Source organism: Arthrobacter sp. 2RAF6 (assembly GCF_052115205.1).
Lineage (GTDB): Bacteria > Actinomycetota > Actinomycetes > Actinomycetales > Micrococcaceae > Arthrobacter.
This window is the reverse complement of record NZ_JBFRGF010000033.1, coordinates 1-54,211: the sequence shown is the minus strand read 5'-3', so window position 1 is coordinate 54,211 and position 54,211 is coordinate 1. Positions and strand designations below refer to the sequence as shown.

General features: G+C 61.4%; 47 protein-coding genes and 1 pseudogene. 16 read left to right on the top strand and 32 right to left on the bottom strand.

What is annotated here, in order from left to right; genetic code table 11:
• Window positions 1-114, bottom strand: a pseudogene (locus AB4Z38_RS19790) (IS1595-like element ISAbc1 family transposase); the annotation flags it as partial.
• Between the two features lie 292 nt (window positions 115-406).
• The gene (locus tag AB4Z38_RS19785) at window positions 407-1,663 is read right to left on the bottom strand and encodes an MFS transporter (RefSeq protein WP_441431283.1); all 1,257 of its coding nucleotides are present in this window, start codon (window positions 1,661-1,663) and stop codon (window positions 407-409) included.
• Between the two features lie 349 nt (window positions 1,664-2,012).
• On the opposite strand from AB4Z38_RS19785, the gene AB4Z38_RS19780 reads away from it, so the two are divergent.
• On the top strand, window positions 2,013-2,402 hold the full coding sequence (locus AB4Z38_RS19780) for a MerR family transcriptional regulator (RefSeq protein WP_441431282.1): 390 nt from the start codon (window positions 2,013-2,015) through the stop codon (window positions 2,400-2,402).
• A gap of 76 nt (window positions 2,403-2,478) precedes the next feature.
• Here AB4Z38_RS19780 and AB4Z38_RS19775 read toward each other — a convergent pair whose 3' ends face one another.
• On the bottom strand, window positions 2,479-3,045 hold the full coding sequence (locus AB4Z38_RS19775) for a VOC family protein (protein WP_441431281.1): 567 nt from the start codon (window positions 3,043-3,045) through the stop codon (window positions 2,479-2,481).
• Between the two features lie 10 nt (window positions 3,046-3,055).
• Window positions 3,056-3,763: a GntR family transcriptional regulator gene (locus tag AB4Z38_RS19770; RefSeq protein ID WP_441431280.1), complete on the bottom strand. Its 708-nt coding sequence runs from the start codon at window positions 3,761-3,763 to the stop codon at window positions 3,056-3,058.
• Between the two features lie 112 nt (window positions 3,764-3,875).
• Between AB4Z38_RS19770 and AB4Z38_RS19765 the strand changes: the two genes are divergently transcribed.
• The 4 genes from AB4Z38_RS19765 to AB4Z38_RS19750 all read left to right on the top strand — a co-directional run bounded on the left by AB4Z38_RS19765 (window position 3,876) and on the right by AB4Z38_RS19750 (window position 10,749).
• Window positions 3,876-6,092 carry an alpha-ketoacid dehydrogenase subunit alpha/beta gene (locus AB4Z38_RS19765; protein WP_441431279.1) on the top strand — a complete coding sequence of 739 codons (2,217 nt, stop codon included), beginning with the start codon at window positions 3,876-3,878 and terminating at the stop codon, window positions 6,090-6,092.
• 26 nt (window positions 6,093-6,118) lie between these two features.
• Window positions 6,119-7,432: a dihydrolipoamide acetyltransferase family protein gene (locus AB4Z38_RS19760; protein ID WP_441431278.1), complete on the top strand. Its 1,314-nt coding sequence runs from the start codon at window positions 6,119-6,121 to the stop codon at window positions 7,430-7,432.
• A 60-nt stretch (window positions 7,433-7,492) separates the two neighbouring features.
• Complete coding sequence (locus AB4Z38_RS19755) at window positions 7,493-9,178, top strand: thiamine pyrophosphate-dependent enzyme (RefSeq protein WP_441431277.1); 1,686 nt, start codon at window positions 7,493-7,495, stop codon at window positions 9,176-9,178.
• A 68-nt stretch (window positions 9,179-9,246) separates the two neighbouring features.
• Window positions 9,247-10,749 (top strand): NAD-dependent succinate-semialdehyde dehydrogenase, encoded by a 1,503-nt coding sequence (locus AB4Z38_RS19750; protein WP_441431276.1) that lies wholly within the window; start codon window positions 9,247-9,249, stop codon window positions 10,747-10,749.
• Window positions 10,750-10,845: 96 nt separating this feature from the next.
• Here the strand turns inward: AB4Z38_RS19750 and AB4Z38_RS19745 are convergent, their stop codons facing one another.
• Together AB4Z38_RS19745 and AB4Z38_RS19740 are read right to left on the bottom strand one after the other, a co-directional pair.
• Complete coding sequence (locus tag AB4Z38_RS19745; protein WP_441431275.1) at window positions 10,846-11,385, bottom strand: nuclear transport factor 2 family protein; 540 nt, start codon at window positions 11,383-11,385, stop codon at window positions 10,846-10,848.
• A 150-nt stretch (window positions 11,386-11,535) separates the two neighbouring features.
• Complete coding sequence (locus AB4Z38_RS19740) at window positions 11,536-12,327, bottom strand: NADPH-dependent F420 reductase (RefSeq protein WP_441431274.1); 792 nt, start codon at window positions 12,325-12,327, stop codon at window positions 11,536-11,538.
• 71 nt (window positions 12,328-12,398) lie between these two features.
• On the opposite strand from AB4Z38_RS19740, the gene AB4Z38_RS19735 reads away from it, so the two are divergent.
• The gene (locus tag AB4Z38_RS19735) at window positions 12,399-12,749 is read left to right on the top strand and encodes an ArsR/SmtB family transcription factor (protein WP_441431273.1); all 351 of its coding nucleotides are present in this window, start codon (window positions 12,399-12,401) and stop codon (window positions 12,747-12,749) included.
• Between the two features lie 23 nt (window positions 12,750-12,772).
• Here AB4Z38_RS19735 and AB4Z38_RS19730 read toward each other — a convergent pair whose 3' ends face one another.
• The 7 genes from AB4Z38_RS19730 to AB4Z38_RS19700 all read right to left on the bottom strand — a co-directional run bounded on the left by AB4Z38_RS19730 (window position 12,773) and on the right by AB4Z38_RS19700 (window position 20,713).
• The gene (locus AB4Z38_RS19730; RefSeq protein WP_441431272.1) at window positions 12,773-13,276 is read right to left on the bottom strand and encodes an NUDIX domain-containing protein; all 504 of its coding nucleotides are present in this window, start codon (window positions 13,274-13,276) and stop codon (window positions 12,773-12,775) included.
• A 34-nt stretch (window positions 13,277-13,310) separates the two neighbouring features.
• Window positions 13,311-13,850: a flavin reductase family protein gene (locus AB4Z38_RS19725; RefSeq protein ID WP_441431271.1), complete on the bottom strand. Its 540-nt coding sequence runs from the start codon at window positions 13,848-13,850 to the stop codon at window positions 13,311-13,313.
• A 74-nt stretch (window positions 13,851-13,924) separates the two neighbouring features.
• On the bottom strand, window positions 13,925-14,674 hold the full coding sequence (locus tag AB4Z38_RS19720; RefSeq protein ID WP_441431270.1) for an SDR family NAD(P)-dependent oxidoreductase: 750 nt from the start codon (window positions 14,672-14,674) through the stop codon (window positions 13,925-13,927).
• Window positions 14,675-15,020: 346 nt separating this feature from the next.
• Complete coding sequence (locus AB4Z38_RS19715) at window positions 15,021-16,721, bottom strand: flavin-containing monooxygenase (protein ID WP_441431269.1); 1,701 nt, start codon at window positions 16,719-16,721, stop codon at window positions 15,021-15,023.
• A gap of 246 nt (window positions 16,722-16,967) precedes the next feature.
• Window positions 16,968-18,116 (bottom strand): FAS1-like dehydratase domain-containing protein, encoded by a 1,149-nt coding sequence (locus AB4Z38_RS19710; RefSeq protein ID WP_441431268.1) that lies wholly within the window; start codon window positions 18,114-18,116, stop codon window positions 16,968-16,970.
• Window positions 18,113-20,239: an acetate--CoA ligase family protein gene (locus AB4Z38_RS19705; protein WP_441431267.1), complete on the bottom strand. Its 2,127-nt coding sequence runs from the start codon at window positions 20,237-20,239 to the stop codon at window positions 18,113-18,115. Before AB4Z38_RS19705 ends, AB4Z38_RS19710 begins: the two co-directional genes overlap by 4 nt.
• Entirely contained in the window at window positions 20,240-20,713 is a 474-nt protein-coding gene (locus AB4Z38_RS19700; RefSeq protein WP_441431266.1) for a VOC family protein, read from the bottom strand.
• A 182-nt stretch (window positions 20,714-20,895) separates the two neighbouring features.
• Here AB4Z38_RS19700 and AB4Z38_RS19695 point away from each other — a divergent pair, with 182 nt between their 5' ends.
• Window positions 20,896-21,717: an IclR family transcriptional regulator gene (locus tag AB4Z38_RS19695; RefSeq protein WP_441431265.1), complete on the top strand. Its 822-nt coding sequence runs from the start codon at window positions 20,896-20,898 to the stop codon at window positions 21,715-21,717.
• On the opposite strand, the gene AB4Z38_RS19690 is transcribed toward AB4Z38_RS19695, so the two are convergent.
• The 3 genes from AB4Z38_RS19690 to AB4Z38_RS19680 form a co-directional block, all read right to left on the bottom strand.
• Window positions 21,703-23,229, bottom strand: coding sequence for a CocE/NonD family hydrolase (locus tag AB4Z38_RS19690; RefSeq protein ID WP_441431284.1), 1,527 nt, complete (start codon window positions 23,227-23,229; stop codon window positions 21,703-21,705). The genes AB4Z38_RS19695 and AB4Z38_RS19690 overlap by 15 nt on opposite strands.
• A gap of 78 nt (window positions 23,230-23,307) precedes the next feature.
• Entirely contained in the window at window positions 23,308-24,564 is a 1,257-nt protein-coding gene (locus AB4Z38_RS19685; protein ID WP_441431264.1) for a M24 family metallopeptidase, read from the bottom strand.
• A 268-nt stretch (window positions 24,565-24,832) separates the two neighbouring features.
• Window positions 24,833-25,660, bottom strand: a complete 828-nt coding sequence (locus AB4Z38_RS19680) for a crotonase/enoyl-CoA hydratase family protein (RefSeq protein ID WP_441431263.1) — start codon at window positions 25,658-25,660, stop codon at window positions 24,833-24,835.
• A 177-nt stretch (window positions 25,661-25,837) separates the two neighbouring features.
• Here AB4Z38_RS19680 and AB4Z38_RS19675 point away from each other — a divergent pair, with 177 nt between their 5' ends.
• The gene (locus tag AB4Z38_RS19675) at window positions 25,838-26,713 is read left to right on the top strand and encodes an isocitrate lyase/PEP mutase family protein (RefSeq protein ID WP_441431262.1); all 876 of its coding nucleotides are present in this window, start codon (window positions 25,838-25,840) and stop codon (window positions 26,711-26,713) included.
• A 68-nt stretch (window positions 26,714-26,781) separates the two neighbouring features.
• Here AB4Z38_RS19675 and AB4Z38_RS19670 read toward each other — a convergent pair whose 3' ends face one another.
• The 12 genes from AB4Z38_RS19670 to AB4Z38_RS19615 form a co-directional block, all read right to left on the bottom strand.
• Complete coding sequence (locus tag AB4Z38_RS19670) at window positions 26,782-27,597, bottom strand: enoyl-CoA hydratase/isomerase family protein (protein WP_441431261.1); 816 nt, start codon at window positions 27,595-27,597, stop codon at window positions 26,782-26,784.
• Between the two features lie 208 nt (window positions 27,598-27,805).
• Complete coding sequence (locus AB4Z38_RS19665; protein WP_441431260.1) at window positions 27,806-29,425, bottom strand: FAD-dependent monooxygenase; 1,620 nt, start codon at window positions 29,423-29,425, stop codon at window positions 27,806-27,808.
• Window positions 29,422-30,342, bottom strand: coding sequence for an SDR family NAD(P)-dependent oxidoreductase (locus AB4Z38_RS19660; protein ID WP_441431259.1), 921 nt, complete (start codon window positions 30,340-30,342; stop codon window positions 29,422-29,424). Before AB4Z38_RS19660 ends, AB4Z38_RS19665 begins: the two co-directional genes overlap by 4 nt.
• The gene (locus tag AB4Z38_RS19655; protein ID WP_441431258.1) at window positions 30,335-30,913 is read right to left on the bottom strand and encodes a nuclear transport factor 2 family protein; all 579 of its coding nucleotides are present in this window, start codon (window positions 30,911-30,913) and stop codon (window positions 30,335-30,337) included. Before AB4Z38_RS19655 ends, AB4Z38_RS19660 begins: the two co-directional genes overlap by 8 nt.
• A gap of 54 nt (window positions 30,914-30,967) precedes the next feature.
• Window positions 30,968-32,158 (bottom strand): acetyl-CoA C-acetyltransferase, encoded by a 1,191-nt coding sequence (locus AB4Z38_RS19650; protein ID WP_441431257.1) that lies wholly within the window; start codon window positions 32,156-32,158, stop codon window positions 30,968-30,970.
• A 42-nt stretch (window positions 32,159-32,200) separates the two neighbouring features.
• Window positions 32,201-32,944: an NADPH-dependent F420 reductase gene (locus AB4Z38_RS19645; protein ID WP_441431256.1), complete on the bottom strand. Its 744-nt coding sequence runs from the start codon at window positions 32,942-32,944 to the stop codon at window positions 32,201-32,203.
• Window positions 32,945-33,020: 76 nt separating this feature from the next.
• A complete protein-coding gene (locus AB4Z38_RS19640; RefSeq protein ID WP_441431255.1) occupies window positions 33,021-33,944 on the bottom strand; it encodes an SDR family NAD(P)-dependent oxidoreductase in 924 nt (307 codons plus the stop codon).
• A 44-nt stretch (window positions 33,945-33,988) separates the two neighbouring features.
• A complete protein-coding gene (locus AB4Z38_RS19635; protein WP_441431254.1) occupies window positions 33,989-34,747 on the bottom strand; it encodes an SDR family NAD(P)-dependent oxidoreductase in 759 nt (252 codons plus the stop codon).
• A gap of 17 nt (window positions 34,748-34,764) precedes the next feature.
• Window positions 34,765-35,715 carry an isocitrate lyase/PEP mutase family protein gene (locus AB4Z38_RS19630; RefSeq protein ID WP_441431253.1) on the bottom strand — a complete coding sequence of 317 codons (951 nt, stop codon included), beginning with the start codon at window positions 35,713-35,715 and terminating at the stop codon, window positions 34,765-34,767.
• The gene (locus AB4Z38_RS19625; protein ID WP_441431252.1) at window positions 35,712-36,233 is read right to left on the bottom strand and encodes a cupin domain-containing protein; all 522 of its coding nucleotides are present in this window, start codon (window positions 36,231-36,233) and stop codon (window positions 35,712-35,714) included. Before AB4Z38_RS19625 ends, AB4Z38_RS19630 begins: the two co-directional genes overlap by 4 nt.
• 35 nt (window positions 36,234-36,268) lie before the next feature.
• Window positions 36,269-37,471, bottom strand: coding sequence for an LLM class flavin-dependent oxidoreductase (locus AB4Z38_RS19620; RefSeq protein ID WP_441431251.1), 1,203 nt, complete (start codon window positions 37,469-37,471; stop codon window positions 36,269-36,271).
• Between the two features lie 74 nt (window positions 37,472-37,545).
• Entirely contained in the window at window positions 37,546-38,082 is a 537-nt protein-coding gene (locus tag AB4Z38_RS19615) for a flavin reductase family protein (protein ID WP_441431250.1), read from the bottom strand.
• A 261-nt stretch (window positions 38,083-38,343) separates the two neighbouring features.
• Here AB4Z38_RS19615 and AB4Z38_RS19610 point away from each other — a divergent pair, with 261 nt between their 5' ends.
• Entirely contained in the window at window positions 38,344-39,390 is a 1,047-nt protein-coding gene (locus AB4Z38_RS19610; RefSeq protein ID WP_441431249.1) for a helix-turn-helix domain-containing protein, read from the top strand.
• Here the strand turns inward: AB4Z38_RS19610 and AB4Z38_RS19605 are convergent.
• Together AB4Z38_RS19605 and AB4Z38_RS19600 are read right to left on the bottom strand one after the other, a co-directional pair.
• Window positions 39,387-41,180: a glycoside hydrolase family 15 protein gene (locus tag AB4Z38_RS19605; RefSeq protein WP_441431248.1), complete on the bottom strand. Its 1,794-nt coding sequence runs from the start codon at window positions 41,178-41,180 to the stop codon at window positions 39,387-39,389. The two genes, AB4Z38_RS19610 and AB4Z38_RS19605, sit on opposite strands and share 4 nt — an antisense overlap.
• Window positions 41,181-41,248: 68 nt before the next feature.
• The gene (locus AB4Z38_RS19600; protein WP_441431247.1) at window positions 41,249-41,398 is read right to left on the bottom strand and encodes a hypothetical protein; all 150 of its coding nucleotides are present in this window, start codon (window positions 41,396-41,398) and stop codon (window positions 41,249-41,251) included.
• Between the two features lie 328 nt (window positions 41,399-41,726).
• Here AB4Z38_RS19600 and AB4Z38_RS19595 point away from each other — a divergent pair, with 328 nt between their 5' ends.
• The 7 genes from AB4Z38_RS19595 (at window position 41,727) to AB4Z38_RS19565 (ending at window position 51,098) form a co-directional block, all read left to right on the top strand.
• Window positions 41,727-42,773, top strand: a complete 1,047-nt coding sequence (locus AB4Z38_RS19595; protein ID WP_441431246.1) for a helix-turn-helix domain-containing protein — start codon at window positions 41,727-41,729, stop codon at window positions 42,771-42,773.
• A 281-nt stretch (window positions 42,774-43,054) separates the two neighbouring features.
• Window positions 43,055-44,506: an MFS transporter gene (locus AB4Z38_RS19590; protein WP_441431245.1), complete on the top strand. Its 1,452-nt coding sequence runs from the start codon at window positions 43,055-43,057 to the stop codon at window positions 44,504-44,506.
• Window positions 44,507-45,281: 775 nt separating this feature from the next.
• Window positions 45,282-46,343, top strand: a complete 1,062-nt coding sequence (locus tag AB4Z38_RS19585) for a sugar ABC transporter substrate-binding protein (RefSeq protein ID WP_441431244.1) — start codon at window positions 45,282-45,284, stop codon at window positions 46,341-46,343.
• Between the two features lie 175 nt (window positions 46,344-46,518).
• On the top strand, window positions 46,519-47,616 hold the full coding sequence (locus tag AB4Z38_RS19580; RefSeq protein WP_441431243.1) for a sugar ABC transporter substrate-binding protein: 1,098 nt from the start codon (window positions 46,519-46,521) through the stop codon (window positions 47,614-47,616).
• An 81-nt stretch (window positions 47,617-47,697) separates the two neighbouring features.
• A complete protein-coding gene (locus AB4Z38_RS19575; protein WP_441431242.1) occupies window positions 47,698-49,266 on the top strand; it encodes a sugar ABC transporter ATP-binding protein in 1,569 nt (522 codons plus the stop codon).
• Window positions 49,263-50,279 carry an ABC transporter permease gene (locus tag AB4Z38_RS19570; RefSeq protein WP_441431241.1) on the top strand — a complete coding sequence of 339 codons (1,017 nt, stop codon included), beginning with the start codon at window positions 49,263-49,265 and terminating at the stop codon, window positions 50,277-50,279. Before AB4Z38_RS19575 ends, AB4Z38_RS19570 begins: the two co-directional genes overlap by 4 nt.
• A 57-nt stretch (window positions 50,280-50,336) precedes the next feature.
• Window positions 50,337-51,098 carry an SDR family NAD(P)-dependent oxidoreductase gene (locus tag AB4Z38_RS19565; protein ID WP_441431240.1) on the top strand — a complete coding sequence of 254 codons (762 nt, stop codon included), beginning with the start codon at window positions 50,337-50,339 and terminating at the stop codon, window positions 51,096-51,098.
• 281 nt (window positions 51,099-51,379) lie between these two features.
• On the opposite strand, the gene AB4Z38_RS19560 is transcribed toward AB4Z38_RS19565, so the two are convergent.
• Together AB4Z38_RS19560 and AB4Z38_RS19555 are read right to left on the bottom strand one after the other, a co-directional pair.
• The gene (locus AB4Z38_RS19560; protein WP_441431239.1) at window positions 51,380-51,523 is read right to left on the bottom strand and encodes a Dabb family protein; all 144 of its coding nucleotides are present in this window, start codon (window positions 51,521-51,523) and stop codon (window positions 51,380-51,382) included.
• Window positions 51,524-51,624: 101 nt separating this feature from the next.
• The gene (locus AB4Z38_RS19555) at window positions 51,625-52,947 is read right to left on the bottom strand and encodes an NtaA/DmoA family FMN-dependent monooxygenase (RefSeq protein WP_441431238.1); all 1,323 of its coding nucleotides are present in this window, start codon (window positions 52,945-52,947) and stop codon (window positions 51,625-51,627) included.
• Window positions 52,948-54,211: the final 1,264 nt, after the last annotated feature.

The window sequence follows — 54,211 nt, the reverse complement described above, 5'->3', positions numbered from 1 at the left end:
ACACACGTAGCCCTCCGGCCAGCGGCACTCAAGCAGATAGTCCAGACACGCCTTCTCGTCGCCAAACCGCGACTGGAACTCCAGAATCGTCCGCGGAAAATCCGGTCTCGACATTTACCCAGAATACCTGAGCTAACCGGATACCCACTTGGCGGGTTATGGCAGAACGGACGGCGCGGGTCATTTGATCTTGGTCAATCCCATAGCAAGTGCTGCTTTGATGGCATTGCGATGGATTTCTCACTAAGCCTCGTTCTCAATTAAGGCTAATCGCGTGCGGTACCGGCCGGACATAGGTATCCACGCCAAGAACGCCCGAATGCACGTCACATTGGGCTTGGACCAAACGCCTGACACTGGCTCTGCCCCCTCCTGGCGGGCAGAACCAGCGACAGTTGGCTGACGGTCAGTGCGTGAGGTCTCGTCCCTTGGTTTCCGTCATGAAGAATACGCACGCTGCTGTGATGAGCCCGGCGATGACGAGGTAGATGGCGACTGACCACGAGGCCAGCGTTGCTGCATACAGGCCGGTTGCGATCAGGGGCGAGAATCCACCACCCAGGGTCTGTCCGAGCTGGTAGCCCATCGACGCACCGCTGTAGCGGAACTTGGTGGCAAAGAGCTCACTAATCAACGAGGCTAGGGGACCGTAAATCATGCCACTCAGGGTGAGGGAGACGGCCATTGCGACCACGATCAGTACGGGACTCTTGGTGTCGACCATGGCGAACATCGGAAATGCCCAGACCCCGTAAGCAATTCCACCAGTGAGAATGACAGGGCGTCGACCTACCCGGTCGGAGATCGCAGAGCTCACCCAGTCACTGATGCCATAGAAAACATAGCCAATCACCAAGGCAATCAGGCCCAGGCCCGCGCCAATCTTGAGGTCCACAGCGGTGTAGCTCAACAACCACCCCAGTACGACGTAATTGAGGGTGCCGAATCCGAAACTGATTCCCGCAGCTAGGAGAAGTTGCTTGGGATTGGTCTTAATCACTTCGAGGATGGGTTTGCGGGTGGGTTTTCCCTTTACCTCTGCGTCTTTGTATACCGGGGTCTCTTTGAGCCGAAGCCGAATGATGAGGCCAGTCACGACGAGGATAATCGATAGCAGGAACGGGATTCTCCAGCCCCACGCCTCGAAAGTTTCCGGTGGCAGGAGACTCACGGCGAAAAGTACGACTGTCGAAAGCACGCCGCCGAGCGCTGATGATGCCGGGATGAACCCTGTGTAGAAGCCCCGCTTTTCGCGGGGGGCCGTCTCGCTCACCATCAAAATGGCACCTCCGTATTCGCCACCAAACGAAAAGCCCTGCACGAAGCGCAGTATGACGAGGAAAATTGGCGCCCAGATCCCGATGGCAACGTATGTCGGAAGAAGCCCGATGGCGGTGGTCGAAATGCCTGCGATGAGCAGCATGGCGACCGGGACGCGTTTTCGACCGTGGAGGTCACCAATGTGGCCGGCTACCAGGCTGCCCAGCGGGCGCGCAATAAATCCAACGGCCTGGGTCGTGAACGCGGCAAGCAGGGCGACAGTCGGGTCGAAGCTTGGAAAAAACAGCTTTCCGAAGATTAGCGCGGCCGCCGATGCGTACAAAGCGAAATCGTATTGCTCCATGATGTTGCCTACAGCGCTGCCGGCGATGGTCCGGCGCAATAGCTTCCTCTGCTGCGGCCCAAACTCCGAGGGGGTTGCCGGGGATAAAACCGTGGTATCCGTGTGTTGCCCCAGCGTCGGTTCACCAGCCTTCACAGCCTGCGACTTCGTTGTCCGCATTGTTCTCCTGAGCGCGTTGTGCCAGCGCCAAAGGCGGCTGGGTGTTCATGTGATGACCGCCCGAACCTTCACTTCGGGGGTAGGTACGCCGACAGTACCTACGATTCGGAGTTCTCGTCAAGAAAACTTTCCCATGAAGCGTGAAACTATCATGATATGAGTGTCAGGTCGAGGCAAATTCTTCTTGTTGTCGCTAGTGTTTACGTCAAGCCGACGACAGAGGAGCGCCATGCGTATCGGAGAATTGGCAGAGCGGTCGGGCGTGCCCGCACGCATGCTGAGGTATTACGAAGAGCAGGGGCTGGTCGTGCCACGCCGGCTCGACAACGGCTACCGCGTCTATGACGACTATCTGCTGGACCGCGTGCAGAAGGTCCGCGGCCTGATTGATGCTGGGATACCGACAAGGATTATCAGTGACATCCTGCCGTGCTTGGATCAACCGCAGGAGATTGTCGTCGCGGACCCCGATCCAAAACTTCGGGAGCTGCTGATTCATGAGCGGGAGCGGATGTCGCAGAAGATTGATCTCCTCATCCAGAACCGCGATGCGATTACGCGTTACATTGAAGCCCTGGACGACGCCGCCACCACTTCGCGCAAGGTCCCCGCAAGCTAGAAGCCGCCGGCATGCAGCGTCGTCCTCGTCCCAGCGGGTGTGTTCGTGACAGAGATTGCCGTTGCGCCAGCTCTCCTTACGGCATCCAGAGCCGCAGGGGTGTTTGCGATTCGTACTCTTTTCCTTGCGGAAAGGACACGAGTTCGAATTGCATCCCCCAAGGCGCCAGGAAGTAGACCCAACACTGGCCCTTGCTGGCTCCTGAGCTCAAGGTCGGTTCCCCGAGTACCTGGATCCCCTGGCCCTTCAGGTAGTCGACAGCTGCATCCAAATCCTCGACGTAGAAGGCGAGGTGATGACCGCCGATGTCACTGTTGCGGGGCTGTTCCCGCCGTTGATCCGGGGAGGAGTAGTTGAAGACCTCAAAATTCGCCCCGTTGAAGCAGCGGTAGAAGCGTATCTCCGCCAGTGTCGCCTCCGGGTGGACGTTAAGCTTCGTCCGCATCAACTCAGGGTCCTGCGGATACGGCCCCAGCGAGTAGACATGCTGGCACCCTATGACGTTGACGAAGAATTCGTGAGCTTGTTCCATATCGGGCACAGTGAATCCGACGTGGTCCGTGCCACGAATACCCGGCAGCCCGCGCCGTTCCTTGAGGGCATCATCTTGCTGTTCGACGTCCCGGTTCATGTACTTCTCCAACCAAGTTTCTTTAGCGATCAAATATTTCAGGGTGATCAAGCAGGGCAATGCGGGTTTTGCGGACATGCATCGCCAGCAATTCCTCCGCAGAGCGGATGTCACGCCGGCGGATGGCCGCCAAAAGGAGCCGATGCTCCAAATGCGTGTCTTCGAGCCCCTCGGGACCGATCAGCTGGACGTATGCGCGCCGATAATGCTGGGTGGTGTTCCAGAGCCTTTCGACCATCTCCAGCAAGGTTGGCATGCCCGCGTCCTGAAAACTGAGCAGGTGGAACTCGCGGTCCAGTTCGACGAAATCCTCCACCACCTGGCAGTTCTCCATCTCCATGGCCAACCGAGTGAGCCGATCCAAAGTTTCGGTGCTGACGCTGTCGATGGCCTGGCCCAGCGCGAGCGGCTCAACGCGTTCGCGGATCAGATACGTCTCCTGGCACTCAGCGAGGTTCATGGAACTGACCCAGGCTCCAGAGGAGGCAACTAGTGTGACGAGTCCATGTGATTCAAGAATGCGCAGCGCTTCACGGATCGGCAGCCTGCTCACACCGAACTCTTCCGCGATCTGCTCCTGGCGGATCCTCGTGCCGGGCGCGAGGTCCCCGTCGAGAATCCTTTGACTCAGTTCGTCTGCGATGCGCTGACTTGCAGCGCCCGATTTCTTCAACAGAACAGCTTGGGTGGCCATACGTAAAGCATACGGACTCACGGCGAATGGATCCATTCGAGGATTATTGGCGCATTAAACAGGGTTGTATTCCTTGCACTGGATCCATTCGCACGCTTAAGGTGGGACGAACGCAGAAGCGATGCATGTACGCCCATGGGAGCCAAAGATGTCAACCACCACGCCCTTGACCTACTCGACAAAGTGCACAGAGTTGCGCACGACCCGCGAAGACTGGGACGCGGCAGCTCCCGAGTTGCTCGAATCCATGCTGGTGCAAATGCACACCATCCGGATTTTTGAGGAAGTTGTCCTGCAGCTGGCAGCAGAGGGCCTCGTACACGGCCCGGCCCACTCCAGCATTGGCCAGGAGGGAGCAGCCGTAGGATCCGTTCTCGCGCTGCGCGGTGCTGACGGCGTCAACGGCACGCACCGCGGCCATCACCAATTCCTGGCAAAGGGTCTTGCCTATCTGTCCCCGAACGGTATGTCGATCATCGACGGGATAAAGAACGACCAGGTCACGGAATTCATCCGACGGACGATGTCCGAGATTTTGGGTCTCAAGGCCGGGTTCAGCGGCGGCCGGGGCGGCTCAATGCACCTGCAATGGCTTGAGGCCGGAGCTTTGGGCACGAACGCGATCGTGGGTGGCGGAGTGCCGCTTGCCGCGGGCAATGCCTGGGCACAGCGCCATGACGCAGAAGTCCACGACGACGGCGGGCAGGCTGGCGGCATGGGGGTCACTGTGACCTATTTCGGCGATGGCGCCTCAAATATAGGGTCGACGCTGGAGACGCTGAATCTGGCGGCGGCCTGGCGCTTGCCGCTGTGCTTCTATATCGAGAACAATCTCTACGCGGTCTCGACCCATGTTGCCGACGTGACCGGTGAACCTCGTCTGGCGGCTCGTGGCCCCGGCTTCGGCATCAGGTCCTGGCGCGTGGACGGCATGGATCCCCTCGCGGTCTACCTTGCCCAGAAGGCAGCCGTGGATCACATGCGCGCCGGCAAGGGAGCCACCCTCATCGAGGCGGAAACCTACCGCTATTTCCACCAGAACGGCCCCTTCCCCGGCAGCGCCTTCGGCTACCGGACGAAGGAGGAGGAGAAGCAGTGGCGTGACCGCGACCCCTTGGCCAAACTGGCCGCAGAGATGACCCGGCGCGGACTCCTCAGTGACGAACAATTGAGTGATCTCACCTCGCACATCACCGAGCACATCACCCGGATTGTTGACGGAATTACCGAGAAAGACCCGGAAAGCACAAGAGGCGCCCGCCGGATCCGCCCCGCGCTTTGGCCGGATCCCGGCGCGGTGGATACCGATATCAGGAGCGAACCGGCCCTGACAGAATCAACCACCGGAGAACAAACAGAAGCCCGTACCGAGGAGCGCCGCTTCGTGGATGCAATTGCGGATGTACTCGGCCGCCGGATGGACCTGGACCCCGGCGTGCTGGTCCTGGGCGAGGACGTTCACCGGCTCAAAGGCGGCACCAACGGGGCTACCCGCGGGCTGAAGGACGCCTATCCCGATCGGGTCCTGGGCACACCGATCAGCGAGAACGCCTTCGCGGGCCTCGCAGGCGGCCTGTCCATGACCGGGCGCTACAAACCGGTCGTTGAATTCATGTACTCGGACTTCCTGTGGGTGGCGGCTGACCAGATCTTCAACCAGATCGGCAAGGCCCGGCACATGTTCGGCGGCCAGTCCTCGATGCCCGTGGTCCTTCGCTCCAAGGTGGCAATGGGAGCCGGCTATGGCTCCCAGCATTCCATGGATCCGGCAGGGATCTTTGCCAACAACCCGGGCTGGCGCATCGTGGCGCCGTCAACGCCGCACGACTATATCGGCCTGATGAATACTGCTTTGGAACTCCAGGATCCGGTGCTCGTGCTCGAACACGTCGACCTCTACGGGACCAAGGGAGACATACCCGTGGGGAACCTCGATTACCAGTTGCCAGTGGGAAAAGCTGCCGTGCGGCGGGCAGGCGATGGCGTCACCGTACTGAGCTACCTGAACATGGTGGATGTTTCGCTGCAGGCTGCCGAGCGGCGCCTCGATCTCGATGCCGAAATTATCGATCTGCGGTGGCTTGACCGGGCCTCCCTGGACTGGGACACGATCGGCGCCTCAATCCAGAAGACCAACAACGTCCTGATCGTCGAGCAGGGTGCCCGCGGCACCTCATATGGCGGCTGGCTGTCCGACGAGATCCAGCGCAGATTCTTCGACTACCTCGACCAGCCCGTTCAGCGAGTCACGGGTAAGGAAGCCGCGCCGAGCATCTCGAAAGTCCTTGAGGCTGCCGCCAACGCTGATCTCGACGACGTCCTTGCGGGCTTCGACGACGTAGCCCGCAACCTCGGCCGTTCCTGAACCCGATCCATCGAAGGACATTCACCATGGCAACAATCATCACTATGCCGGCCGTCGTCGCAGACGCCACCGAGGCAGCCCTCCAGGACTGGCTCGTGACAATAGGTGACACCATCGCCGCCGGGCAGCCCATAGCCGAAATTGAGACTGAAAAGGCCACTGTTGAACTACAGGCTGAGTTTCCGGGCACTATCGGAAGGCTGTTAATACGGCCGGGAACTTCCGTGGGTGTCGGTGAGCCCATTGCTGTGCTCGTGGAAGCGGGGGAAGACGAGGCGTCCATAGACAAGCAAATCGCCGCCGCCGGCGGCGCCTCGCATAGCCTTGCCGAGCATTCCGTGCCGGAGGACACTGAAGCACAAACAACCCGGCGGGATACGCGGCCTGCGGCTCCGGACGCGAACCAGGAGCCGACCCGCAATGCTCAGGGACGGGACTCGCGCATTTTCAAGTCACCCCTGGCCCGAAAGCTCGCAAAAGAAATGGGCATCGACCTTTCAGCATTGGCGGGCTCCGGACCCAACGGCAGGATCCTGCGCGGAGATGTTGAAGCTGCCGGAAGGCAACAAGCCGAAAGCCCGAAACCCGTCCCCAAGGCGGAAGAGCTCCTCCCCGCTGCCCCAACGGCTTCGTCGCAGACGGCCGATGTCCAAAACTTCCAGGACATACCGCTCTCAGGCATGCGCAAGGCCATCGCACGGCGGCTCACCGAGTCGAAGACAACCGTTCCCCATTTCTATCTCTCCATCGACGTTGAAATGGATGCCCTCCTGGCTTTGCGCAAGCAAATTAACCAGGACTCGCTCCCTGCGGGCCGGAAGGCAACCGTCAATGATCTTGTCCTCAAAGCCCTGGGAGGTGCCCTTGCGGACGTGCCCGCTGCAAATGCTTCCTGGCAAGGAGACGCCATCCGCCACTATTCCACGGTGGATATCTCCGTGGCCATCGCCACCACAGACGGCCTGCTGACACCGGTGGTCCGCGGCCTGGAAAACCTCTCCCTCAGCTCCCTGGGCAGGATCATGGGCGACTACAAAGAACGTGCCAGCACCGGCCGGATCCGGCAGCAGGAACTCGACGGCGGGTCCTTCAGCCTCACGAACCTGGGAATGTACGGGACACGGGAGTTCTCGGCCATCCTCAACCCGCCCCAGGCAGGGATCCTGGCCGTCGGGGCCGCCGAGCAGCGCCCCGTGGTGCGCGCGGGCCAGTTGGCAGTGGCCACGGTCATGAGCTGCACGCTCTCAGCAGACCACCGTGTTATCGACGGCGCGGTGGCAGCACAATTGCTGGCCGCTTTCAAAGCGCGCATCGAGAGCCCGCTCAGTATCCTCCTGTAATCGCATCCCCACTGAATCCTGTCGCGCAACGACGCGGCATCCAGCGAAAAGGTTTTATCCATGACTCAAGTAACAGCCGAGCAAGACGAGTTGCCAGGGGATCTGCTGCCGATATCCCGCAAGTCCGCCGGGCACGTCATTGTTGATACGCTGGCCGCCCACGGAATCAAACGGGCCCATGTTGTGCCGGGTGAGAGCTTCCTCGACGTCCTTGACGGACTCCACGACTCGCCCATCGAAACCATCGTGTGCCGACACGAGGGTGGAGCCACGTACATGGCCGAGGCCGACGGCAAGATGAACCAGCTTCCGGGAATCGCGATGGTTACCCGAGGGCCTGGCGCCGCCAACGCGCATGTCGGCCTGCACACCGCGTGGCAGGACTCCACCCCCATGGTTCTGTTCGTGGGGTTGATTCCCTTCGCCCACAGGGACCGCGAGGCCTTCCAGGAGTTCGACATCAAAGCCTGGTTCGACACCGGCGCCAAGCGCGTGATGGTCCTCGATAACGCCGAACGTGCCTCCGAAATCGTCGCCGAAGCCCTGTTCGCGGCGATGAGCGGACGGCCCGGCCCCGTCGTCGTCGGCCTCCCCGAAGACGTGATCCGCCGGCAGATCCCCGCCGAACTCCATCCACCCATACCGGTCGCCACCGGCGGAATGACAACTGTGGACGCGGCTTCGCTGGCCGATGCCCTGGCCGCGTCCAGCAAACCACTCTTCGTCACCGGCGGAAACGACTGGACCCAGGAAGGCGCCGACCAGCTCACGCACTGGCTGGAAAAGCATCACATCCCGGCCGCCGCCGAATGGCGCACGGAAGGCACCATCCCCTTCGGTTCCCCGTCTTACGTAGGCCCCATCGGTTACGGCCGGCCCCGCCCCACCTACGACCTGCTGGAGGAAACCGATCTGCTGATCTTCGTTGGCACGGTCCCCGGGGATGTTATTACCGACGGATTCCTCTGCCGCCAGGACTGGACCAAAAAGAACTTCCTCGTCACCATAGACCCATCCCTCCGTGGCCGCTCCGGACCCGTCTCCTACCAAATCCTGGCCAAACCGGACGTCTTTATCCGTGACCTGGCCAAGATCGAACTTCCCGTCAAAGATGACTGGGTGAACTGGACGTCCAAAATGCGCAGGGAGCAGGAAGCCTTCGCAGCGCTTCCGCGGGCGACGCCGTCGGCCGGTCCGGCACGGATGGACACCCTGATGGCCAACCTCGTCCCCACACTGCCGGCCGACGCGATGGTCACCCTCGGTGCCGGTGAACACACCAACTGGGCACACCGCTACTTCCCCACCCAGCGTTATGCCTCGATGATCAGTGCCCGCAATGGCTCAATGGGCTACTCCATACCGTCCGCCATCGCCGCGTCCCTGGAATACCCGGGCAGGCGTGTGGTGACCATTGCCGGTGACGGCGAATTCCTCATGAACGGCCAGGAACTGGCCACCGCCGCCCAGTACGGCGCCACTCCCCTGGTCATCGTCATGGACAACCAGGAATACGGCACCATCCGCACCCACCAGGAACGGCACCACCCGGAAAGGGTGTCCGGAACGCAGTTGAAGAACCCGGAGTTTGCGCTCATGGCCGAGGCCTTCGGCGGCTTCGGCGTCAAGGTAGAACATGATGCGGACGTTCCTGCCGCTATCAAAGCGGCGCTGCGAGCCATCGACGAGGACAGCGTGTTTGCGCTCATCCATCTGGTGGTTGAGCAGCGGGTCAAAGCCTACTAACCCTCCCCCATCAGCCCCGGGTCGGTTGCGCCAGCCCATACCCCTACAACTTTTAAGGACTTCCCTTCATGACTGTTTCCGCGCTTTCCCCTGCCGTTTCACCCGAACGCGAAGCTTCGCTCCTCGACTCCGTCCCCACCGGCCTGCTGATTGGCGGGCAGTGGCGGGACGCATCCGACGGCGGCACGTTCGACGTCCACGACCCGTCCACCGGCGAGGTCCTGGCGACGCTCGCGTCTGCCACGAGCCAGGACGCGGTAGCCGCCCTCGACGCTGCCGACGCTGTGCAAGCTTCGTGGGCGCGGACCGCTCCGCGTGAGCGTGCCGAAATCCTGCGCCGCGCCTTCGACCTGGTCAGCGAACGCGCCGAGGACTTCGCCCTGCTCATGACCCTGGAAATGGGTAAACCGCTGGCCGAAGCCCGCGGTGAGGTCACGTACGGTGCAGAGTTCCTGCGCTGGTTCTCCGAGGAAACCGTCCGCGACTACGGCCGTTACCTCACCACACCCGAGGGCAAGAACAAGATCCTGGTCCAGCACAAGCCCGTCGGACCGTGCCTGCTGATCACGCCGTGGAACTTCCCGCTCGCGATGGCCACGCGCAAAGTTGCCCCCGCCGTCGCGGCTGGTTGCACCATGGTCCTCAAACCCGCCAAGCTCACGCCGCTGACCGCGCAATACTTTGCCCAGACCATGCTCGACGCCGGACTGCCGGCAGGGGTCTTGAACGTGGTCGCCTCCTCATCTGCTTCAGGGATTTCCGGGCCGCTGCTCAAAGACTCACGGCTGCGGAAGGTTTCGTTCACCGGCTCCACACCGGTCGGGCGGCGGCTCATGGCCGACGCCGCCAAGAACGTCCTGCGCACCTCGATGGAACTCGGCGGCAACGCCCCCTTTATCGTGTTTGAGGACGCGGACCTGGACAAGGCGGTCGAGGGTGCCATGGCCGCGAAGATGCGGAACATGGGCGAGGCCTGCACCGCGGCCAACCGGTTCCTGGTCCACTCCTCGGTCGCCGCGGAGTTCACGGCCAAGTTCGCGGCAGCTATGGGCGCCTTGACCACCGGCCGCGGCACCGACCCCTCCACCCAGGTCGGTCCGCTGATCGACGCCGGTGCGAGGGAGGACGTGCACGCCCTGGTGGCTGCCGCCGTCGACGCCGGGGCTACCGCCGTCACCGGCGGCAAGCCCGTGGACGGGCCCGGCTATTTTTACCAGCCCACCGTGCTCGCCAACGTTCCCAACGGCGCAGCGATTCTAGGCCAGGAAATTTTCGGCCCCGTCGCCCCGGTCACCACCTTCAAAACCGAGGAGGACGCCATCGCCCTGGCCAACGCCACCGAATACGGCCTCGCTTCATACCTCTACAGCGGCGACTTCAACCGCTTGCTCAGGGTCGCGGAGCAGATCGAGTTCGGCATGGTCGGCTTCAACGCCGGCGTCATCTCCAACGCCGCAGCCCCCTTCGGCGGGGTCAAACAATCCGGCCTGGGCCGTGAAGGCGGCTCCGAAGGCATCGCCGAATACAGCACCACCCAATACATCGGCATCGCCGACCCCTACGCGGACTGATACCGCACAAAAGCCAAAGCGCCTGCCGGCCCCGTCAATGGGGCTGGCAGGCGCTTCAGTGTTGGTTCACGGACGCGAGCCAGCTGCAGGTCCAGGTTACCGGGAGAATTCCGTCGGCGGGCTGTCCACCCAGTCCTTGTAGATCGGGTCCTCGGGATGCCAGGCTCCCCAGTGCGAGACGCGAGGAACATTCACAACGTCCCAGTCCGAGTTGATGGGCCGGACGTCGATCCAATCCCAGATGCAGGTCCTATGAAGGATTTTCCACACGCCATCGCGCTTCTCACACAAGTCGCGGTAGCGGCCGGCCTGGAACATCGTCACGTCGGGGTCCTTGAACGGGACCACACAGATAAACATGCTTTCGCGCTTGGCCCGGTTCCCGTCAATCTCGGACAGGACATTGGAAATGTGGTGGCTGCAGCCATGGATCTTGTCGTGCCAGGCCATGGCTGCATCCGCCCATCCATGGCCATTTCCGACGTAGCCACCGTGATCGTCGAATGAATCGGGCCAGTAGGTGGATTTCATGAGTTCGCGGTCGTGCCGGTCCGCTCCTCTCGCGTACAACATGAGATTGTCGTGGAGGGCTTGCTTGTCATACAACTCGGTCAGTTGAGCATCTGTGAGGGACATATATCCAGTTCTTTCTACTCCAAACGCCGGGCAGCGTCTTTGCCTACCCTCGTTGGAAACAACGCTAAAAGCAGGAGCTTCAGGACAGGTAGCTAGTCGGGCGCCATGAAGTTAAGAAACAGCGTCAAGCGTCGGCGGCCAATGGCCTTTCTAGAACTTTCGCGCTGCAACCCGCACAGGTTCAGCCTTCTTTAACGCCTCGCTCAGACGCTCAGCCGACACGGGCCCTGCTGCAGATTCGAGCAGACGCTCGTCCGGGGTGGAGGGATCGGCCACGTACAGTCTGGTGTAGGCCGTGGTTTCCGGTTCAAAACGCCAGCTCTCAGCCAGCGGACCGGCGTCCACAGTGTCGAAGCCCAATTGGTCGATCAGCCTGACCACCTTGGATTTGGCGGAGCCGTCATCTCCCGCAACCGGCAAGCCGGTCCGGTCAGCGGCCCCTGAAGGACGCGCCAATTCGGGGATGTGGTGGGCCAGGATGTTGTTGAACGCTTTAGTCAATCCGGCTCCCGGGAAGTGCCGAAGGACGAATTCACTTGTCGTCAGTCTTTCCTCGTCCAGCTCAGCAACTCTTCCGTCCCGGAACGGGTAGTAGTTGGAGGTGTCGAGTATCGCCTTGCCCGCCAGCAGTGAAGCAGGAATGGACGTGTGCGCCATCAGCGGTATGGACAACACGACTACGTCTCCGGCCTCGGCGGCCTGTTCTATGGAACCCGCGGAAGCCAGGGGACCCAAGTCCGCGACCAGGTTGCTAAGACTCTCCGGCCCGCGGGAATTGGCCAGTACTACAGGGACGCCTGCGTTTACGGCCAGACGAGCGATGGCAGTACCAATGTTTCCGCTGCCAATGATTCCTAGGGTGGACATATTTGTTTCCTCTGAGTGTGTGGTGGATGGAGGGGAGCCTCGAACGCTATGGCCCGTATTGGGCCAGCACAGCATGGGCCTCGATCAAACCTAGCTTATGTTCGCGTCAGCGTAAACATAGAGAATTCTGTAGATAGAATGAGCACATGGCCAGCCGAACCTACACTCCCCTAACTCACCCTGAAGTCAGCGATATGGACTTGTTCCGCCTGATGGAGGCCATGACTGACCCGGTGCGGCTGCGGATCGTCATCCAGCTGGCGAACAGCGGTGACGATATTCCGTGCACTGAGTTTGCCCTGCCTGTCACAAAGTCCGCCGGAACGCGCCACTTTCGAGTATTGCGTGAGGCCGGCGTGATCCGTCAGTACGACGTTGGAGTGCGTCGCATGAGCCGGCTGCGCAGTGATGACCTCGAAGCCCGCTTTCCCGGCCTGTTGAAACTCATCCTTCAGGAGGCACCCAACAACAAGCGCAGGGAGCGTCGGGCCTCCTGACGTGGAGCCGAACCCAGGGTCCGTCACCGCGCAATTCCCGGGCCAGCCGCAGCGATACCCGGGACATGACCGGTCGCATCGAGTACGTTGTCCAGCCAGTCCACGCGGTTAGCGAAACGCTTGGCCTTGTGCGGAGCGGTCCACCGGTAGGCGTCGTTTTCCCAATTGATCTTCAGCCGCCGTCGGGACGTCAAGGCAGTGAAGGTATGGATGAGCCAAGGATTGCTCAAGCCGTCAGCCACCACCAAGTCCGGTCCCCGCAGAAGACCCAGGAGATCCTTGGTTTCGAGACCGGTTTCTTCAAACAACTCTTCAAGGGTCTGCTGTTCAGGCGTGGCACCGGCTTCCATAAAACCGGTAATGCAGTGCCAAAGGCCGCTGTCGTGGCCAAGATTTCCGCTCCTTCTGAACAGGGCAATCTTGTCCCGCCACTGGATGACGGCGGCTACCACGGTGCGCTCCGCAGGGATGTCATGCGCAGCGCGCGAGGGAAACCCCACGCCTGACGCCGCATCATTTGCGCTCATATTCCCCTTCCAACGCGCAGCAACCGCACAGTCGCTACACGACGTCGATCGACTGCGCGTTGACAAGCTCGCGGAACTTGGCACCGTGCCAAATGAGCGGCTCGTTTTCGCCGACTCCGAGCTTCTTCACCTCAAGCAGGGCCATCCAGTGGTCGCCGGCCTCTGAAACCTCATGGATCGAGCACTCGAGCCACAACGCCGCGTCTTCTATGAACACTGCCCCGTCCTTGCCGACGTCGATGGCCACCTGTTCAAAGCGTGCAGCGCGGTCCCTGCCTGCGAGCTTACGGGTCAGATGTCCCTGCCCCTTGCCAAAGATCGAAACACCGAGTGAGGCAGCATCCTTGATCTGCTCCCATGTCTCCGACGACTTCTGCACAGCTACCGCGACGAGGCACGGTTCGAGCGACACTCCGACCATGAACGATGACGCGACGAGTGCATGCTTCTCGCCTCCGGCTTCGACCGCGAGCACCGCAACTCCGGACGGAAACTGTGCGAACGTGCTTCTCACCACCAAGGGGTCGTTGCCGAATGCACTGACCTTAGGCCGGGTCATAAATTTTTGGGACATGGGTTTCTTCCTCTCGGTGCTCGAGTGGGAGTGATCGCTCCTTGACCAATCCCGGGCCGAATACGTCTGGACAGCTACGCAGCAGTTTGGCCGCCGTCGATAGGCAACGCGACGCCGGTAATGTACGAAGACTGCTCACTGGCGAGGAACAGGACGGCATTCGCTACTTCTTCTGCGGTTCCGACACGACGTGCCGGAACCATATTGATGAGATAGTCCGCAGCGGCAGGGTTTTCCGCCAGTGCTTCCTCCATCATCGGAGTCCTGATGGGGCCAGGGCAGATGGAATTCGCGCGGATATTTTGCTCCGCGTATTCAAGAGCGATGGTGCGGGTAAGCCCGAGGAGGCCGGTCTTGGCAGCGCTGTAGCTGCCGTACAAAGGCGTTCCCATCAAGGCTGCGGCTGAAGCCACATTGACTATCGATCCCCCGCCGCGCTCCAGCATCGCCGGAATGGCAAACTTCATCGTGAGGAAAGCGCCTCGGAGATTCACGTTGATCATCTTGTCGAAGTCGGACTCCAGCGCCTCATGGTGCTGGACCATCGGAGCATTGGCGCCTGCGATATTGCACAGAATGTCGAGTCCACCGAACTCGCTGACGGCCAGGCTGACCATGGCCTTCGCGTCTGCCGCGTTTGAGATGTCAGCCTGGATCGGCACCGTGCGGTCTCCGAGCTCCACAGCCGTTTTCTCCTGGGCCCCGGAAAAGTCCGCCACGACGATGTTTGCGCCGTGCTGATGAAACAGGCGGGCAGTTGCCAAGCCCATGCCCGAGCCGGCACCTGTGATTATTGCGGTCTTGCCTTCGAGTATGTTGCTCATTGTCATTCCTTTATATCCGTGTAGTTTTTGGTAGTCGCGGCCTTAGCGTCGGCGGCCGGATGTGGGTTTCGAACCGGGAAAGCTCACCGGATCTCCTTTGATGTCAGTGCGTCGGCTTTCTCTGCTGATTCGCCCACAATCAACGCTAAGAGCGGGCGGGGCTGCACCGGCATGGCCATCAACGCCAACAAGAAAGGAAACTGCGCCAAAGTTTTTCGTCATGGGTGCAAGCCATGTGCCCTTGCGCAGCGAGTCGGCGAAAACATGGTCCGCAAGAACAAAAGGCTCCCCGTAAGCCTGAACTGGATGACCAGTCCGGCTTCCGGGGAGCCCCTTGGCTGTCTATTTACTTCGCCGTGAGGACCGCGTCACGGCCCCGGCTTTCATTCGCGGATTGTCCTGCATTGCCAAGTGCGAAAGCCTTCGTAAACACGAAGCCGCGGTAGTCGTCGGAGACAACTTCTTCGACCTTCTTGACGTATTTGTCAAAGCCACCGGCATACGGAATGAAATAGCGCGAGCCGTCGTATTTGTTGACGTGGACCATGTAGTTGTCCACGGCTCGCCGGAGGAGCGGCTCCGCGATCTCATTGCAGTGGGCGCCCCACTCCCTCTCCGCCTCAATGCTGGCCTCAATGCGGACGGCGCCCTTCTTTTCGGCATGCGCAACGATGGCCGCCACAAAATCAACGTGTTGGTTGTTCCCAGCGAAGAAGTTTGCGAGCACACTGGGGCTCTGAGGGCCGGTGAGCATAAACAGGTTCGGGAATCCATGCGTCATGACCCCCAAATGGGTCTGCGGCTTATGTTTCCACCGGTCACTCGGCTGCTGGCCATGCTCATTGCGTACGTTGGCCTGGTCCAAAGCGCCGGTAAAGGCCTCAAAGCCAAGGGCAAAAACGATGAGGTCAATCTCGTACTCATTGTTCCGGGTCTTGATGCCGGTCCTGGTGATCCGCTCAACCGGATCACTTCTCAGATCAACGAGACTGACATTGCTTTGATTGAAGATCGGGTAGTACCCGGTGTCGATGCAGAGCCGACGGATGCCGATCGGGTAGGCGGTGGGCATCAGCTTCTCGGCGGTCTCGGGATCGTCGACCATGTCGCGGATCTTGCCGCGGACGAACTCAGCGACGACGTTGTTGACTTCGATGTTCGTCCCCTGGTCGGAGAAGGTTCCGAGCAGGGTCTGGCCCCCGAACGCCCATCTGGACTCGAGAATCTGCTGCTGCTGTTCCTCGGAGAAGTCTGAAGCCTTGCCCGCAAAGCCCTGCATGACATAGCCAACTGGGGAATTGTATGACTCCTCACGCAGCTGCAGAACTTTCTTATTGAGGCGGGCCTTCTTCCTCCTGTCCGCCAGCCCATTGTGTGCAGGTATCGAGTAGTTCGGAGTTCGCTGCAGGACATGGAGATGCCCGGCGGTCTTGGCGATCTCCGTGGCAGCCTGCACACCCGAAGATCCTGTTCCAATCAGGGCAACCCGCTTGCCGGCAATCTCAACGGGGGTTTGGGGCCAATGGGCGGTTTGATACCACTCCCCCTCGAAATCATCGAGTCCCGGGAAGTCCGGCTTCCGGGGCTTGGAGAGTTGTCCCGTCGCCATCACGAGATAGCGGGCCCAAACCGTCCGGCCGGTATTGGTCTTGATGAGGTACTTGTTCTCGTTAGGGTGCCAGTCGGCGGAGGTCACCCAGGTGCTCAGCGAGAGGTTGCGGCGCACCTCGAGGCGGTCCGCAACATAGTTGAGGTACCGCAGGATTTCGGGTTGCGCGGCGTACCGCTCGCTCCAGTCCCAGCCCGCGTAAAGCTCGGGATCAAACATGAAGGCGTAGCTGTGGCTTTCCAAGTCCACGCGGGCACCCGGGTAGGCGTTGTGATACCAGACGCCCCCGACGCCGTCTGCTCCCTCGAAGCCGTGGACGTCGTGTCCCAGATCTGCGAACCGGTGGAGGGCGTAAATGCCCCCCATGCCCGCGCCGATCACGACGACGGAATATTCCTCAGTCTCACCCGCGGAGGTCTGGATGTGGTTGTTTGACATGGCTTCGCTCCCTGGACGCGCGTCTTCACTGGTCACTGGCGTCACCACTCGTTGGATGGAACAACCCATCCTGGTTTCGTACTCTTGAAAAGCCCACCGGATCTCCTTTGTTGTCAGTGCGTCGGCCACTTTGCCGATCTTCGTTCACAAATAACGCTAAGAGCCGCCGGGTCGGGACCGGCATGGCAATGGACGCCAATTAGGCGGGAAAGTGCGTCAGCTATCAACCTTCAGCCCGTGCGCGGGTCAACTGCTCCGGGTCTCGGCCAGTGACACGACCGCTACGGCACTCGTGGTCTCCACGCCCAGCTGGTTGATGGCCTTCACCGTGACCTCCGCGCATGCTCCGTGGGTCTCATCGCGGAACACGCGGGTGACCTCGCCTGCAATCCACTGGGTGTCACCGAAGACACCGGGCTGCTTAATGCGCACCGAAAGCGAGACGAGATCGCCGTCGTCCCCCATCCAGTTGGTCACGCAGTGTGCCATCCATGACACGCGCTGGTTGCCGTTGTCGTACGCGCCCGGCATGCCGATCGCGTGCGCCATTGCAGGATCCTGGTGCCCCAGGCTCGGGAAGGGCTCGGAAAGGAAGTGTTCGGGGCCGAGGTTCGTCGGCGCGCTTGGGTCGCCGTTCCTCACCCGCTCCTGCTGGCGCACGCGGGTCTCGACGCCGCGGTAGCCGGCGGTACCGATTGCTCCCGCGTAGTACGCGGTCATGGTGATGAGATCGAGCGGACCCTTGACGACCTGCGGGACGACGTCGCCGACGGACACCGTCTCGGCAAAGCGGGTACGCTGGCCGCGGATCTCCTCGGCCAGGATCGCGGCTCGGATCTGTTCCTTCTCCTCGTCTGTGTAGACATGGGGGTCGCGCGGTTCGTGCATCCGCTGGCCCTCGGAACTTCGAGCCACGCAGACGATCGTATTGCGGACGATCCCGACAAGCTCTTCGCCGACGAAGTAGTCGGTGCGACCCACCTGCTCTACCAGGCGACCCGAGCGGCGTCCCACGCGTTCACGGACGTCTTCGACGAAGGCCCGGGCGCGGACCCGCTCCCCCAGGCGTATCGGCCGGCGGAAGTCGAGGTCGGCACCGAGGTGGATAGCCTGGATGCCCTCCGACATCCCCATCGCGAGTTCGGCGTCGCACACTGAGTAGAGGAATGTGGGGGGTGCGATCCGGGTGCCGTAACGCGTTGTCTGCGCGTACGAATCCGACAGCCATAGCGGGTTCTCGTCACCGATCCCCCACGCGTAGTGGCGGACTGAGTCGGTGCTGGCTTCCTCGTTCCATTGCACAACAACGGCTGACTCACCGATGAAGCTCTTCATGTAGGCGACGTCTTCATCGGTGATCTGCTTTGCAGGTACACCGGTAGTGGCGGTAGTCATGTTGTTGGTCCTGACGAGGTGGTATGGACCGACACAACAGCGTCAACGACAGTGACGGTCGCTGTTGCCGGGTCCGCAAGGATGGGATTGAACTCGAACTCGTGGATGTTCCCGTGCTCTTCCGCCCAGGCAAGAATGTCCATCACAGTACTGGTGAGCGCGTCGAGGGTCCTCCCCCCGGCCTCCCCACGAAGGCTTGCGGCGACGACGCGCACGTCAGAGATAGCTTGGCGGACCTCCGAACGGGACACTGGCAGCGGAAGGATCCTGATATCGTCAATCGCCTCAGTCATCCCGCCTCCCGCGCCGATGACGAGGACCGGGCCGAACTCGGGATCGCGCCGGAGCCCGACCAGGACTTCGGTCTTCCCCGGCGCCATGGTTTGGACGGAGATCGTCGCGGCCTCCCCTTGGATGGAGGTGAGCTGGGTCGCTGCCGCGCGGGCGCTGTCGGCGTCGTTGACGCCGATGAAGACGCCTCCAGCGTCTGCCTTGTGAAGGATCTCGGCATCATCGATTTTGATCGCTACCGGGAAGCCGATCTCCTCGGCAGCCCGGACGACGCCGTCGACATCACTGACGGCGCGGCTGGCCGGTACAGGAACGCCGGACTTGGCCAGGGATTCTGCCACCTCGCGCCAGGTCAGGTTGCACGTCCCGCCCGTTGGCACCGCCTTGAGCGCCGCCCCCACCAGATCGCCGCGGTTGGCACGGGTGCTTTGGACCTGCGCCCAGGAGGATGCGGCCGCGATGGCATCCAGAGCCCGCCCGGCTGTAGGCAGGGACAGGACTCCTGCCTTGCGCAGGATGCCGGCCTGGGCGGCCGTGACCCGGTCGTCCTCGGACAGCGGGACCACCATGACACGTACTCCCGCCGGGATGGTCATCGCGGCGATACCGGCCGCCAGCTCATCGAAGTCGTGCGCGAGCCGGGTCGCCGTCACGATAACCCACCCGTCCGGCGTCGTGGTGAGAACCCGCTCAACGATGCGCAGGTAGTCGGCAGTTGTTGACTGTACTCCAACGTCGATGGGATTGCCGAGGTGATTGCTGCCCACCGCGTCACCGATCGAGCGGAGCGCTTCCGGTTCAAGGTCGCGGAACGTCAGGCCGCGGTCATCGGCCAGGTCATTCCACAGCCCCACCTGGGCACCGGAGGTCGTGACCACGGTCAGCTCCTGGTCCCGGCCGGAGAGCCGCCCGTGGAAGACGTCGAACGTCTCGGTCAGGTCAAGGAGTTGCTCAGGCGACGTGCATACCATTCCAAAACGGTGGCGGAGGACGCTTAAAGCGACGCGGCCGCTGCCTGCCAGCTTGCCGGTATGGGACTGGGCGCTCATCGCGCCGCGGGTGGACCGTCCCAGCTTCAGGACGATGACCGGGATACCGCGGTCCCCCGCGGCGGTTGCAGCGGCCTCAAGATCGTCCCTTGCGCTGAAGCTCTCGACGATGCAAGCCAGGACATGCGTGTCCGGATCAGCGCCCAGCCACTGCGCCCAGTCGGTAAAGCCCGTCGAAATCTCGTTCCCGGAGCTGGCCCAGGCGCTCAACCCGCTCGCACCGCGTGCGGCGAGGGACTGCATGAGCGCGTTTCCCAGTCCGCCGCTCTGGCTGAACATCGCCACGTGACCGGTCGGAATCGCACCACGTTGCAGGACCGATGAGAAGGTTGCGGTCAGCGACCGGCCCACGTGCATGAAGCCGATGCAGTTAGGGCCGATGAGTCGGGTTGTGCCCTTGGCCAATTCCGCACGGAGCAACTCATCGCGGTCGTGCCGACCGGTTTCACCGAAGCCGGCGGCGAACGCGACCGCGAAGGGCACGCCGAGCGCCACGCACTCGCGAAGATCCTCGATAACCCTGTCGGCGGGTCCAACGAGGACGGCAACGTCGGGCACCTCGGGGAGGTCGGAGAGCGTCTCCACCGTGGGTACACCGAGCACTTCCTTGTGCACACTACTGACCACGTAGTACCGCCCCTCGAATCCGAGGCGGGCGAGGTAATCAAGTGTCCGCCCTGAGGTCTTCCACGGGTCCCGGGAGGGACCAACCACAGCCACACTCTCTGCCATCAACGGGTTATCGATGCGCACGGGGCTCAAAACAGCTTTGCTATCCAACATTTACATTCCTCCAGTCCGTCGCACAGTCGCCGGCCTGCGGGTGGCCGGGATCTCTATTGCCTCGACCACAACGCCGAGATCACGATCGGTGTCAAAGTAGGCGAATCCGCCGTCGCCGCCCTGGCCATAACCGCGCGCCGTTTGCGTAACCCGGTATCCGGACCCCTCCATAAGCGTGATCGCGGCATCCAGGCTGTCCACGAATACGCCCAAGTGGTGGAGGCCGCTGCGGCCCTGCTCGGTGAACTCGTGGTAGATACTTGGGCCGGCCAATGGCTGGATGAGCTCGATCTGGGGATTGGAACCGCCCATCGCGAGCTTCATCTCGAATGCGCCCTCCTCATCACCGAAGCGCGACCAGGGCATGAACTCCTGGTCGTAGTGATAGCAGAGCCACTCTTCGATGCCGAAGGCGCGTCCGTACAGGTCGATGGCCTCGTCGAGGTCCGGCACGAGGATCCCCACCTGCCCCACGCTCCCTATCGGAACAAGACCTGCATCATCCCTAAACTCTCTTGTTGTGATAGTTGCTTTCATAATGTAATAACTACGCTACCCTTCTGCGTGCTGTCAACGGATAAAATGGTGCCCCTGGACGCAGGAGCCCTTCTCGTGGCGCTGTAGCCCTTCTTTCGCCATGTGCGTATGATTTCCGCATGGCAAGTACAACTAAGACAGCCGATAAAAAGGCCACCGACACCGAAGCTCCGAAGGACTTGGTCCAGTCGGTTGCCCGCGCCCTCAACATCGTTGATGTCATTGCGGCGTCGAAGGAGCCGATGCGGGCCCAATCCATCGCGAGCGCCGTAAACCTGCACATTGCGACGACGGCGCATTTGCTCGCGACCCTTGTACATGCCGGTTACCTGGAACGTAACGAGCGCACGTACAAACTCGCTGCCGGGAAAATCCTGGATCTGAGTTCGCGCGTGGAAGAAGACTGGCGCCCCTCCCCGCTGGCGCTGAGTCTCCTGAAAATGGTGGTTGAGGCCACCGGCGAAAGCGCGTACCTTTCTGCCTGGCAGGGAGGCACCGTCACTGTGGTCGCCGTGGAGGAAGGCAGCCACGCCGTCAGAGTGGCGGACCTCCGGGTCGGTGTTTCCGGCGACATTCATGCACGCGCCTCCGGAAAGGCCCTCCTGGCCTTCGGTCCGGAATCACAACTGGAACGGGTCCGGTCCGCAGACGGTGAACTCGCACGACGAACCGAGCACACGATCACCACCCTTCCTGAATTTCTGGCCGATCTTGAGTTGACCAGATCGCGTGGTTACGCACTGGACCACCAGGAATACGTCCTGGGCGTCTGCGGCATGGCAGTTCCAATCTTCGAAGGATCGCAGCGTCCCCGCACCGCTTTGTCGATTACGGTCCCGCTTCATCGCTTTACCAACGAGGAGCACTTCCAGAGGTGCCTCGATGCCCTGATGGAAGCCCGCCGCCTGGACGATGAAGAAGGCGACTCAACCCAGGCGTAGTACGTCAAGTTCCAGTACCGGCCCCTCGTCTGCACAAACGTTCAAGGATGTCCGGGGTCCGTCCTCCAAGCGGGGGAAATCCGATGTGGCAACGTAGGCGCACAGGCGCATTCCTTTCGCCACCCGGATCGCGGTGGAACCCAGATCCACGGTGATTGACTCTGCGTTTCCAGCGCCCGGGGTGATGTAGGACGACCCCTCGCAGAGCAGCTCCGAGGAACCGGTGCCATCCAGCGTCGCCAACCTAACGACGACCGGCGTCGGGTCAGCTGTGGTCACGTCGAGTCTGCAACTGACAGTGCCCAGGATTTCGATATCGTCAGCCAGGGGATCCGAAACGAAGGTGTGCACATCCTTCCGCGCATGCATTGCCTCCAACATGCGTGGACCTGAGTTCGCACCCACCTTGTAGCCAGGGAAAAAGGTTCGCCCGCCGATCGTCGGGACGGGGGAATCCACTGACAACCCGGCGCGGGCATCCATAGTGGCCGCGGGATGCTCAATGTTGCCGGGGCGCAGCCGAAGGTGCACTCGGTCGGCGCCTTCAGGTGGCCAGCTTGAGAAGCATCGCCATTCATCAGCTCCCATGGAGAAAACACTCACAGGATGGTCAGAACGATAGAGGCCATCACGCACTTCCTCCAACCAGCCGAGTTGGAGCGACGTCGGGTCGAGGCTATCGAACGACGATGCCGGACCGAACGATCGGCCCGGGAACCAGCCGCCCATGAGCCCATGCGCCCATGGCCCAACCAAGAGTCGATCATGGGCATTCCCCGTGCCGGCGGCCTCCCGCCGCACAAAACTGGCAACCGTTCCTCGAAGGAAAATGTCGAACCAGCCTCCGATGACGAAGGCGGGCACCTCAACGCGTCCAGCCAACTCGGGATCCACCAGGGAACGGCTTCGATCCCGCCAGTCCCGCAGATAGGGTGCGAATTCCCCCGCTTCCTCGACCAGCTGGTGGAAGGTGCGGATGCGCCCCTCTGCGACGCTCCGCTCCAGCGCTGCGATCCGCGGACGGCTCTTCTCATCCATTTGGCTACTAGCGAGGAGAATTGATACCCAGTATGCAAGGAATCCCAACACGACGTTGTCGTCCTCGTAAAGCCAGCCGGAATGGACGTCGTCGGCGGTCACAGCGGGAACAATACCAATAAGGCCTTCAGGATTCCTCGCCGCCGCCAACCACTGGCTGATGCCCACGTATGAGCCGCCCACCATACCCACTTTGCCGTCCGACCACGGCTGTTCGCGCACCCACTGGATAGTGTCCACACCATCGTCGGCTTCATTCACAAAAGGCACGAAGTGGCCCTCGCTTCGGAACCTGCCCCGTACGTCCTGAACCACCACCACCCATCCGCTTTCCACAGCGCGCAAGACGTTAATCCACGTATTGGCGTGCGCGGGGTCATCCTTGCAATAGGGCGTCCGTATCAGCACTGTCGAGCAGGGTTCCCCGTCACCTGGACGATACACATCTCCAGAGAGAGTAACGCCGTCGCGCATAGCGACAGGGACGTGCTTTTCAACTATCAGGTTCATGGCCACCTTCGCTGTTTCGCTTTCGCAGTCGGCTTGGATGGTTCACCCGGCGGTTTGGACCATGTCCAGGCGCGGGTAGTGGTCAAGCAGTTCCGCACCTTTGGCCGTGACCACAACGAGGTTCTCAAGGCGGACACCTCCGACGCGGTGCTCCCCTTCGATGCCTTCGATGGCAATGACCATGCCTTCTTTGATCTCCTCAGGATGGTCAAGCGACCACGAGCGCGTGATTGTTGGAGGGTTGTAGTGGATTGCCCGCGACCCTGCGTTGACCAGGCCGATCCCGTGCCCAAGCTCGATGCTGAAGCATTCCGCCTCAGATGGAAAGCCCAGCTCTTCCGCGGGTGCAAGTACGGCGGCCACGTCAGCTGTGCTCGCGCCTGGTTTCATGCGCGACATCGCCAGATCCAGACGGTCCGTCAGCTTTGTGTAGGATGAGCGCTCGGCTGAGGTTGGAGCGCGGCCGACGACGTACTGGCGGTAGAGACACGCCGTGTACCCCATGTAGGAAGTTCCGCAGGTGAGCAGGTACGCGAGATCGCCATGCTCAACGATGCGGTCTCCACCGCTGATCCCCCGGGGGAATGACAGTGGTCCGGAGAGCAGACGGGCAGCTCCCACTTCCGCGCCGGCATCTTCGATCGCGCGACGGGCCATCAAAGCGATCTGGGCCTGCTTGGTCCCGGGCCGCAATGCGGCCCGGGTCGCCTCGAACCCGGCAGTGCTCAAGCTCGCCGCCATCGAGATACAGGAGATTTCATCAGCGGTCTTGATCGTTGAGCATTCGAGCAGCAGTGGGAGCCCCGGGATTGTTTCGATGCCTGCATCGGCGAGGGCATTCATACCGGCCTCATCGATCTCGCTGACGGCCAGCCGCTCGCCCGCGAGAGAACGTGATGCAAGTTCGTCGCGAATCTGGGCTGCGAAAACGGCCGACAGTTCGGCAATCGCAGAACTGGGCGCCACACCGCCAAGCCAGGAGATGGCTGGGCGCCAGTGCGTGATCCAGGGAGCCTGGTCGGGCATTTGCTGGAGGGATCCCGCTGGTGCGAACACGATGGGTTCGTCATCTGCGAAGAACAGTGCGTAGCCGACCTGGAGCGAGAATTCTCCCCACCAAAAACCCGTCAGATAACGCACATTGTCCGCGCCCGTGAGCAGCAGCGCCGGTATACCCTTCGAACGCATCAGTGCCCGCATACGGTCAGCGCGCTCACGGCGCATCCGCTCGAGATCAACGCCTACGTGCAGTTCTGTGCGCGCTGGTCCGAAGTGCAATTTCTGGTGGTTTTCGGGCATCGTTGCCTTCGCCTTTCATGTTTTTGTACCGATCGATGGTTCCGCGGCTATCGGGGGCCGCCGTCCGCGGCGATGCGGTCGGGCCTTCCGAGAGCCACGGCATCCCGTAAAACTTAGGAAGCCCACCGGAGGTTCGCTTGATGTCTGTGCTGCGTTATTTCAGCCGACCTTTGTTCTGAAATAACGCTAAGAGCCCGGGGGCCCTCAGCGACACGGCATAGAACGCCAATGACGTAGGAAGCCACGCCAGACTTTGAAATTAGGTATTTCAGTCGCTTTGATTGCCTTGACCAGCGACGACCCAGGCCGGATCGCGCCGTTCGACGAAAGCCAGGGCACCCTCGCGCGCTTCCGGTCCGCTCCGCAACGGAGCAACAATTTCTTCTTGAGCAGCGAAGCGCGCCTCCGCCGCCGCATACCTCGACTCCGAAATGATGCGCTTGGCAGTCTTCATTGCAACGGGTCCATTGAGCTGGATTTTCCCTGCGAGTTCCAGCGCGGTATCAAGCGCTTTGCCCGGGTCCGTCAGCCTGTTGATAAGACCGAGCTCGGCGAGGCGTGCCGCAGAGATTGGCTCCCCCAGCAGCGCCAGCTCCATCGCGATGTGATACGGCATCCGGTCCGGCAAGCGGAGCAGCCCGCCGCCGGCTGCGATAAGTCCCCGCTTTACCTCGGGCAGGGCAAACGACGCCGTGGAGCTGGCCACGATCAAATCACATGCAAGGGCAAGCTCAAATCCCCCTGCGTAGGCATAGCCTTCGACAGCGGCAATGACAGGTTTCACCGGCGGCCTGCGGGTAATGCCGGCGAACCCGCGTCCCTCAAGGACAGGGACATCCCCTGCTGCAACCGATACGAGGTCAGCGCCCGCCGAGAAATATCCGCCAGCACCAGTGAGGATGGCGACGCTTACAGAATCATCGGCATCAAATTCATCGAACGCGACCGCAAGTGCCAAGGCGGTGGGCAGGTCGATCGCATTGCGCTTGTGCGGACGCGTGATAGTGATGACGCGAACTCCTCCGGAGTTGCTGACGTGAACGCTTGGCTCACTGACGTTGTTGCTTGCCCCCGATTGGGGCTTGGTCTGTTGCATGATTCATCCTTTGGGGCGTACTGATGAGGAGAGAGCAACAGTGCTGCTGACTCCTTTGTCGGCTACAGTTTTCAAATAGTGAACGTTATTAGCGTGATACGATAGTAGCATTGCTACGTTCGGCGAAAACTCTTTCTCGCCGTAGCCATAAACTCCGACGAAAAGAAGGGAAAGCCCATGAAACCCGCGCAAAGACTCCGGGAACTGCTTGCGGACTCCAAAATGATCATCGCGCCGGGAGCCTACGATGCACTCTCGGCGAAGTTGATTGAGCAAGCCGGCTTCGACGTCGTGCTCATCGCCGGGGGCACCTATTCGAACTTTCACTACGGGGTGCCGGATAACGGCTTTATCTCCCAGGGAGAACTCATCGAGGCCGGCAGGCGCATCACGGCAGTCACCGACCTGCCACTCATTCTTGACTTCGATGATGCAGGGGGTTCACCACTTCAAGCATTCCGCGGCGTCCAGCTTGCCGAGCAAGCCGGCGTCGCAGCCCTGCTCGTGGAAGACATGGTGCCCGCAACGAAGCACTTCTGGACGCCCAAAGACGGCGGGGAGCGCTGGAAACCGCAACTCAAGCTTCGCAGCGTCGAGGAGATGAGCGACATCATCCGTGCTTGCGTGGAAGCTCGGACGTCCCCGGACACGGTGATCGTGGCCCGGTCGGACGCCAGCCGCTTCGGCTTCGACAATCTCGCTGAACGCATGGCTGCCTATTCTGCTGCCGGCGCAGACATGCTCTATCCGTGCGGCTACCCCCTTCTCGACTTACCCAAGCTCTCAGCAGTCGTCCCTGGCAAGTACGTCATGGTGACCGTGAAGAATCCCACCCTGGAGGAGCGCCAGGAACTTGAAAACGCCGGTGTGAAGATGCTGCTGGTCATCAACACAGTGAACGGGGCCGTGGCAGGCTTTCGCGAAAATCTGTCCCTCCTGGCGCGTGGCGAATTACTCGAGGGTGAAGCAGAAGGCGGCGCTTACCTACCCATCATGGAAGCAATCGATGCGGCAGAGTGGGCCCGCCGGGCCCGCCACTTCGGTTATTCCTGACAGTTGTTGCAATCAATCCGAGCAGAAAGCGCCGACGACATCTCAAGTCGTCGGCGCTTCCGTTTGCGTCAGGCGGGCGTTTTGACGCCCGCAGCCAGTTCCGGTCCGGTGAGCGGAGACGGGTTCCAGCCCTCACCCATGGCAACCAGACCCTCGGTCATCATTCCGTGGCTGACCGCGTCATTCATGGTCTTCTTGAGCTCGTTCACCATCAGCATCCGCGTGGAGCGCAGCGTCAGCGTAGGCTTCGCGGCAAGCATCCGCGCAAGTTCATATGCCCTGGTGACTACCTGATCCTTAGGCACCACTTCGTTCACGGCACCCCATTCGTATGCCTGCTGTGCAGTGATCTCCTGGCCGGTGAGGTGGAAGTACCGGCCGCGGTTCAAACCGATGACCAGCGGCCAGATAATCTGCATCCCGTCGCCGGGAATGTTCCCCTGGGAGAAGTGTGCATGATCGGCGAATACGGCATCCTCGGAAGCGATGACGATGTCGCAGAGCAGCGCCTGCTCATTGTGGTACCTTGCGGGACCGTTTACCGCGGCAATCATCGGAACCTCGATGTCGAGGTGGCCGAGCACAAGGCGCTTGGCGTCGTGATGGAGACCGAGCCAGATTTCGGGGGTGACCCAGTTCTTGTTTTCAATCGGGGCTTCCTTGTCGATGAAGGTGTCACCCGCTCCCGTGATGATGACAACGCGGTTCCCCCGGTCCCTGCTGATGTCATCCCAGAGCGATGAAACGTTGTCATGGACACCTACACCCCAGACCACGTCGCTGCCATCCGTGTGGAACGTGACAAGCAGAATGCCGTCTTCATCACGTTCCAGTTTGATGTGCTCGTACTTGTCCTTGTAATCATCGAACGTTATCCACGCCATCGTGAATCTCCTTATTTCTGTGATTGAGCAATGAGTTGCGGCTACACCACGACTAGTTTGACCACTAGTCAAACTCTCGTAATATGAACCCTATATACAAATAGCGCGAGTTCTCAATAGTGGAGATCGAAAAATAGCGCCGGGACTTGCGGTGTGTTCGGGCCCTGTCATCAACCTCCCGGGGGCGGCAGGTCGAGTTCTGCCGGGATCATGGCGTTGTGCGCCCGACGTAAGCGAGTAGGGCGTGGTCCACGGCGCCGGAGTCGTTGCTGTCCAGGCGGGCAAGCACGTGCCCGTCAGGCCGCACGAGGATGGCTTCGTCCCCGTTTACACGGTAGGCGGCCGCCCACTCTGCCTCGGCAGCGATGAAGTCCCCGGAGGGCCCGAAGGTGACCGAGCGGCCTGGAATGCCAAGGCTCTCTGCGCGCTGTGCTGCCTCCCTTGCAGGCTCCGAGCCGGAGCGCGCGAGGATGGTCAGTTCATGCCCGAACAGATCGAGTGTTGAGACAGTGCCTTCAGCGTTGAGCCAGACATGCGGGGCGCGTTCACCCACGGCAGCAGTTGGGGTGAAGGTTCCCACCGGCCAGCCGGCATTGGGCGAAGTGGCTCCGGCAACCGCTCCACGGTCGTAGCGGAATCCGATGTCCAGGCCGGGGTGTTCAAAGTTTTCCGGCCTGAAGGAGCGGGGGCCTTCATCGGCGTTTCCGACGATGGATCGGAAGTTGCGGACGGCTTCTGCCATGTTGAAGAGAGCAACGGGCCGCCGCTCGGCTTCGTAGGTGGCCAGGAGGGCAGGATCCGCCCAGCCTTTGAGGACGGCTGCCAGCTTCCATGCGATGTTGTGGACGTCCTGGATGCCAGTGTTTTGGTTGAACCCGCCGTAGGGAGGCATGACGTGCACTGCGTCTCCGGCGAGCAGGATCCGGCCGGACTGGTAGCGGTCAGCCACCCAGGCGCCCACCGTCCAGGTCCGGGCGTCCATTAACTCGACCGACTCGTCGGGATCGCCGATGGCGTCGCGTATTTGCGTCGTCCAGTCGATGTCTTCGAAGGGCATTCTGTCCATGACCAGCGGGCGGCCCAGCATCGCCACCCGGTCGGTCGCGTCCACGGGAGCAATCACGACAGCCCCGATCGTGTCCGGATTATCAAGATAAATGAAGCTCGATGGGTCGCCCGTGCGCCGCTGGATGACAGGCGAACGGAACAGGACGCTCACCGCCGTCTGCAGGTCCTGATCGCCGGTCGTCCCGATCCCCAGGGCCGTGCGCACCTGGCTGGCGGCGCCGTCGGCCGCGATGACGTACTTTGCGGCGACGTGCTCAAGGCCGTCCTCAGTATCTATCGACACAAGGACCTCTGTCCCTGTGTCGTTTACCGTCGACACCGTCCGGCCGAACTCGATCGTGACGGTGTCCTCGGCCTGGGCGGCGTCAACGAGGATGGGCTCAAGGACGTCCTGGGAGCACAGCACCACGTCCAGGGTCTCCGGGCCGAGGCTGGTGTCCGAGGGTCCATTCGCATTCCCGTTGCTGGTGACGACTGAACGCCACAGTGATACGGCATCGCTTCCGAGCAGGCGGCGTGGTCCGCTGGGAAGCGCCGCTGCCCGCACGTCGTTGGCGAGGCCGAGTTCGCGGAACACCTCCATGGTGCGGCAACTGACCGCCCGGGACCTGGGGTGGCGTGACCGCTCGGTTCGTCGCTCGACCACGAGCGTGTCGACGCCGAACCGTCCCAAGAGGATCGCCGCCGAAAGCCCGACCGGACCGGCTCCGATAATCACGACGTCGACGCTGCGCTTCGCAGGTTTGTTCGGCTCGTTCACTGGCTCACTCCCGCAAACTCAGTCAGTTCGGGCTCCGTGATGCGGGAATCCATGTACGTCAGTTGGCCGCACGGCTGCATCCTGGCGCGCAGCACGTCATCGAACGCCGCGCTGACATCAAGCGGCGTCCATGTCTCGCGGGTGAGGGCGGAGTCGACGATAGCGGGGTGTGAAAGCAGCATCAGGTCATGCCCGTTCGCAAAGCGGACTACCTGGCCGTTTACTCCCTTGCTGAGGTCGGACAGGAGATAGAGCACCACTGGAGCGTTAGTGGAAGGCGGCGGCGCGACGGGGTTGCCGCCGAAGAACTTCGTGTAAGCCTCTGTCCCTGCGGTCATCATCGGCGTGTCGGCGTGGGGCGCCATGGCGTTGACCCGGATGTCTCCACCTTCGGCGCCGAACTCGGTGGCCCAGGCGAAGGTCAAGGAGGCGATCGCCGCCTTGGCTGCCGCGTAGGCGCTCATCATGCGAAGACCAGCAACGGCGCCGGACGTGACGTTGACGATGGATCCGCGGCCTTCCATGGCGGCGAGGCCGTGGACTGACATGAAGTAGGTACCGCAGACGTTGATGTCGACGTGGCGGCGAATGTGCTCCTGGGTCTCCTGCCCGGCGGTCACCGTCTCCAGGTACCCGGCGTTGTTGACCAGGCCGTCGAGCTTGCCGAAGCGTTCTACCGCAGCAGTGACGAGCCGCTGGCAACTGTCCCAATCGGTGACGTCCGCCGCGACGGCTATTGCTTCGCCGCCCGCCCGGTTGATTGACTCCGCCACAGCCTGGGCGCTTTCGGCATTAATATCGGAGACGACGACGCGGGCACCTTCCGCTGCGGCCGCGTGTGCGTACGCCTCGCCGAGGCCGCGGCCGGCGCCAGTGATGAGTACGTGCTTTCCAGCGAGGATTCGATCGCTAGTCATTGAGATGCTCCTTTGCATTCGTAGTCTGGACCGGGGATGCTTTTCCCCAATCCGTGGCATAGGTCGGGTCAAACGGGTAGCGGTCGCCGAAGTTGGATGTGGGCGGGATGCCGAACAGCTCGGCGACGTCCGCTTGCGGAGCGAGTCGTTGCGCCCCGTCCCAAACGCAGGTCCGCGCGAGCACCTTCCACTCCCCCTGGCGCCGCTCGCAGAGATCCCGATATCGGCCAAAAAGCAGGTCGGTAGGGCCGCCGGGGGTCGGCGCAGTCAGGTAGATAAACGCCGTTTCACGCTTGGCCTGATTGCCGTTCAGTTCAATGAGTATGTTGGTGATGTAGTGGCAGGCCTTGTGGGAGGACTCCCGCCGCATGGAATACGCCCAGTCGCAAAAGTCATGGGACAGGCCTACGTACATGCCATGATCCTCAGTCGCCTCAGGCCAGTAGGTGGACTTCATCAGCTCAAGATCCTTGCGGTCCATGCCCCGGCAATAGCGGATCATATTCTCGTTCAACTCCTGCTTGGCAACGAGGACACGCAGTTGCTCCAGTTCAGCGGCCCAATCCGCCATCTTTCCGTTGTTCGTCGCAGCCTCCTTCAGGGGCTCAAATTCTCCAGCCATCGATCAGCTCAGGGACAGGAGCAGCGCCTCGCCCTGGCCGCCTCCACCACACAGTGCCACGGCAGCCTTGCCCCTTCCGCGGCGCTGGAGTTCGTACACAGCCGAGACCACGACGCGTGCCCCGGAGGCGCCGATGGGGTGTCCGAGAGCGATGGCGCCGCCGTTGACGTTGACCCTGTCCATCCCAACTCCAAGCTGCGCCGCCGAGTGGAGTGCCACCGACGCGAAGGCTTCGTTGATCTCCCCGAAGTCCAGCTCCTCTACAGTCCAGCCTGAGGCCCCGAGCGCCTTCGAAATGGCCCGGGCTGGTTTGTCCGGCAGGGATGTGTCGGGGCCGGCAGTCTGTCCGTGGGCTCCGAGTACCGCCACGATCTCCAAGCCATGGGCCTCTGCGTAGCCGCGCGTGGTAAGGACGACGGCGGCAGCACCGTCAGTGAGCGGCGACGCGTTGCCTGCCGTTACGGTACCGCCAGGGGAAAATGCCGAGCGGAGTTTGCTGAGGGACTCCTCATTGCTGTCCGGGCGGATGCCTTCGTCGCTGCCCGCCAATTCGGCCGTTCCCCGACGACGCGGCACTTTGACCGGGACAATTTCCGCGTCAAAGTAGCCTGCACCCTGTGCCGATGCTGCCCGCCGGTGGGAGTCTGCAGCGGCTTTGTCCTGCTGGACACGGGCAATACCGAGTAAGTCATTGGCACGATCTGTGTTGAGGCCCATTGACTCATGGTCGAAGGCATCGGTTAATCCGTCGCGGGCAGCGGCGTCTATCAGCACGGCATCCCCGTACAAGTGCCCGGCGCGCGAACCCGGAAGCAGATGCGGTGCATTGCTCATTGACTCCTGTCCGCCTGCGATGACCACTTCCGCTTCTCCGAGTTGGAGTAGGCGACTGGCTTCGATGATCGCGCTCAGCCCGGACAGGCATACCTTGTTAACGGTGACAGCGTGGGCACTGAGCGGTATCCCGCCGGCTACTGCTGCTTGTCGTGCAGGGTTCTGGCCAGCGCCTGCCTGGATTACCTGTCCCATGAGAACGGCGTCAACAGCATCAGCACTGATGCCTGCCCTGTCGAGGGCGGCCGCGATTGCAGCGCCGCCGAGCTGGACGGCGGACACCGTTGCGAGCTGGCCCATCAACCGGCCTTGCGGAGTCCGGGCAGCCCCCACGATGACGATATCTTCCTTGCGGTTCACTTCTGCTCCTTGACCCCGCGGCCGCCGGCGAATTGTCACTGGTTAGCTGTAGATGGCCCGGTTGAGCCGGACGATGTACTCGGCGCTGACATCCGAATAGTTCGGGAAGCGTTCGGTAATGGCCTCAAGCACGATGTCCCTTCGCTGTGGGATCCGGGCCTTCTCGGCGGCAGCAAGGGCGTTGGGTAACTTGTGGCGCGTAAGGTCGGTGCAGTAGCCGGGCGCTCCGGGCTGCTGGCGCCAGGAGTCCGCCAGGGATCCGGCGTCGACCGCGTCAAACCCGGTCTCCTCGACGAGAGCCATTGCTACCGCCTTGTCGCGATCGCTATCCGCGGCCACGGGGATGGCGATCCGCTCGGCATCGCCCGCTTCGCGTCCCTTCTCCTCGAAGGACCCCGCTGTGATGGCGTTCCAGGCCTTGGCAACCGGGCGCCCGAGCTGCTCGGTAATCCAAACGCTTTCGACCATCCCGCCTTCCAGGGCTTCCACCCGCCCATCGCGCAGGGGATAGTAGTTGGACGTATCGACGATGACGGCGTCGGCCGGGAGGTCGGAGATAAGGGTTTTCACCCCAGGCATCCGGCTGAGCGGGATGGACGTGATGAGGACGTCGACGTCGGTAGCAACGCTGCTTGCTTCTACTGACCGGGCACCCGCTGCCACAATGTCCGAACTGATGGTTTCGGGGCCGCGGGAATTCGCAACCTTTACATCATGGCCTGCTCCACTCAGTTTGCGGGCGAGTGTCGCGCCTATTGATCCTGCTCCTAGAATGCCGATTTTCATGAGAATCCTTGTTTTGTTTTGTGAGCCAATTTTTGGCCTTGATCTTGCCTCTACGTGGTGGTTGATGCCGCGACGGTTACCGCGATACGTCCGCTGCGTCGACTGGGAGCACCGTGTCCAATTCGGGCGCCAAGAACACCATCTGGTCGCGGAACGACTCGCTCGCGTTGCGAAATGCCCGCAGCTCGCCGTCCTTCATGAGCGCCTCCCCGCTGTCGGCCCAGCTCTCGGGCGTAGGTGATTCGACCTTCATTCGTGGCATGCCGGCAATGGCCACGCGACCGGCTGCAACTCCGGCGATCTCGAACGTTTCGCCAAATACTGTCGTGTCCTGGTGAGCCAACCACGTTACGAAGGCAGACACCGAGCTCGCCGGAACATTGGTGCGCATGGCGTCCTTGACGACGGGATTGGGGAAGGCGTCCTCCGTCATCGGTGTCAAGGCAACCGGCATCAGGGTGGTGACTTGAACTCCCACCTCACGAGCCTCCGCCGCGAGGGTGATACCAAGACCCCAGATCGCGGCCTTGGCAGCGTTGTAGGCCGAGTCAGTCGGAACACCCATGACGCCGTTCGACGAGATGTTGATAAGCCGGCCACTGCCTGAGGCAATGAGGTGCGGCATGGCAGCACGTGAGACTCCAACCACGCCCTTGACGGCCACATCGAAGATGCGCCACCACGTCTCGGGCTCCATCTCCCAGAAGCGGCCGAACGCATTGATCCCGGCGTTGTTCACGACAATGTCGAGCTGCCCAAAGGAGTCCAGTGCCGTCTGGACTATGTCAGACGCGTTGGTGACGACGTTATTGCTGTCAACCACTGCGATGCCGCCGGCTTCGGTAATTTCGGCCACGGCCTCGTCGGCGTTCGCCACGTTGACGTCGTTGACGACCACCCGCGCCCCGCGGGAGGCCAGCATCTTTGCATGCTCGCGGCCCATTCCCTGTCCCGCGCCCGTGACAATTGCCACCCGGCCCTTGAAATCAAGATTGTTCATTTTTCAGGTACTCCATTTCTTTTGAATCCGGAAGGCGTTGCCACTTACTTTCCAGCCAGCCAGCCGCCGTCGACCGCCAGGGAGATTCCGGTAACCATGCGTGATTGGTCCGAGCAGAGCCACACAACCGCGTCTGCCTGATCCTCAGGTTCAGCCAGCCCGCGCATCGGAATCGCCGACAGGATCCTTTCCCGGAATTCGGGCGGGTTCTGCTCGAAAGCGTTCTTCATCATGGGACTCGTCGTCGACCCCGGGGTGAGAGCGTTGATACGGATGCCCAAGGGGCCGTAGTCCATCGCCGCGTTCCTTGTCATCCCGACGACACCGAATTTCGAGGCGGTGTAAGGGGCGTTGTTGGCGATTCCGACAAGGCCCGCAGCAGAAGCAGTGTTGACGATCGCGCCGCCTCCGGTCTTCAGCATCGAGTTGACTTCGTGCTTCAGGCAGTAGAAGGTGCTGTACAAGTTCACCTTCATGACCCGATCCCAGGTGGCGCTGTCAGTCTCCCCGATAGGTGCGAAGACACCGTTCATCCCCGCATTGTTGAAAGCGAAGTCCAGCTTCCCGAAGTTCGACACCGTCGCGTCGACGAGACCTTTGACCTGCTCCTCATCGCTGACATCGCATTGGAAGAAGACAGCCTCTCCACCAGATTCCGTGATGATCTCCACCGTTTCCCGCCCGGATGCCTCATCAATATCGGACACCAATACGCGCGCGCCATTCTTTGCGAACGCCAGAGCACCTGCCCGGCCAATGCCTGAGCCCGCGCCGGTGACGAGTCCGGCTTTGTCCTTCATCATCAATCGCTCCACATTCATTAGTAGCTCTCTCCAACATGCACGTTGTTGTCATAGTTGCGGTGCGATTCTTGCGGGAGGAACCTGTCCTCGGTTTCACGCACGTAGTCGGTCAGGGGACGGCCGAACATTGCGCCCCAACCGATGCTGTCGGGATCATCATTCAAGTGGTCGATGTACTCGCCGATGGGTGTGGCCTCGCCTGATTCCTTGACCTGCATGAGCAAGCGCCAAACCTCTTTGACTCCCGGAAGCACGAAAGCCACAGGCTGAATCGCTTGGCCGATCGTCGTCATCTCGGCGACGGTCTTACGGCCGATCAGCGGAACCCCGACGGCGTAGGCAGGCCCGGGTGTCTCCTTCAGCGCGAGTTCGGCCTGCTCCCACGTATGGAATCCCTCGTAGAAGATGACGTCCGCACCGGTCTCGGCCTTGTAGAGCTGCGCGCGGCGGATTGCCTCGTCCACGCCACCGCCAGCGGCACCATAGCCGTCGGTTCGGGCAACGATCACGAAGTCGCTGTCCAATTTGTCGCGGGCATCGACGGCGGCGTTCAGTCGTCCGATAGCCTCGGCGTCCGAAACCAATTCGATCCCGGCTACACCGCCTGATTTCTTGGGCTCCCGCTGATCCTCAATGTGGATTCCGGCGACGCCGGCGTCAATGAACTCGGACACGGTGCGCTGCACGTTGATTGGCGCACCGAAGCCAGTATCGGCGTCGCAATAGATGGGAATGTCAGCGGCGCGGGCAGTGCGCTTTGCATGCTCAACCACCTCGGTCAGGGTGAGCCATCCCGTGTCAGAGACACCCTGCCACCAGGCGGACATGCCGCCGGAGAGCTGGAACGCGTCGAAGCCCGCGTGCTGCGCCATCTGTGCGTGGAGCGGCAGGGCGCCGAACGGCACCAGTGCCGTCCGGGGACTGTCGAAGACGGCACGCAGCGCCTTGCCGGGTGAGGTCAGACTCATGATGCGACCTCAGGGGTGTTGAAACCGACAGTGACCACGACGTAGACGCAGTCCTCGTCGTACGGATTCTTCCAGGCATGGGGCACGCCGGCCATGACGAGCAGGTCTCCCGGAACAAGCGTGCGCTTCTTTCCCCCGGGGAGTACCAGGTCCACTTTGCCCGAGATGACCACCTCATAGTCGATGGTGTCGCTCGCGTGCATTCCGGCGTCGCCGTCGTCGTCGGTGGCGCTCATGCTTTCGTCCAGCGTCGCCGCGTCCACCTCCCCGGAAGAGTGCGCGGGGAAGCTGCTGATACCGAAGGTGGATCCATTGGGTCCCGCGAGGGCGACCTTGCTTGGCGGGGAACCGATGTTCGTTTTGCTGTGGCCCCCGTCTACAGCCCAGTAAAAGGCACCCGCTGCCACGCCGGGGAAGTCGAACTCGGCGCCCGGGCCGACATCGAGGAAGTCGGCTTGGCCGGACTCGTTCGGTCCCGCGACGACGAGTTGGAATTTTTTGGGATCAGGAAAAGTCATCTGTGTTCACTCCTTCGTGGATGGACGCTTCGTCGTCAGGCGCGCAGGCCCGCCTCGCGCATCAGCGGGAAGATCTGCTCGTTCAGCCGGTCGAGGCCCTCGTCATAGTCGACGAGGCCGGTGCAGATGCCCGTGATGCCCGATGCCTGCAACTTCTGCAGCTCCTCGACGACCATCTCGGGCGTACCCGTGATCGGCATGAGTGCCGCGCGGCCAAAGGCCCTCACGGACTCGTCACGCTTGTAGTCCTCGGATTGCTTGTACTCATCCCAGTTGAAGCTCTGGGTGCCGGTGCGGATGATCTCGCGATAGCGAAGCGCGCTCTCCCAGTCGGTGCTCTCTGTCACGTAGTCGGCGTAGGCGCGTGCCTCCTTCTCGGTGTCCTTGACGATGATGTGCGCGCCCGCCCACAGGCCGAGGTCTTCGCGACCGGCTGCGTCAGCCTTCTGCCGAATCTTCGGAGTGAGCTCGCCGCTGTGCTCGACACTGGCAACCGACGCGAACAGGACGTTTGCGTGCTTGAACGCGAACTCCTGCCCTGCGGGGCTTGAACCGGCGCTCATCACCATCGGGCGGGGGGATTGCACGGGCTTCGGGTACGCTTGCGCACCCTTCAGATTGAAGAATTTGCCGTCGAAGTCGAACTGCTGCTCCTCGTTCGCCCACAGGCGCTCGGCGATCTCAATCCACTCGTCGGCGAGTTCGTAGCGTACGTCGTGCTCGGGGAGCTCCACGCCGAAGATGTCGTACTCGGGCTTGAAGTAGCCAGCTGTTACGTTGAGCCCCATGCGGCCGCCGCTGATGTGGTCAATGGTGGTTACCATCTTCGCGCCCATCACGGGGTTCATGAACTGCACGTTGCATGTTGCGATGATCTGAATGTTCTGCGTCACTGCGGCGAGTCCTGCCGCCCAGGTGAACGTCTCGAACTGACGGCCCCAGGGGCGGTCGGGACCTGCGAGTCCCTGCCAGCGTGCGATGGGGATGAATCCGTCCACTCCGTACCGGTCCGCCTTCTGCGCAAGATGCTGCACCTCGCCCCAGTTGCCAAGCTTGATCGAGTTGTCCGCGAAGTTCAGGCCGCCTTGCCCGGTCGAGACGTTCGCCCCGAAGATCGCGACCTTGAAAGCGTTGTCGCCGCCGACCATCGGGCTCTTGTCACGCTCGACTGTGTAATCCGCGACAAAGTCGCGGTCAACAAGGTGGTCGGTGGAAGTTTCGTTGGATGCGATGCTCATAATCGCCGTCCTTTCGGGAAGAATCTAAATTGGTGTTGAACGGGTTGGATTTCTTATGACCGGCAGGTCCCGGTTCAGATCTGGGATGCGTCCCCAAGGGTGTGCCAGCGCCGGTTGTGGTAGACAAGCGGACTTCCTGGTGCCGCGTCACCCGACAGCGCCGGCGACGCTTGAAGTGCCTCGACGGCCACTATGGACGAACCGCCGGCGGCCATCGAGTTGATGATCCTGCCCCGGATCCAGGCCTGGGCTTGGACAAAGTAGGGCTCGCCCGTCGCCAGGCGCGACCAGAGAGAGGTGTCAGCAAAGCGGTCGATCCCGCTGGTGGCGCAGAGTTTGGCAATGTCCACTTGTTCAGCACTCAGTAGATGCACAACGACGGTGTCTGCGCCGAGAATGGTCGGAGTGCTGGACGAAAGTTCCGATACTGAGAATGCCAGGATCGCAGGTTCGGCACTGGCCGAAATGACAGACGTTGCTGTCAGGCCGACCGGCCCGTTGCCCGCATCAGCCGTGATGACAGCGACACCACCGGGATGGTTGCGGAAGGCGGCCTTGAATTCGTCGGCAGTGATTGCCGGTTCAAGGCTTTGGGTGATGGATAAGCTCACCGGATCTCCTTTGATATCAGTGCGCCGGCTTCACTGCCGGCCCTTGCTCAGGGCTTCAACGTTAGGTGCGCAGGTGAGGTAAGTGGCATGGCAAGACATGCCAAACAGATGGGAAACTGCGTCATGCCAGGGCCACTTGTAAATACATGGCGTGGGATGCAAAGCTGGTGACGTGCTTCACATGTTGGGCTGCTGCGGCCCCTTGGCTTGGAACCCTGAAACGCTGGAGCGCCTCTTCGTCAACGGTGAAAGGGGGCAGCAGTGAAACTAAGCTCTTACCAGAATCTGCGGTTACCCAACTTCAGTGTTCACGGACTCTGCGCAGTGTTGAAGGACGCGGATCTTGATTGGCAAACTGCGCTCAGAAGCGCAGAAATCGCCCCCGACGCTATCGACCGCCCGGGAGGCACTATTCCTGCGAAGAAGGAGTTGGCCTTCCAACTGCAGTTCGTCGCTCTCACAAAAGATCGCGTCGATCTCTGGGTGAAGGCCGCACAGTCCTACACCCTGGGCTCCTTCGGTATTCGCGGATTGGCCCTCGCTACCGCACCGACCATTGCGGCCTGGGTAGAAGCCGGCAGCTCAACAGACTACGCCCCCGGCCTGATGGAAATCAGGCCTCTCCGGACGTTGGATGACACGGTGACCGGTATGGAGTTCACCTACCCCGACACCCCTGCAGAGCTCATCCCGTTCAGCGTCTACCGCGATTTCTGCGTCATTGCCCGAACTTTTACATGGATGTACGGCAGCTCTTTCCCCTTCACCCAGGTCGAATTCCCTCTCACAGAAGCCTCCCCTGAGATTTTCCCCTTCGTCCCGTGCGCCATCGACTCCGGATCCGATGCACTGCGGCTCTGGTGGGATCCCGAAACATCGGTCCACGAACTCCCCTTCGGTAACGCCTTCCAGCACGAAGCATGGCTCAAAGCGGATCACCAGATTCTTGACGATCTCAGGGCAACCGGCGACTGGCCCGACACTGTCATGAAGATCATTAGGGCCGCACCCGAGCTCAACCGCAAACTGGCAAATGTTGCCGCAACACTGCGGGTCTCCCCCCGCACCTTACAACGCAAGCTCGAACTAACCGGTGACGACTTTGCCCAGCTCCGGGACAAAGCCTTGCGTGACCTCGCCGCCGATCTGCTGGCCAAAACGGATCACTCTGTAGCACGGATATCCCGCACGCTGGGCTACACAGACCCAACGAGCTTTACCATCGCCTTCAAACGGTGGAATGGGATGCCACCAACGGCCTACAGGGAAGCTTCCCTGTATAAGAACAACACAAGTTCCACGGCTTAGGCGCCCTCGCTGTGCATGGCGTCTGCGGCGCGTATCAGGGCAAGGTGGGAGAAGGCTTGTGGAAAGTTTCCGGCCATCCGTTTTTCGTTCATGGAATATTCTTCGCTGAGCAGTCCGAGGTCATTGCAAAGTCCGACCAGGGCGCCCATCAGCTTCTTGGCGTCTTCCCGCCTGCCTGAGCGTGCGTACTGTTCCACCAGCCAGAAGGAGCAGGCAAGGAAGGGATGCTCCCCCGGCGCCAATCCGTCGACGCCGGTCTCGGTGCGGTAGCGCATCAGCAGACCCTCAGGAGTGAGTAGCTCCTTCTCCAGCTGGGCGACTGTTCCCAGCATCCGCTCATCGTTGTAGGCGAGGAAGCCGACCTGCGGCAAGACCAGCAGGGCCGCGTCCGTCTCCTCGCCACCGTATGTCTGGGTGAAGGAATTAAGGTCACGGTTGAATCCGAGATCCGAAATCTCTGCGGCCAACCGATCCCGATGCCGCTCCCAGTGCCCGAGCGGCCCAGGCAGTCCGTGGTCCCGGACAGCACGTACGCCGCTGTCATACGCCGCCCACATCATGACCCGGGAGTGCGTGAAATACTGCGGATCGCCCCGCATTTCCCACAATCCCAGGTCCTTGTCTTCGAAGTGTTTGTCCACTGATCCCAGGAGGGCGCGCTGCAGGGCCCAGGAGAAATGGTCCTCCTTGCCCCCGGCCAGGCGCAGCCGCTCCAGTACCACCATCACCTCCCCCACAACATCGGCCTGATGCTGGAAGACGGCCGCGTTCCCGATTCGAACGGGTTTGGCGTCCTGGTAGCCAGGCAGGTGCGGGAGTTCCTTTTCCGTCAGGTCGCGTTCGCCCCCTACGCCGTACATTATTTGCAGTTTTTCCGGGTCACCTGCGAGCGCACGCAGAAGCCAATTCCGCCATTTCAGGGCTTCGGATTCGTAGCCGTGCGTCAACATGGCTTCGAGCGTCAAGGATGCATCGCGCAGCCAACAGTAGCGGTAGTCCCAGTTGCGTGGTCCGCCAAACTCCTCGGGCAGGGAAGTGGTAGGAGCAGCAACAATGCCGCCCGTCTCATAGTGGGTTAAGGCACGTAAGACCAGAAGTGAACGCTTGACGCCACTCTGGTAGGGCCCGTCGTAGCGGCAATTGCCTGCCCATGTGGTCCAGTAGTGGATGGCGTCGTCCAGGGCTGCGTCAATGTTGATGGCCGGCGGCACGTCCTGGTAAGAAGGGAACCATGTTAGGTAGAAGTCCACATTCCGTCCCTGCTGAACCGTGAACTCCCCCGCGTGCCGGTGGTCTTCGGCCTGCGGAAGAGGGGCGCCCCGCAAAGACAGAGCGTCCGGACCAGACATGGCGAGAAGTATTTCCGCTTCGGGGTCTGCGCTGTCGCGGATCCTGCTCACCCAAGGCAGGACGGTGGCGTACTGGGGCCGAATCCTTATCTCGTGATGCATGGGGACTGTCCCGCTGAGTCCGGTGACCCGGCGGACGAGTGATGGCTGGGCGCCACCTACTGGCATGAAGTCCGTCACCATCACCTTGCCCGAATTGGCCTGCCACGTCGTTTGCAGTACGAAGGTCGAGCCCACATAGTGACGATCCACTACGACGGCCTTCGGCGAACTCGGGGCTAACAGCCACCGGCCATGGTCTTCATGCCCGAGCAGGGAGGCAAAGACAGAGGGCGAGTCAAAACGCGGGAAGCAGAGCCAGTCCACGCTGCCCTGCCGGGAAACCAGGGGTCCGGTGTGGAGATCCGAAAGCAGCGCATAATCCTCAATCGGGGCAGCCATGCTTCACTCAACCACAAGATGAAAGATCCCCATAGGCCTTGCGGCCAAAGCTGCGAACGCAGGGTCAATTACCGTGCTTGGGCAATGCGTTGGCCCGGTGTGCAGACAAAGAACTGCGGTTGCGCGACCGGTGCAAACGGAACGATGAGCCACTGGTTGCCGTAGAGCTCCACGTAGGAGTCGGAAGGGCAAAGTGTGAAGGCTTCTTCGCGTGTCATCTCGTTCCCTCTCCTTTTTTGCGTTGTTTCGGCTCCACTGCGGAGCCTTGTTTAGCTTCAACGTTAAGAGCCTGCCGCGCTGGACCGGCATGACAAGGGACGCCAAGTAGATGGGAAACTGCGCCAAACGTGACTTCTTGTGTGTTGATGGCCCGCTGGGGGTGCAAAGATACTGCCGTACTGCACGAGCCTTCTGATACTCGGATTTGCCGACGCGCTTTCGAGCAGGGGCCTGTCCCTCCACAAAGACGAGGAGAGCGATGCATCCCCGAACCGGTCCTGAACTTACTGAGGCGCTCCGCTATGCCTGCGGCAGAAGGTGGCAAGGGTGAAAGGCGGAACCTATCAGAACCTGCGGGTAGCAAACTTCAGCGTTCACATATTGCGTGGACTGCTTGAGGATGCGGACCTGGATTGGCAGACTGCGCTGGCGAATGCGGAAATAGATCCCGATGCGGTGAATCGGCCGGGAGGCACTATTCCTGCGAGGAAGGAGCTGGCCTTCCAGCTTCAGTTCGTTGGTCTCACAGAAGATCGTGTCGATCTCTGGGTGCGGGCCGCGCGTGCTTATTCACTGGGCTCCTTCGGGGTGAGAGGATTGGCGCTGGCTACTGCGCCGACCATTGAGGCGTGGGTAGACGTTGCAAGTACCACGGACTACGGCCCTGCCCTGTTCGAGCTGGCGTCACTGAGGACACCGGACGGCGCAGTAACTGGGATGGAGTTCACCTACCCCGATGCCCCGGAAGAATTGGTCCCGTTCAGCGTTTACCGCGACCTTTGTTTCATTGCCCGGAATTTCACCTGGCTCTACGGCAGCCCCTTTCCCTTCACCCGGATCGAATTTCCTCTCGCAGAAGCTTCCCCCGAACTTTCGGCAAACGTCCCTTGCAGCATCGACTGCGGCGCCGACACGCTGCGGCTATGGTGGGACCCCGCTACGTCAGCACAGGAACTTCCCTTCGGTAACGCCTTTCAGCACGCGGCATGGATCAAAGCGGATACCCAGATTGTGGACACTCTCAGGGCGACCGGAGACTGGGCCGACACTGTCGCGAAAACCATAAGGGCTGCCCCCGAGCTCAACCGCAAACTGGCAAATGTGGCCGCAACACTTCGGGTTTCCCCCCGGACCCTGCAACGCAAGCTCGAACTCACTGGGGATGACTTCGCCCAGCTCCGGGACAAGGCCTTGAGTGACCTCGCCGCCGATTTGCTTTCGAATACGGATCTTTCGGTAGCGCGGATATCCCGCAAACTTGGCTATACAGAGCCCGCCAGCTTCACCATCGCCTTTAAAAGGTGGAAGGGGATGCCACCGTCGGCCTACAGGGAAGCTTCCCACTACAAAGCCAACGTCAAATCCAGAGCCTAAGCCTGCCCCCGCGCCCTCCTGACCCTAACGCACCTTGGCGTACATTCCCATGTGAACGGCGTCGAATGCCGTGCCGCGCTGGAGTCGACCCAACTTAACGTTGAAGCCTGCACAAGCCCGGCAAAGAAGCCGGATTCTTCCGCGGAACACAACGTATGGCGTCGACGTCGTCGGCACATCGAACCAACGATGCGCGCCGGGTCCCTCCGATCTCATGCACTTGCTCTCCGCCGTCAGCAACGACCCCAGCGGCTGCTGGGTAAAACAAAAGGTAGTCAAAGATGACACAAACAATAGCGGTCGAGTCCCGCACCGGCCGAAGCACACCGATAATTGCCCTGCTCCTGCTGAGCGGCATAACGCTCGACATCCAGTACGGAATCCTCGCTCCACTCATCGGAGTGATCGCGACTGAATCAGGCCTGACGGGCTCGGAAATCGGTTGGGTCCTTAACGCGCTCATGATGGGCAGCGTGATCTCGGTCAGCCTGACCGCCCGAATGGGTGACATCTTCGGGCATCGCAAAGTTCTCATCGCGCTGATCGTCCTGGCACTGGTGGGATGCGCCCTGGGTGCAACCGCCAACGGTTTCTGGCCTCTGGTCGCGGGCCGATTCCTCATGGGCCTCGCGGTCACGATTCCGCTGAGCTGGGGGCTCCTGCGTCCACGCGCGACGGCCCGGCAAATCCGCCTGGTCTCGCTGGTGCTTTCGACAGTGATGGCAGTCCTCACACCGCTCGCACTAATTGCCGGCGGCCTCATCGTTGGACTGGGTCTGCCCTGGGAGACCGTCTTCTGGGTGACCTTCGCCTTGTACGGGGTCATGCTGATCCTCGCGCTGATCTCACCTGAGACGCCCGTTGCCGCCCGCGCTGTGGTGCAGCTGGACTGGTTCGGTGCGCTGGGGCTCGGCGTGTGGGTCACGGCACTCCTGGTCGGAATTGCTGAAGGGCCCGGCCAAAGCTGGACCTCACCGCTGGTGCTCGGGGCATTCTTGGTCAGCGCAATGACATTGGCTGCTTGGATCATTCAGCAGCGACGCACCCAGGAGCCCCTGGTGTCATTCCGCAACATGGATATCCGCCAGACGCTTATCGGATACTCCGGAATTCTCCTGATCAGCCTGGTTGGCCAAGGCATCTTTATCGTACTGCCGGCATGGCTGCAGACCCCGGATTCTTCCGGCTACGGCCACGGCCTTTCCGCCCTGGCCTCCTCGTTCGTACTGCTCGCTATGATTCCCGGGGCGGCACTGGGGTACCTCTGGACCCGGTGGGGTCTTCGGCGCCTGGGACCGAAGACCGTCCTGGTCATTTCCGGATCCGCTGCCGTCCTCGTCTTCCTCGGACTGGCCCTGGCCCAGGGCCAGATGTGGCTGTCCTGGTTGTGGGTGTTCCTGTACGCGCTCACGATCCTCAGCTGCCTGACCACCGGATACACCCTCGTTGCGGCTGCTGGCCGCCAGGACAACATGGCGGTGACCGTTGGCATGCAAAACATCATCCAGTTCGTCGGAGCGATGATAGCCGTCGCAATTATCCTGAACGTGTTGGTTCCCGGCTCCGACGGATTCATTCCCCAGGCAACGTTCGCCGGCATCTACATCGCCTCGGCCGTGGTCATCGCTGTCTTCGTCATCGTCTGGGCGGTACTGGCACCCAAGCGCATCACCGACCTGCATGCAGTCGACACAGAGACCGATCCCACGAAGGTTCATGCTGCCAGTCACTAGAAGGCCCGGAAGCTGCTCCAGGCGGCGTGCCTCCCGGAGGCGAGCCCTGTCGCCGGGGCCGGTGAGTAGTTCGCCGACTAAACCGCGGGTTGCTCACCGGCCTCGCCGGCGCGTGAGCAACCCGCATTCATGGGCTGCCCGCGCCGTGCCGGATCTCTTGGCGGCGCGGCCCCCGGCCCAAAAAGACGCGACCAAACGGACACAACAATGACTTATCACAAGCAAGATGACTGGCTTCCCCTCATCGGCGAAACAGTGCAAATAAGACAATATGGTCGATTTGTCCGAACGGGGACTGTCGACGCGGTCACGGGCGACGCCACGATCTTGTGGCTTGCGGCCGACGGCGTGAACCAGCGTCGGCTGATCAGCAAAGCTGAAGGGTTTGAGGTTTGGATGACCTACAGATGGGAGGCCGCGGCATCCCGGAGGTGAAATTCCAGGTGATCGACAACCGCGGCTGAATGCACGGTCGTGGAGACCCACGGCAGCAGCACTAGACTGCAACTTGTTGCGCAAATTGAATCGATTTAACATCATATTACGATAGTAGTTACCAGATAGTGCAAGTTTCCTCTTGACGTACTTACCGCTCCGCACGTAGCGTCTCCATTGCACCCACCAAGATCGCCAAGCAAAGAAGCTGGCGGCAAGTCACCCTAACGTCCGGTCGGCAACGACGCCGGCTGGACGCATGGCAGGCCAAGGTGGCGCACGTTTCTGAACGTGCGAAAGAACCGCAAGGAGAAAAATGCGAACAAGGAAGTCGCGAATCATGTGGACTGCAGGATCGACCGCGGTGCTGCTGGCCCTGACTGGTTGTGCTGAAAGCGCCAGCAGCCAGAGCCCCAGCGACACTGTCGCGATCGACGTCGGCAAAAACATGAAGGTCAACCTGAAGACCAGCCCTGACCTCAAGGTCGCCGTTTTTATCCCCGGTGTCGCCAACGCTTACGGACAGGCGCAGGAGCTGGCCGCGAAGGAGACTGCCAAGCAGCTGGGCATGGAGATGACCTTATTCGACGGTGGCTACAACCCTAGCCAACAACTCAACCAGATGCAGACGGCGCTAGCCTCAGGCCACTACGACGCCGCCGTGGTGCAGGCGCTCGACGGCACGGTGGTATGCAAGACCATCACCGAGGATTACCCCAAGGCCAACATCCTTGTGGTGGATAATGTCACGCCGTTGTGCGAGTACGGCATTAATCAGACCGGCAAATCGGTGGACGAGGTCTGGGCGCCGGGCACCATGAACTTCGTTGGCAGCAACAACACCCGCGCCTACATCGACGGCTGGTTCGCTGCCGCGGCCAAGGCGAACCCCGGCAAGCAGAAGGTAGTTGCTGTTCTTGGCCCCGCAGTCGCCGCGCAAACTCGCGTCATCGAAGTTGCCCTAGCGAAATTCTCGGCGGACAACCCTGACTACACGGTCGACAAGATCTACACCGACTACACAACGACCGGCACATTTAACGAGACCCAGACCTACCTACAGGGCCATGCGGACACTACCCTCATTCTGTCCATGTACACGCCGGATATCTCTCAGGGCATCGTCAAAGCTGCAGAAGGCGCCGGCCTTCTTGGCAAGATCCACATCGTGGACCAGGGTTTCGGCGAGTTCTCGATCCAACAGATAGCGGCAGGAAATATCCAGTTCTCTACGCTGTTTTTTCCTTACAACGGGATAAAGGTATCGCTTGAGGCCATTGCTGCGGCTCAACGCGGGGATGCAGGCCCTCGTTTTGTCGATGACTCGGTCATCGGCACTGCGAAGAGTCCTTTCACTGTCACGAAGGACACGATCACCGAGCTTCCCGCCGAACTGCGGTAGTCCCGGATCGACAGGAGGCGGGCGCCCCCTCTCACGGCACGTTACCCCCGTCGGCGCGGTCACTCCCCCAGTTGCGTCGGCACACCACTAGACATCACGATCGCGAAGCAAAGAAGCCCGCGACACATCACATCCCGGCTGCCTAAGGCGCCGGAACGAGGTAATCAGGAGAATTATGCGTACAACGAAGTCGCGGGCCATGCTGGCTGCGGGATCTACGGCAGTGCTGCTCGCCCTGGCCGGTTGCGCTGGAAACACCGGCGCTAACCCAGGCAATCAAGGCCCAGCCGGCACGGTCGCAATCGATGTCGGCAACGACATGAAAGTCAACCTGAAGACCGGCCAGGGCCTTAGGGTCGCCGTCTTTATCCCCGGTGTGGCCAATGAGTTCGGGCAGGAGCAGGAGCGGGCGGCAAAGGAAACTGCAAAAGAACTTGGTATGGAGATGACCCTGTTTGACGCAAGCTACGACCCGAACAAGCAGCTCAACCAAATGCAGACAGCGATGACATCCGGAAACTTCGATGCCGCAGTAGCAATGGCCCTCGACGGCGTGATGTCCTGCAAGCTCCTCACCCATGATTTCGCCAAGGCAAATATCCTTACGTCGATATCAGGCTCGCCCCTGTGCGACGACGGCTCAAATCACACCGGCAAGTCGGTTGACGAGGTCTGGGCCCCGGGCACCTTGAACTTCGTGGGCAGCAACACCACCCGCGATTACGTCGACGGCTGGCTGGCGGCCGCAGCGAAGGCCAACCCGGGTAAGCAAAAGGTGCTCGCGGTTCTTGGCCCGGCCGTCAACACTCAGACGCGCGTCACAGAAGCCGCAATGGCAAAGCTCGCAGCCGATAACACCAACTATTCGATTGACACGATCTACACCGACTGGACGACGACTGACGCGTATAACAAGACCCAGACCTACCTGCAGGGCCATCGGGACACCACCCTCATCCTGTCTGCGTCCTCGCCCGACCTCACCCAAGGCATTATCCAGGCTGAAAAAGAAGCCGGTCTTTCGGAGAAGATACACGTTGCGGACGTCGGTTTCGGCAAATTCCAGATCCAACAATTGGAAGCCGGCAACGTCCAGCTCTCCACAATGCTCTTCCCTTACAACCAGATGAAGGCAAACCTCGAGTCCATCGCCGCCGCGCAACGGGGGGATGCCGGCTCCCGTTTTGTGGATGACTCGGTCATTGGCACTGCAAAGAATCCCTTCGTGGTCACAAAGGAAACAATCTCCGAACTGCCCGCCGAGCTGCGGTAGCACCGTAGTTCGTCCAGCCTTGGGCTGGGGCTACGTTCCCTCGACCGCCGCCCCAGCCCAATAGAGAAAGTAGAACTGGCAATGGAGCCTTCGCAATCGGACCCGGCCATCGGCGTCGCGCTTAAAGCGGTGTCGAAGACCTATGGTGCCACACGCGCATTGATTGATGTGGACGTCGAGATCCACGAAGGAACGGTACATGCGCTGATCGGTGAGAACGGAGCCGGCAAGTCCACGGCGTTGGGCGCGATCGCCGGGCGCGTCGACTTTGATGGAGGTGTCGTCGAAGTCTTCGGTGAACGGCTCGAGCCGGGGAACCTTCGCGCTGCGCGCCGAAGCGGCGTGTCCGCAATCTATCAGGAACTTACCATCGTCCCTCATCTGGATGCGGCAGCAAACGTATTCCTTGGATCCGTCCTGTCCCGGTTCGGAGTTCTCTCGAGCCGCGAAATGCGTCGTCGCTACGTCCAACTGTGTGTCGAGCTGGACGTCCGGGTCATACCTGCCGGCGTTCCCGTTGGCTCCCTGTCAGTGGCAGAGCAGCAGCTGCTCGAGATCATGCGGTCCCTGGTCATCGATCCGCGTGTCATCCTCTTCGATGAGCCGAGCGCGTCGCTCGCCGTCGAGGAACGGGAAGCCCTGTATAGGGCGATCGAAGGATTACGCAGGCGCGGCGTCACCATCGTGATCGTGAGCCACAACTTCGACGAGATCGAACGGCTCGCCGACTGGATAACGGTCTTTAGGAACGGCCGAGCCATCACCACGAGCAGGCGCGGAGAGAAAACCCGGGCCGAACTCGTGCGCGCGATGCTCGGTGACCAGCGGGGGGACCAGACGCTTGGCCGGGTACTCATGGACAAACCAGTGGAAATTCACGCAAGACCCGTCGAGCCGGGCGTGCCCACGGTTCTTGAAGTGGCTGGGCTCACCGTTCCGGGAGCCATCGAAAATATCGACCTGGAACTGAAGCCCGGCGAAATACTTGGCATCGCGGGTCTGGTCGGTTCTGGCCGCTCGACATTGCTGCGGGCAATTGCTGGCGCGGAACACACTGCACGGGGAACTATTCGGCTGGCGGGCGCGGAGTCACCCTGGCCGCGGACCGTCCGCGCCGCGCGCAAGCTCGGCATCGGCTTGATCCCCGAGGACCGGAAGGGAGAAGGGCTCGTTTTGCTCCGCAGCGCCGCGGATAACATCGCACTCGCCAATCTTGGCTCCGCTTCATCCGGCGGAGTGATTAGCCGGAGGAAACTGCGTGCGATGGTCGCCGAGGCAGCCTCACGGCTGAACTTTCCTGTAGCCCGGTTGGGCGAACGCAGCGACAGGTTCTCGGGCGGCAATCAGCAGAAGTTGCTGATGGCACGGTGGTTGTACGACCGACCCCGAGTCCTCCTCGCGGACGAGCCCACACGCGGCATCGACGTAGGCGCCAAGGGCGAGCTCCTGGAGACTTTACGCGTGATGGCGGCCGAGGGCGTTGCCGTGATCATGGTCTCGTCCGAGCTTGAAGAAGTGTTGGCGGTGTCGGACCGGGTGCTCGTAATTGCCAAGGGCCGCAGCATGGGGTTCCTTGAGCGGACCGACGATCAGCAGATCGCCATGGAAGACGTACTACAAGCAGCATTTGGATTGAAGGAGCACGCATGAGCGCCACCATCGACCGGGACACCACCCCGGAAAGCACTGTTACTCCCAGGGTGACGGCAAACAGGAGGCTCAACCTGCGGGAGCGAGCAGCAAGCCTCGGGATGGTCTGGGTGCTCATCATCCTCGTCATCGCGGCGACCATCCTCAACCCGCGCTTCCTCAACTTGGGAAACCTGGTCAACATCCTGACCCAGAACGCCCCCGTCGGCATCATTGCCGTGGGGATGACGTTCATTATCATCGCAGGGGGCTTCGACCTTTCGGTGGCCGCCGTGCTGGCTATCGGCGGAGTGTCCTATGCGACCCTGTCCCACATGATGCCCGCGGGGCCAGCCATACTCATCACGCTGGTGATCGGATTCCTCCTCGGCCTGATCAACGCCCTCCTCATCACAAAAGCCAAAGTGAATGCGTTTATCGCGACTCTCGCAACCGCCTCGTTGTTCAGCGGCCTCACCTTGCTGTACACGAACTCCAAACCGGTTTCCATGGCAACGGGCGGCTACGATTTCCTGTCGGCTGAAGACTTGCTCGGAGCCCCGCTCTCCGTCTGGCTTCTTGCGGTCCTCGTAGCAGCAGGATGGTTCGCACTTTCCAAGACCGTCTACGGCAGGGGAATCTACGCGATCGGCGGCAACAACGAAGCCGCACGGCTGGCCGGACTGCCCGTAGTCTCACTTCGGGCAAGTACCTACGTGCTGACAGCTATGCTGGCGGCCCTCGCGGGAATCGTCCTGGGGTCAGTCATCGGCGTCGGACAGCCAGGCGTGGCCGTTGGAGTCACACTCAACTCCATCTCGATCGTTATCATCGGCGGAACATCACTTCTCGGCGGAGAAGGCGCCATGTGGCGGACGCTCGTTGGCATCCTGATCTTTGGAACCATCAACAACGTCTTCGACATCCTCGCATTTCCGCAGGCGACACAAGAGGTGGCCCTCGGTGTGATCGTGCTCGCCGCCGTATCGCTGGATGCCTACACCCGGTCACGGAAACGGTCCGGAGAAGCCTGAGCTGTGTCGACAAATGGCATGTGCTGAAGAGTCCACTATCAGAGAAGGAAGATAAATATGCCGCGATTGGCCGGCAAGGTCGCCATCATCACAGGTGCAGCCAGCGGAATAGGGCTCTCCGCCCTAAAACTCTTCGTGGCCGAGGGGGCGCGGGTACTCGCCACGGACATCTCCGCGGAGGCACTGCGACAGGCGGTCGCTGAAATCACCGGGAACGGCGGCGAGGCAATCGCCCGCACGCACGACGTTTCCTCGGCTGAGGACTGGAAGCACGTAGTTGACGACGCTCTCGCCGAATGGGGCACCATCGACATCCTGATAAACAACGCCGGCCTTGCAATGGCGAAGGGTGTTCTCGATGCTGAACTTGAGGATTGGAATAAGGTGATGGCCATCAATGTCACCGGACCTTGGCTCGGAATGAAGAGTGTCATCCCCGCGATGCAGACCGCCGGCCGCGGTTCCATCGTGAACGTATCGTCGATCGCCGGGATTGTCGGCGGCGCCTCGGACGGCGGCAGCGCGGCCTACTCCGCTTCGAAGGGGGCAGTCCGCTCCCTGACAAAACACACCGCCCAGTGGTTTGCCAAGGACAACATCCGGGTGAACTCAGTGCATCCAGGTCCGGTCGACACCGGTCTGACCCGTGGCTACGGGCTTACGAAGGAATCGCTGGCCAACCCTGGAACCGTTCCTTTGCCGCCTCACGCCGGGGAGGCCTCTGATATCGCCTATGGCATGGTCTACCTTGCGTCGGATGAGGCGAAATTCATCACCGGAACCGAGCTCGTTATCGACGGCGGATTTACCTCTCAGTGAAAAACCCACTTTCCTACTCACACAGCGGGCCGTGTTCGGTCACAGGACTGCTGGGATCCGAAACCCACCTCATCCGCCGAGGTCGGACGGGGGCTTCCGAACTGCTGGTTCGGAAGCCCCCGCGGATTGGCTCAGATCTCGAGGTCGAGGATGGCGATGTCGGTATTCTTGCGGAACTCGAGGATATACATGGCCACGTCCATGTGGGTGGCATCGGTCGAGAACACCTCCAGGGCGGCGCGGTCTTCGAGTTCGGCGACGAGGCCGAAGTCGAAGTTTCCCTAGACGCCAATGTCGAAACCTGCGTCCAGAGAGCGTAAGCCGGGGATTACGCCCACGAGTGCTTCCAGGCGATCCATCGCCTCTTGCACCCGCTCGATTGGCGTGCCTTCGATCACGCGGAATAAAACGATGTGTCGGATCAAGATGTTTCCTTTTACTTACCCGGCGTAGCCGCCGTCGATGTCGTTGCCGGTGTCGGTCACGAACCGCGGCTCGCCTACGGCGAGATGATGTTGGCTTGAAGTCACCGCGTGATTCGCGGATCGACTCCATATTGGGCCGGAGCGCCAAGATGATCGCGCAGGGTAGTACCGTCATATTCACGATGGAACAACCCGCGATCCTGGAGGATCGGCACCACGCCATCAACGAAGGCGTCCAGCCCATCCTCGTATATGTCTGGGGACACCCAGAAGCCATCAACAGCGTCTGCCTCGAACCATTCCTGCATGTGGTCAGCGGCTTCGGCGGCAGGTCCGACGATGACGGGGTGGTAATCGATCACGCCGTGCGCGAGCACGTCGCGGACCGACCAGCCTTCACGCGCGATCTTAAGTGCATGGCCCGAGCGCGGGTCGCCTGCTGATGGTCGCGCCGTGGACAACTGCTCGGCCGATAGTGGTTCGTCAAGCCGTGCAAGATCGAGGCGCAGGCCGAGCATCTGTCCGAGATAGGACGCGCGCTGAGGAAAAATTCGTCCGCTCAACGTGATTCGGCGATCGAGGCCTTCGCGCCTATCGTTCGCGATCGTTGTCATCAGGCCGGCAAAGAATTCGACCTCGTCCGGGTCCCGCCCGGCGCGTTCGGCCGCTTCACGAAACGCGGCGCGCTGCGCCCGCGCGTCGTCGATCGTGAAAGCCGCGCCGATGACGCCACTGGCGTAGCGGCCTGCGAGTTCGAGTGCGTTTGGGCTGCCCCCGGCGTGGAAGATGACGGGTTGCCCCTGTTCGGAGGGAGGAATGTACAGCGGCCCACGCGACGCAACAAAGTTGCCGCCCATGTTGATGGGAGCGACCTGCTCGGCGTTCGCGAAGCGACCCGTCGCCTTATCGTGCACCCATGCCGTGTTTCCCCAGCTGCCCCAAAGGGCCTGTACCAGCTGGACCGTCTCATGCGCTCTCCCGTAGCGTTCGGGACTGGACGGCAGTCGTTGGCCATAATTCGCCGCGACGTCCTCGCCGCTCGATGTGACGGCGTTCCAACCGGTCCGTCCATGACTCATGACGTCCAGCGCCTTGAACTGCCGCGCGAGGTTGAACGGCTCGTTGAAGGTGGTCGAGCCGGTGGCGACAAGGCCAATCCGGCTCGTTTCGCGGGCAACAGCTGCCAACGAGACCATGGCATCCAGATTGAAGCTGGGCGGTTCATTCTCAATGTCGCCGACGTGACTCGGACCGTCCGGCAGGAAAAGGAACTGGAGCTTTCCACGCTCGGCCGCTTGCGCATGCCGAACCTTCGCGTCGAAACTCGTATAGCTCGTAGGGTCGACCGCCGGGGCGCGCCAGGCACCAGGCAGGTTGCCGTACCCGTTGCCCAGATGCATGCCGATAATCATTTGTCTTTTCATAATGTCCTCTTTCCGTGCGCAAATCCGAACTGTTCGTGCCGTCGACTGCGCGCTATGGCGAGATTTCAGGTGAGTCGGTGGCGAGCCCGTCTGGACTAGGCGCTGGCATGAAGATCTCCTAAGAGTGAGACGTTGTGGACAGCCTGGATCAGCTGAGCGGTTGCGCGTGCCCGTTCGGAGGCGACCGGGAGACGGAAACGTCGGGCTGGCTTTGCGCTGTATGTGCTCGGGTGCTTGGGATGAATTGCTGCGGCGACAGAGCCTGAAGGCCTTGGAGCCGCGGAAAGTGGCGGGCAGGGTTGGGATAAGAAAATCTGTACGGATAAGAAAATCACCTACCCATGGTGCAACCTTCTCACCAATGAGAAGGTCAAACGAGGTGTCATTCTATGAAGACTGATGTCGACCGGCAAGAGCGTCGAGTCTCCGGTTGGGTTCCGCTTAAACACCTGCACCCCAAGGCCAATACCTCCGCAGTGCCACGGCAGGAGCCAAAGCTGTAGGGGGCGTAATGAGGCCCAAGATCCGCCGTTTTACCGAGGCCACAGGCAGGTTCGGCGCCCACCAAACTGAAGCGTCCGACCACACTCCGGACTTCCACACTGTCCAAGGCCAACACCACCCCCAGGTCCCGCCCTTGGCGGTTGTCGGTCTACCACATCTCACGAACGCACATGCCAACGGGGCACTGCGCGGGGGCACACTCAGGAGCCGAGTTATTAGGGCCATACCCACGCGAAAATATGTCAGCCCGGGCGCGAAGAGGGAAACTTAGTATGACTCCCTGGAGAAGTAGACGTATGTGTTGATGTCCACACCACCTTTGGCAGGACAACCGAGCTCATTCGGCCTCCGATGACGTCGAAGAGTAGCGTCCGCAAGAAAAGGTTCAGGCTTGATCCTGCGAAAGTCATGTCGTCCCCGCTCCCCCGGCCCATGAACAGGTGTTGGCCACCCCCGACCGACCCAACGCAACCGGAACGAGGAACCGCAAAACCCCACCACAGTAGGCGGAGGGCCCACCAGCCAGGACCCTGAACCCGCCACCCACACACCTAAATAGGCCACCGCGGCGGCCAGGCCACAGCCCGCACACATAGCGTCAGAGGGACGCCACCAGGCGAATTCTGGGGGTCGACGCAACACCCGTGGTCAGCTGGCTATTAGTAAATCACGAAGTCGCTCGGCCGGGGTGTCCCAGGCGAGGGTTTTGCGGGGGCGGGCGTTGAGTTCCTGGGCGACGTGTTCGAGGTCTTCGGGGCCG

What these genes read in the sequence shown, in the direction of transcription:
- AB4Z38_RS19590 (WP_441431245.1), top strand. Translation starts at nt 43,055, where the DNA reads ATGACACAAACAATAGCGGTCGAGTCCCGCACCGGCCGAAGCACACCG.
- AB4Z38_RS19695 (WP_441431265.1), top strand. Translation starts at nt 20,896, where the DNA reads ATGGCAAGTACAACTAAGACAGCCGATAAAAAGGCCACCGACACCGAA.
- AB4Z38_RS19670 (WP_441431261.1), bottom strand. Translation starts at nt 27,597, where the DNA reads ATGGCGTGGATAACGTTCGATGATTACAAGGACAAGTACGAGCACATC.
- AB4Z38_RS19640 (WP_441431255.1), bottom strand. Translation starts at nt 33,944, where the DNA reads ATGAACAATCTTGATTTCAAGGGCCGGGTGGCAATTGTCACGGGCGCG.
- AB4Z38_RS19635 (WP_441431254.1), bottom strand. Translation starts at nt 34,747, where the DNA reads ATGATGAAGGACAAAGCCGGACTCGTCACCGGCGCGGGCTCAGGCATT.
- AB4Z38_RS19620 (WP_441431251.1), bottom strand. Translation starts at nt 37,471, where the DNA reads ATGAGCATCGCATCCAACGAAACTTCCACCGACCACCTTGTTGACCGC.
- AB4Z38_RS19655 (WP_441431258.1), bottom strand. Translation starts at nt 30,913, where the DNA reads ATGGCGGATTGGGCCGCTGAACTGGAGCAACTGCGTGTCCTCGTTGCC.
- AB4Z38_RS19565 (WP_441431240.1), top strand. Translation starts at nt 50,337, where the DNA reads ATGCCGCGATTGGCCGGCAAGGTCGCCATCATCACAGGTGCAGCCAGC.
- AB4Z38_RS19630 (WP_441431253.1), bottom strand. Translation starts at nt 35,715, where the DNA reads ATGAGTCTGACCTCACCCGGCAAGGCGCTGCGTGCCGTCTTCGACAGT.
- AB4Z38_RS19780 (WP_441431282.1), top strand. Translation starts at nt 2,013, where the DNA reads ATGCGTATCGGAGAATTGGCAGAGCGGTCGGGCGTGCCCGCACGCATG.
- AB4Z38_RS19710 (WP_441431268.1), bottom strand. Translation starts at nt 18,116, where the DNA reads ATGACTACCGCCACTACCGGTGTACCTGCAAAGCAGATCACCGATGAA.
- AB4Z38_RS19575 (WP_441431242.1), top strand. Translation starts at nt 47,698, where the DNA reads ATGGAGCCTTCGCAATCGGACCCGGCCATCGGCGTCGCGCTTAAAGCG.
- AB4Z38_RS19760 (WP_441431278.1), top strand. Translation starts at nt 6,119, where the DNA reads ATGGCAACAATCATCACTATGCCGGCCGTCGTCGCAGACGCCACCGAG.
- AB4Z38_RS19745 (WP_441431275.1), bottom strand. Translation starts at nt 11,385, where the DNA reads ATGTCCCTCACAGATGCTCAACTGACCGAGTTGTATGACAAGCAAGCC.
- AB4Z38_RS19625 (WP_441431252.1), bottom strand. Translation starts at nt 36,233, where the DNA reads ATGACTTTTCCTGATCCCAAAAAATTCCAACTCGTCGTCGCGGGACCG.
- AB4Z38_RS19725 (WP_441431271.1), bottom strand. Translation starts at nt 13,850, where the DNA reads ATGTCCCAAAAATTTATGACCCGGCCTAAGGTCAGTGCATTCGGCAAC.
- AB4Z38_RS19645 (WP_441431256.1), bottom strand. Translation starts at nt 32,944, where the DNA reads ATGAAAATCGGCATTCTAGGAGCAGGATCAATAGGCGCGACACTCGCC.
- AB4Z38_RS19690 (WP_441431284.1), bottom strand. Translation starts at nt 23,229, where the DNA reads ATGCGCGACGGCGTTACTCTCTCTGGAGATGTGTATCGTCCAGGTGAC.
- AB4Z38_RS19730 (WP_441431272.1), bottom strand. Translation starts at nt 13,276, where the DNA reads ATGAGCGCAAATGATGCGGCGTCAGGCGTGGGGTTTCCCTCGCGCGCT.
- AB4Z38_RS19735 (WP_441431273.1), top strand. Translation starts at nt 12,399, where the DNA reads ATGGCCAGCCGAACCTACACTCCCCTAACTCACCCTGAAGTCAGCGAT.
- AB4Z38_RS19570 (WP_441431241.1), top strand. Translation starts at nt 49,263, where the DNA reads ATGAGCGCCACCATCGACCGGGACACCACCCCGGAAAGCACTGTTACT.
- AB4Z38_RS19680 (WP_441431263.1), bottom strand. Translation starts at nt 25,660, where the DNA reads ATGCAACAGACCAAGCCCCAATCGGGGGCAAGCAACAACGTCAGTGAG.
- AB4Z38_RS19705 (WP_441431267.1), bottom strand. Translation starts at nt 20,239, where the DNA reads ATGTTGGATAGCAAAGCTGTTTTGAGCCCCGTGCGCATCGATAACCCG.
- AB4Z38_RS19685 (WP_441431264.1), bottom strand. Translation starts at nt 24,564, where the DNA reads ATGCCCGAAAACCACCAGAAATTGCACTTCGGACCAGCGCGCACAGAA.
- AB4Z38_RS19740 (WP_441431274.1), bottom strand. Translation starts at nt 12,327, where the DNA reads ATGCTGTGCTGGCCCAATACGGGCCATAGCGTTCGAGGCTCCCCTCCA.
- AB4Z38_RS19585 (WP_441431244.1), top strand. Translation starts at nt 45,282, where the DNA reads ATGTGGACTGCAGGATCGACCGCGGTGCTGCTGGCCCTGACTGGTTGT.
- AB4Z38_RS19720 (WP_441431270.1), bottom strand. Translation starts at nt 14,674, where the DNA reads ATGAGCAACATACTCGAAGGCAAGACCGCAATAATCACAGGTGCCGGC.
- AB4Z38_RS19715 (WP_441431269.1), bottom strand. Translation starts at nt 16,721, where the DNA reads ATGTCAAACAACCACATCCAGACCTCCGCGGGTGAGACTGAGGAATAT.
- AB4Z38_RS19750 (WP_441431276.1), top strand. Translation starts at nt 9,247, where the DNA reads ATGACTGTTTCCGCGCTTTCCCCTGCCGTTTCACCCGAACGCGAAGCT.
- AB4Z38_RS19600 (WP_441431247.1), bottom strand. Translation starts at nt 41,398, where the DNA reads ATGACACGCGAAGAAGCCTTCACACTTTGCCCTTCCGACTCCTACGTG.
- AB4Z38_RS19765 (WP_441431279.1), top strand. Translation starts at nt 3,876, where the DNA reads ATGTCAACCACCACGCCCTTGACCTACTCGACAAAGTGCACAGAGTTG.
- AB4Z38_RS19605 (WP_441431248.1), bottom strand. Translation starts at nt 41,180, where the DNA reads ATGGCTGCCCCGATTGAGGATTATGCGCTGCTTTCGGATCTCCACACC.
- AB4Z38_RS19770 (WP_441431280.1), bottom strand. Translation starts at nt 3,763, where the DNA reads ATGGATCCATTCGCCGTGAGTCCGTATGCTTTACGTATGGCCACCCAA.
- AB4Z38_RS19675 (WP_441431262.1), top strand. Translation starts at nt 25,838, where the DNA reads ATGAAACCCGCGCAAAGACTCCGGGAACTGCTTGCGGACTCCAAAATG.
- AB4Z38_RS19580 (WP_441431243.1), top strand. Translation starts at nt 46,519, where the DNA reads ATGCGTACAACGAAGTCGCGGGCCATGCTGGCTGCGGGATCTACGGCA.
- AB4Z38_RS19755 (WP_441431277.1), top strand. Translation starts at nt 7,493, where the DNA reads ATGACTCAAGTAACAGCCGAGCAAGACGAGTTGCCAGGGGATCTGCTG.
- AB4Z38_RS19660 (WP_441431259.1), bottom strand. Translation starts at nt 30,342, where the DNA reads ATGACTAGCGATCGAATCCTCGCTGGAAAGCACGTACTCATCACTGGC.
- AB4Z38_RS19555 (WP_441431238.1), bottom strand. Translation starts at nt 52,947, where the DNA reads ATGAAAAGACAAATGATTATCGGCATGCATCTGGGCAACGGGTACGGC.